Annotated in this window: 50 protein-coding genes (1 of these 50 running past the window's edge); 35 read left to right on the top strand and 15 right to left on the bottom strand. The window is 52.0% G+C overall.

The window, feature by feature from the left end; genetic code table 11:
• The 6 genes from J2Z18_RS05880 to J2Z18_RS05855 all read left to right on the top strand — a co-directional run.
• Nucleotides 1-1119, top strand: the 3' portion of a protein-coding gene (locus tag J2Z18_RS05880) for an alpha-galactosidase (RefSeq protein ID WP_007127430.1). The gene continues 1110 nt to the left of window position 1, outside the view; the window shows 1119 of its 2229 coding nt (coding positions 1111-2229); the start codon falls outside the window, past its left edge; its stop codon occupies nt 1117-1119.
• Between the two features lie 62 nt (nt 1120-1181).
• On the top strand, nt 1182-2963 hold the full coding sequence (locus J2Z18_RS05875) for a sensor histidine kinase (protein ID WP_007127431.1): 1782 nt from the start codon (nt 1182-1184) through the stop codon (nt 2961-2963).
• Entirely contained in the window at nt 2960-4510 is a 1551-nt protein-coding gene (locus J2Z18_RS05870; RefSeq protein ID WP_007127432.1) for a response regulator transcription factor, read from the top strand. Before J2Z18_RS05875 ends, J2Z18_RS05870 begins: the two co-directional genes overlap by 4 nt.
• An 85-nt stretch (nt 4511-4595) precedes the next feature.
• On the top strand, nt 4596-5561 hold the full coding sequence (locus J2Z18_RS05865; protein ID WP_007127433.1) for an ABC transporter permease: 966 nt from the start codon (nt 4596-4598) through the stop codon (nt 5559-5561).
• Between the two features lie 10 nt (nt 5562-5571).
• On the top strand, nt 5572-6510 hold the full coding sequence (locus tag J2Z18_RS05860; protein WP_007127434.1) for a carbohydrate ABC transporter permease: 939 nt from the start codon (nt 5572-5574) through the stop codon (nt 6508-6510).
• Between the two features lie 278 nt (nt 6511-6788).
• Nucleotides 6789-8297 carry an ABC transporter substrate-binding protein gene (locus J2Z18_RS05855; RefSeq protein ID WP_007127435.1) on the top strand — a complete coding sequence of 503 codons (1509 nt, stop codon included), beginning with the start codon at nt 6789-6791 and terminating at the stop codon, nt 8295-8297.
• Between the two features lie 205 nt (nt 8298-8502).
• Here J2Z18_RS05855 and J2Z18_RS05850 read toward each other — a convergent pair whose 3' ends face one another.
• A complete protein-coding gene (locus tag J2Z18_RS05850; protein ID WP_007127436.1) occupies nt 8503-8916 on the bottom strand; it encodes a DUF2500 domain-containing protein in 414 nt (137 codons plus the stop codon).
• A 114-nt stretch (nt 8917-9030) separates the two neighbouring features.
• Nucleotides 9031-9942 carry a helix-turn-helix transcriptional regulator gene (locus J2Z18_RS05845; protein ID WP_007127437.1) on the bottom strand — a complete coding sequence of 304 codons (912 nt, stop codon included), beginning with the start codon at nt 9940-9942 and terminating at the stop codon, nt 9031-9033.
• 103 nt (nt 9943-10045) lie between these two features.
• Here J2Z18_RS05845 and J2Z18_RS05840 point away from each other — a divergent pair, with 103 nt between their 5' ends.
• Entirely contained in the window at nt 10046-10510 is a 465-nt protein-coding gene (locus J2Z18_RS05840) for a VOC family protein (RefSeq protein ID WP_007127438.1), read from the top strand.
• Nucleotides 10511-10825: 315 nt separating this feature from the next.
• On the opposite strand, the gene J2Z18_RS05835 is transcribed toward J2Z18_RS05840, so the two are convergent.
• The gene (locus tag J2Z18_RS05835) at nt 10826-11845 is read right to left on the bottom strand and encodes an aldo/keto reductase (RefSeq protein WP_007127439.1); all 1020 of its coding nucleotides are present in this window, start codon (nt 11843-11845) and stop codon (nt 10826-10828) included.
• A gap of 155 nt (nt 11846-12000) precedes the next feature.
• Between J2Z18_RS05835 and sigZ the strand changes: the two genes are divergently transcribed.
• The gene (gene sigZ / locus J2Z18_RS05830) at nt 12001-12681 is read left to right on the top strand and encodes an RNA polymerase sigma factor SigZ (RefSeq protein WP_167324072.1); all 681 of its coding nucleotides are present in this window, start codon (nt 12001-12003) and stop codon (nt 12679-12681) included.
• Nucleotides 12682-12861: 180 nt separating this feature from the next.
• On the opposite strand, the gene J2Z18_RS05825 is transcribed toward sigZ, so the two are convergent.
• Nucleotides 12862-13326, bottom strand: coding sequence for a VOC family protein (locus J2Z18_RS05825; protein WP_007127441.1), 465 nt, complete (start codon nt 13324-13326; stop codon nt 12862-12864).
• A gap of 3 nt (nt 13327-13329) precedes the next feature.
• A complete protein-coding gene (locus tag J2Z18_RS05820) occupies nt 13330-13962 on the bottom strand; it encodes a nitroreductase family protein (protein WP_007127442.1) in 633 nt (210 codons plus the stop codon).
• A gap of 353 nt (nt 13963-14315) precedes the next feature.
• Here J2Z18_RS05820 and J2Z18_RS05815 point away from each other — a divergent pair, with 353 nt between their 5' ends.
• Nucleotides 14316-14927, top strand: coding sequence for a TetR/AcrR family transcriptional regulator (locus J2Z18_RS05815; protein WP_007127443.1), 612 nt, complete (start codon nt 14316-14318; stop codon nt 14925-14927).
• Between the two features lie 160 nt (nt 14928-15087).
• Here J2Z18_RS05815 and J2Z18_RS05810 read toward each other — a convergent pair whose 3' ends face one another.
• The 4 genes from J2Z18_RS05810 to J2Z18_RS05795 form a co-directional block, all read right to left on the bottom strand.
• Complete coding sequence (locus J2Z18_RS05810; protein WP_007127444.1) at nt 15088-15489, bottom strand: ester cyclase; 402 nt, start codon at nt 15487-15489, stop codon at nt 15088-15090.
• A 65-nt stretch (nt 15490-15554) separates the two neighbouring features.
• On the bottom strand, nt 15555-15899 hold the full coding sequence (locus J2Z18_RS05805) for an ester cyclase (RefSeq protein ID WP_007127445.1): 345 nt from the start codon (nt 15897-15899) through the stop codon (nt 15555-15557).
• Between the two features lie 15 nt (nt 15900-15914).
• A complete protein-coding gene (locus tag J2Z18_RS05800) occupies nt 15915-17090 on the bottom strand; it encodes an SGNH/GDSL hydrolase family protein (protein WP_007127446.1) in 1176 nt (391 codons plus the stop codon).
• Between the two features lie 59 nt (nt 17091-17149).
• Nucleotides 17150-17818, bottom strand: a complete 669-nt coding sequence (locus J2Z18_RS05795; protein WP_007127447.1) for an NADPH-dependent FMN reductase — start codon at nt 17816-17818, stop codon at nt 17150-17152.
• Between the two features lie 195 nt (nt 17819-18013).
• Between J2Z18_RS05795 and J2Z18_RS05790 the strand changes: the two genes are divergently transcribed.
• From J2Z18_RS05790 to J2Z18_RS05780, 3 genes are all read left to right on the top strand, one after another.
• A complete protein-coding gene (locus J2Z18_RS05790) occupies nt 18014-18805 on the top strand; it encodes an ArsR/SmtB family transcription factor (protein ID WP_007127448.1) in 792 nt (263 codons plus the stop codon).
• Between the two features lie 226 nt (nt 18806-19031).
• Entirely contained in the window at nt 19032-19622 is a 591-nt protein-coding gene (locus tag J2Z18_RS05785) for a hypothetical protein (RefSeq protein ID WP_007127452.1), read from the top strand.
• A 15-nt stretch (nt 19623-19637) separates the two neighbouring features.
• A complete protein-coding gene (locus tag J2Z18_RS05780) occupies nt 19638-20075 on the top strand; it encodes a DnaJ family domain-containing protein (RefSeq protein ID WP_007127453.1) in 438 nt (145 codons plus the stop codon).
• A gap of 84 nt (nt 20076-20159) precedes the next feature.
• Here the strand turns inward: J2Z18_RS05780 and J2Z18_RS05775 are convergent, their stop codons facing one another.
• The gene (locus tag J2Z18_RS05775; protein WP_007127454.1) at nt 20160-21083 is read right to left on the bottom strand and encodes a S66 peptidase family protein; all 924 of its coding nucleotides are present in this window, start codon (nt 21081-21083) and stop codon (nt 20160-20162) included.
• A gap of 377 nt (nt 21084-21460) precedes the next feature.
• On the opposite strand from J2Z18_RS05775, the gene J2Z18_RS05770 reads away from it, so the two are divergent.
• The 8 genes from J2Z18_RS05770 to J2Z18_RS05735 all read left to right on the top strand — a co-directional run bounded on the left by J2Z18_RS05770 (nt 21461) and on the right by J2Z18_RS05735 (nt 31502).
• Entirely contained in the window at nt 21461-22753 is a 1293-nt protein-coding gene (locus tag J2Z18_RS05770; protein WP_007127455.1) for an ABC transporter substrate-binding protein, read from the top strand.
• A 31-nt stretch (nt 22754-22784) separates the two neighbouring features.
• Nucleotides 22785-24515: a sensor histidine kinase gene (locus J2Z18_RS05765; protein ID WP_007127456.1), complete on the top strand. Its 1731-nt coding sequence runs from the start codon at nt 22785-22787 to the stop codon at nt 24513-24515.
• Nucleotides 24500-26143 carry a response regulator gene (locus J2Z18_RS05760; protein ID WP_007127457.1) on the top strand — a complete coding sequence of 548 codons (1644 nt, stop codon included), beginning with the start codon at nt 24500-24502 and terminating at the stop codon, nt 26141-26143. Before J2Z18_RS05765 ends, J2Z18_RS05760 begins: the two co-directional genes overlap by 16 nt.
• A 214-nt stretch (nt 26144-26357) precedes the next feature.
• Complete coding sequence (locus J2Z18_RS05755; RefSeq protein ID WP_007127458.1) at nt 26358-27677, top strand: ABC transporter substrate-binding protein; 1320 nt, start codon at nt 26358-26360, stop codon at nt 27675-27677.
• A 114-nt stretch (nt 27678-27791) separates the two neighbouring features.
• Nucleotides 27792-28718 (top strand): carbohydrate ABC transporter permease, encoded by a 927-nt coding sequence (locus J2Z18_RS05750; RefSeq protein ID WP_007127459.1) that lies wholly within the window; start codon nt 27792-27794, stop codon nt 28716-28718.
• A 13-nt stretch (nt 28719-28731) separates the two neighbouring features.
• On the top strand, nt 28732-29559 hold the full coding sequence (locus tag J2Z18_RS05745) for a carbohydrate ABC transporter permease (protein WP_007127460.1): 828 nt from the start codon (nt 28732-28734) through the stop codon (nt 29557-29559).
• Nucleotides 29559-30527: a phosphoglycerate dehydrogenase gene (locus J2Z18_RS05740; RefSeq protein ID WP_007127461.1), complete on the top strand. Its 969-nt coding sequence runs from the start codon at nt 29559-29561 to the stop codon at nt 30525-30527. The genes J2Z18_RS05745 and J2Z18_RS05740 overlap by 1 nt, the downstream gene beginning before the upstream one ends.
• Before the next feature lie 45 nt (nt 30528-30572).
• On the top strand, nt 30573-31502 hold the full coding sequence (locus tag J2Z18_RS05735; protein WP_007127462.1) for a dihydrodipicolinate synthase family protein: 930 nt from the start codon (nt 30573-30575) through the stop codon (nt 31500-31502).
• 119 nt (nt 31503-31621) lie between these two features.
• Here J2Z18_RS05735 and J2Z18_RS05730 read toward each other — a convergent pair whose 3' ends face one another.
• Entirely contained in the window at nt 31622-32077 is a 456-nt protein-coding gene (locus J2Z18_RS05730; protein WP_007127463.1) for an Lrp/AsnC family transcriptional regulator, read from the bottom strand.
• Between the two features lie 95 nt (nt 32078-32172).
• Between J2Z18_RS05730 and J2Z18_RS05725 the strand changes: the two genes are divergently transcribed.
• Entirely contained in the window at nt 32173-32607 is a 435-nt protein-coding gene (locus J2Z18_RS05725) for a carboxymuconolactone decarboxylase family protein (RefSeq protein WP_007127464.1), read from the top strand.
• Nucleotides 32608-32774: 167 nt separating this feature from the next.
• On the opposite strand, the gene J2Z18_RS05720 is transcribed toward J2Z18_RS05725, so the two are convergent.
• Nucleotides 32775-34754, bottom strand: coding sequence for a DUF4832 domain-containing protein (locus J2Z18_RS05720; protein ID WP_210094370.1), 1980 nt, complete (start codon nt 34752-34754; stop codon nt 32775-32777).
• A gap of 266 nt (nt 34755-35020) precedes the next feature.
• Nucleotides 35021-36043, bottom strand: coding sequence for a LacI family DNA-binding transcriptional regulator (locus J2Z18_RS05715; protein WP_007127466.1), 1023 nt, complete (start codon nt 36041-36043; stop codon nt 35021-35023).
• A gap of 335 nt (nt 36044-36378) precedes the next feature.
• Here J2Z18_RS05715 and J2Z18_RS05710 point away from each other — a divergent pair, with 335 nt between their 5' ends.
• The 5 genes from J2Z18_RS05710 to J2Z18_RS05690 all read left to right on the top strand — a co-directional run bounded on the left by J2Z18_RS05710 (nt 36379) and on the right by J2Z18_RS05690 (nt 42434).
• Nucleotides 36379-37719, top strand: coding sequence for an acyltransferase domain-containing protein (locus tag J2Z18_RS05710; RefSeq protein WP_007127467.1), 1341 nt, complete (start codon nt 36379-36381; stop codon nt 37717-37719).
• Nucleotides 37720-37778: 59 nt separating this feature from the next.
• Entirely contained in the window at nt 37779-39044 is a 1266-nt protein-coding gene (locus J2Z18_RS05705) for a Gfo/Idh/MocA family protein (RefSeq protein WP_244152608.1), read from the top strand.
• Between the two features lie 34 nt (nt 39045-39078).
• Nucleotides 39079-40005, top strand: coding sequence for an ABC transporter permease (locus J2Z18_RS05700; protein WP_007127469.1), 927 nt, complete (start codon nt 39079-39081; stop codon nt 40003-40005).
• Nucleotides 40005-40901, top strand: coding sequence for a carbohydrate ABC transporter permease (locus J2Z18_RS05695; RefSeq protein ID WP_007127470.1), 897 nt, complete (start codon nt 40005-40007; stop codon nt 40899-40901). The genes J2Z18_RS05700 and J2Z18_RS05695 overlap by 1 nt, the downstream gene beginning before the upstream one ends.
• A gap of 72 nt (nt 40902-40973) precedes the next feature.
• Nucleotides 40974-42434: an ABC transporter substrate-binding protein gene (locus J2Z18_RS05690; RefSeq protein ID WP_040737810.1), complete on the top strand. Its 1461-nt coding sequence runs from the start codon at nt 40974-40976 to the stop codon at nt 42432-42434.
• A gap of 94 nt (nt 42435-42528) precedes the next feature.
• Here J2Z18_RS05690 and J2Z18_RS05685 read toward each other — a convergent pair whose 3' ends face one another.
• Nucleotides 42529-43545: an alpha/beta fold hydrolase gene (locus J2Z18_RS05685; RefSeq protein ID WP_210094369.1), complete on the bottom strand. Its 1017-nt coding sequence runs from the start codon at nt 43543-43545 to the stop codon at nt 42529-42531.
• 92 nt (nt 43546-43637) lie between these two features.
• Here J2Z18_RS05685 and J2Z18_RS05680 point away from each other — a divergent pair, with 92 nt between their 5' ends.
• Nucleotides 43638-44246, top strand: coding sequence for a TetR/AcrR family transcriptional regulator (locus J2Z18_RS05680; RefSeq protein ID WP_210094368.1), 609 nt, complete (start codon nt 43638-43640; stop codon nt 44244-44246).
• Nucleotides 44247-44268: 22 nt separating this feature from the next.
• On the top strand, nt 44269-45183 hold the full coding sequence (locus tag J2Z18_RS05675; protein WP_210094367.1) for a glycoside hydrolase family 43 protein: 915 nt from the start codon (nt 44269-44271) through the stop codon (nt 45181-45183).
• A 110-nt stretch (nt 45184-45293) separates the two neighbouring features.
• Here J2Z18_RS05675 and J2Z18_RS05670 read toward each other — a convergent pair whose 3' ends face one another.
• A complete protein-coding gene (locus J2Z18_RS05670) occupies nt 45294-46553 on the bottom strand; it encodes a cytochrome P450 family protein (RefSeq protein ID WP_007127475.1) in 1260 nt (419 codons plus the stop codon).
• 623 nt (nt 46554-47176) lie between these two features.
• Here J2Z18_RS05670 and J2Z18_RS05665 point away from each other — a divergent pair.
• From J2Z18_RS05665 to J2Z18_RS05635, 7 genes are all read left to right on the top strand, one after another.
• Complete coding sequence (locus J2Z18_RS05665; RefSeq protein WP_007127476.1) at nt 47177-48196, top strand: glycoside hydrolase family 130 protein; 1020 nt, start codon at nt 47177-47179, stop codon at nt 48194-48196.
• 154 nt (nt 48197-48350) lie between these two features.
• Nucleotides 48351-49661 carry an extracellular solute-binding protein gene (locus J2Z18_RS05660; protein WP_040737942.1) on the top strand — a complete coding sequence of 437 codons (1311 nt, stop codon included), beginning with the start codon at nt 48351-48353 and terminating at the stop codon, nt 49659-49661.
• Between the two features lie 140 nt (nt 49662-49801).
• Entirely contained in the window at nt 49802-50677 is an 876-nt protein-coding gene (locus J2Z18_RS05655) for a carbohydrate ABC transporter permease (RefSeq protein ID WP_007127478.1), read from the top strand.
• Between the two features lie 17 nt (nt 50678-50694).
• Nucleotides 50695-51525: a carbohydrate ABC transporter permease gene (locus J2Z18_RS05650; RefSeq protein ID WP_007127479.1), complete on the top strand. Its 831-nt coding sequence runs from the start codon at nt 50695-50697 to the stop codon at nt 51523-51525.
• Between the two features lie 33 nt (nt 51526-51558).
• On the top strand, nt 51559-53376 hold the full coding sequence (locus J2Z18_RS05645) for a cache domain-containing sensor histidine kinase (RefSeq protein ID WP_210094366.1): 1818 nt from the start codon (nt 51559-51561) through the stop codon (nt 53374-53376).
• Nucleotides 53354-54955 (top strand): response regulator transcription factor, encoded by a 1602-nt coding sequence (locus J2Z18_RS05640; protein ID WP_210094365.1) that lies wholly within the window; start codon nt 53354-53356, stop codon nt 54953-54955. The genes J2Z18_RS05645 and J2Z18_RS05640 overlap by 23 nt, the downstream gene beginning before the upstream one ends.
• A gap of 39 nt (nt 54956-54994) precedes the next feature.
• On the top strand, nt 54995-57340 hold the full coding sequence (locus J2Z18_RS05635) for a glycoside hydrolase family 3 N-terminal domain-containing protein (RefSeq protein ID WP_210094364.1): 2346 nt from the start codon (nt 54995-54997) through the stop codon (nt 57338-57340).
• Nucleotides 57341-57671: the final 331 nt, after the last annotated feature.

Below are 57671 nucleotides of genomic sequence, written 5' to 3'. Positions count from 1 at the left end.
GGCGATTGGTACGAGGACCGCCGGAAGCTGCCGGGCGGGCTCGCGGATGTTGCGGAACGCGTCAATCGGCTTGGCCTGAAATTCGGGCTCTGGTTCGAGCCCGAGATGATTTCCCCGGACAGCGAACTGTACCGTAAGCATCCGGATTGGTGTCTTCATGTTCCTGGCCGGAGGCGGACCGAAGCCAGATGGCAGTTAGTGCTGGATTACACTCGCCAGGAAGTGCGCGATTACATCTACGATTCGTTGTCTGCGATATTCACCAGCGTGCCGGTCTCTTACGTAAAATGGGACATGAACCGCTGCCTGACGGAGATCGGTTCCGCTGCCCTGCAGCCGGAGCATCAAGCCGAGACCGCTCACCGCTATGTGCTTGGATTGTACGAGCTGCTCGAGCGCATCACTGCCGATTTTCCGCATATTTTGTTCGAAAGCTGCTCCAGCGGCGGCGGACGTTTCGATCCCGGCATGCTGTATTACATGCCCCAAACCTGGACAAGCGATAATACCGATGCGGTCGAAAGACTGAAGATTCAATACGGCACCAGCCTTGTGTATCCCGTAAGCGCAATCGGAGCACATGTGTCGGCGGTTCCGAACCATCAGGTTGGACGAATCACGCCCCTCGAATTTCGAGGAGATGTCGCCATGTCCGGAAACTTCGGATATGAGCTGGATCTTACGAACTTCACCGATGAAGAAAAGGAAACGGTCAAACGCCAAGTCGCGACCTACAAGCAAATTCGGGGTCTGGTTCAGCAAGGCGACTTATACCGCCTGAAGAGCCCTTTTGAAGGAAATGAGTCCGCCTGGATGTTCGTTTCGGAAGACAAAGAGGAAGCCCTCGTTTACGCTTTTCAAGTGATGGCCGTGCCGAACGCGCCTTTGCGGACCGTGCGCCTTGGCGGACTTGACCCGGAACTGGAATACGAAGTGGAGTCCTCGATCAGCGGAGAGAAATCGATCTATGGGGGAGACAGACTGATGCAGCTTGGCCTGCCCCTTAAATACGAACAGAAGGACTATCAAAGCATGTGGTTCAGGCTGAAGGCAGTGAAGCCCCTGACCAGGTTTAATATCAAGTCCTATGCCCGATTGAGAAATCATCGACGAAGCTAAGCCCCTTTCTAAGTGAAAAGGGGCTTTTGCACGCAGCAAGACAGACTCGGGAGGTTGTAGACATGTTTTTTATCCGAATCATGAATGACATGAAAATGAAGAAGAAGCTGGCGATTACGTTCATATCGGTGGCCGTTCTTCCCTTGCTGCTATCCGGCCTGTTTCTGACCGGGAAGCTCCGCGAGCTTGTCATTAAAGACGCCTTTACGCAAGTGTCCAGCAATGTTGAACGCGTTCGAAAACGTACGGAAGAGCTAATCAAGGTGCCGCTCGATATTTCGAACCGGCTGATGAATGACAACATGATGAAGAGAGTAGCCGGCCAAAAGTACGACAGCTATGTCGAAGTCATTCAGGCATACCGGGAGTACACGGATATTCGAGACTACCTCCAGCTGTACAAGGAGATATCGGGTATCCGCGTCTATGCAGAAAATAAGGGAGCGCTCAACAATTGGGAATTTATCCAGCCGGACGAAAGCATCACAACCCGGGACTGGTATAAGGCGGCCATCGAGCAGAAAGGGCTGGTTGGCTGGAATTTAATCGAGGATGAACGGAAGGCTGCCGAGTATCTAAGCTTGTTTCGTTCCTTTCCGCTTGACTCCTCTGGGCGAAAAGGGGTTCTGGTCATCAATGTGGACAAGCAGCATTTAAATTCCATTCTGGACCAGGAGTCGTTTCCTACCTTTATCGTGGATAATCAGCATCGGATCGTCGCGTCCAATCAAGTTAGGGGATCGGGAAAGGAATTATCGGATATGCACACCAGTGAAAATATACGATCCCTTCAGGAGGGAAGTTACGACATGTCCGTTAACGGCAAAGCGTCCAAGGTGGTTATCGCCAGTTTACATCCACAGGATAGCTGGAACGGACTTCGCATTATTTCCATTTTCTCTGTTGCCGAAATTACCCGTAATGCTGATCAAGTGATCCGTCTCGGCGCGGCCGTGATCACAGCCAGTCTGCTATTTGCCGCCCTGCTTGTTTATGCTTCCGCTTCGTTATTGTCCGGAAGGCTCCTTCGGTTGAGCAAGCATATGTCCAAAGTCCGGTCCGGATCCTGGGAAGCCTTTCTGCATATCGATGGAAATGACGAAATTGGCATGCTGTCCAGGCAATTTAATGCGCTGGTCAGAGACGTGAACGATTTGGTCCATGAAGTCCAGGAAACGAATCACCAGAAAAGCCTGGTGGAGCAGAGGCAGAACGAGATTAAGTTCAAGATGCTGACCAGCCAGATTAACCCCCATTTTCTGTTCAACTCGCTGGAGTCGATCCGGATGGAGGCCCATATTCGCAAGCAAGACGATATCGCGGAGGCGGTGTGGCTGCTGAGCACGCTCCTGCGCAGCAGTCTCGAGACCGGCAACGGGAAGATTTCGCTTAGCAAAGAGCTTGAGCGGGTGCGCTGTTATCTCGATATTCAAAAATTCAGGTATGAAGACCGTTTAAGGTATCAATTGACGGTGGACCCGGGCCTGGAGGAGATGATGGTCCCGCCATTCATGATTCAGCCTTTGGTGGAGAACGCCGTCGTTCATGGCTTGGATAACCGCGCGGAAGGAGTCATCATTAACGTAGAAGTAAAAGAAATTCCGAGAGGAATTCAAGTCAACGTGAGTGATAACGGCTCTGGCCTTTCGGCCGATCGTCTCGCGCTTATTCGGGAAGAGCTTGCTTCATCCGTTCTGGATGAGGAGGAGCAGCGGATCGGGCTGCGAAACGTCAATGACCGGCTTATCTTGCTGTACGGGGCAGCCAGTGCGCTGCATATCGAAAGCGAACCTGGAGTCGGAACTTGTGTCACATTTTTTATTCCTGGGGGTGGTTCCGAATGATGAAGGTCATGATCGTGGACGATGAACCGAAGCTTCGTCAAGGCCTTCAAACCTTGATACCGTGGGAAAGCCTGGGACTAACCGTTACGGCCACGGCATCCAATGGAATAGAAGCGTTGGAGATGATTCATCAAGAGCCTCCAGACATTGCCGTCGTCGATATCCGCATGCCGCTTATGGATGGATTGCAATTGATCCAGTCCCTTACATCGACCGGTCATCAAATGCAATTTATCATCCTCAGCGGGTATGCCGACTTCGAATATGCCAAACAAGCGATTAAATACGGGGTTTCCGGGTATCTCCTTAAACCTGTGGATATCAGTGAAATGAAGAATACGCTAAAGCGGGTAAGCGAGCGTATCAAAGAGGACCGCCTGAAACAGGGGCAGCACCAGATGAAGGCTGTGAACCGGAACTGGTTTTTGCACGATCTTTTCGCTCCGCAGGATAAATCCAAAGACCCCGCCGCTATGAAGAGCATGGCAAAAGAGGCCGGGCTGCTGTGGTGCAGCTACGAGACCGTTGCGGTTTTTCCGCGGGTTTCCGAAGTCGAGCGCCCCGCTGCGCTGCAGAGGCTTGATCATGCGCTGAAGCCGATCATTGAGGGCAGGGATATGGGGGTGGTTACCGTTAGTTCCCCGTACGTAATCCTGCTCCTGCGAGAGCCGCTGCGCAGCAAACAGCGCCGGGAGGAATTGTACCGGGAGATCGCGAACGCTTCGGGCGACTACCGATTCGTCGCTGCAACCGGGGGAACGGTATCGGTGCCCGAAGAGATTAACCGCTCATTTTTAAAAGCGCAGGAATTGATCAAGCAAGCCTTTTTCTGCGAGAAGGGACGTCTGCTGGGGCCCAATCCTTCGCTTCATTCTGTACCGGAATCCACTGGGCTCTCGAACCATAACGTCGAAGAGACGATGGAGGAGCTCGTCTTCCGCTTGTATTACAGCTTGGATGCAGGAAACCAGACCATGATACGTCCATTGTTGGAAGAGGCGGCTGCATTTTTCCTTACGCAGGAGCCGGATGAAAGCTTTGTCAAAGAATCGTTCTTCTTTCTATCCAACGCCGTCATTCATAAGCTGACTGCGGGCTCACGAAAGGAAATGAAGGGGACGGAGGAGGTTTCGCGATTTTTGAAAGGGATATTCGAATTCGAGTTTCTGGACGAGCTGATCGACGAGACCTGCCGTTTTCTGCTCGGATTAGCGGAGGACGCTGAACCGGAAGGGAAGGAAAAAGAATTAAAGATCATGATCAACATCATTCATAGGCATTATGCCGATAACCTGAAACTGGAAACATTGGCCGGGATGCTGAACTACAGCACGGCATATTTGGGACAGCTCTTTAAAAATAAGACTGGTGAGTACTTCAACACCTACCTGGACAGGGTCCGGATCCAAAAAGCCAAGGAGCTGCTGGAACAGGGAAAGAAGGTTTATGAGGTCGCCGAACTCGTCGGTTACACAAGCGTCAATTACTTCCACAGCAAATTCAAAAAATACGAGGGCCGTTCACCCTCTGAATTTAAAAATCCATAATTTGTGGATGATTTTTACCGAAATCCGTGGTATGGGCCGCTTCTCTCCTATGACTTATGATGAAGTCTAGGAGAGGGGGGGAAACATGAAAGCGATAACATTAAAAACAGAAAACGGATACAAGAAGACAGAGCAATCCAAGAGGACTGCATGGAAGGTGTTCAAAAACCAGAAGTATCTTTACTTCATGTCCATCCCGTTCGTTCTTTGGGTCTTTGTCTTTCAGTACCTGCCGCTATGGGGCTGGACAATGGCCTTCCAAAAATATAGACCCGGCGCAAGTTTTTTCGAACAGAAATGGGTCGGATTCGAGCACTTCCGCACGTTGTTCCAGGATGACCATTTCTACCAGGTGCTCCGAAATACGCTGGCCATGAGCTTTATGGGACTGATCGCGGGCTTCATCATCCCGGTCGCCTTTGCCCTGATGCTCAATGAGGTTCGTTCACAGGTTATGAAACGTTTTGTGCAGACCGTGTCTTATCTGCCGCATTTTGTTTCGTGGGTTGTAGCTGCGGGCATCGTGACCAAAATGCTCTCGACGGACGGCGGCGTCGTGAACAGCCTGCTCATGAGTCTCAACATTATCGATCAGCCGATTCAGTTCATGGCACAGGGGCAATGGTTCTGGGGGATTGTAACGGGAGCGGACATTTGGAAGGAAACCGGATGGAACGCCATCATCTACTTGGCGGCTATTTCCGGAATCGGCCCTGAGTTGTACGAAGCGGCACGGGTCGACGGCGCAAGCCGGCTGCGGCAAATGTGGCATATCACGCTGCCGGGGATTCGACCGACAATCATCGTGCTCCTGATCATGTCCATTGGCCATTTGCTCGGTACAGGCTTCGAGAAACAGTTTCTGTTAGGCAATCACCTGGTCATCGATTACTCCGAAGTGCTTGACTTGTATGCGCTTAATTATGGATTGGCCATGGGACGCTACTCGTTCGGGACGGCGATCAATATCTTCAATTCGGTCATAAGCCTGATCCTGTTGTTTGCGGCTAATGGAATATTTAAGCGCTTTACTAACGAAAGCATTATGTAAGGAGGAAGACATGGGGACTGTCAAGAGTACTACATCGGCCGGTCGAATGAAAAGCAAGCTGAAGTCAAAATCACCGCTGGACCGAATGCTGGAAGTGTTCGTTTATCTATCCATGATCGTGGTTACCGTTCTGACGATTTATCCGTTTTTAAACGTGCTGGCGATCTCCTTTAACGATTCGGTGGACACCGTCAGAGGGGGGATTACGATCTGGCCAAGGCAATTCACGTTGCGAAATTACGAAATGATTTTTTCTTTCAGCGGCTTGATTACCGGATTTAAAATTTCCGTACTGCGGACGGTCATTGGCACCTTAGCGGGCTTGATTAGCGGTTCCATGCTGGCTTACACGCTTGCGCGCAGGGAATTCCAAGCAAGAAAATTTATTTCAACCTTTCTGGCTATAACCATGTATGTTTCGGGCGGACTGATTCCGGGATTTATCCTGATGAAGGATCTGCATCTCATCAATACGTTTGCCGTTTACATTTTGCCGGGCCTCGTAAGCGCGTTTAATGTTTTCGTTATCCGTTCCTTCATTGACGGTCTGCCTTATGCGCTGCAAGAATCGGCCAAACTCGACGGTGCCAACGATTTTACGATTTACTGGCGCGTCATCCTGCCTCTTTGCAAACCGGCGTTAGCCACTGTAGCGCTCTTCTTGGCGGTAGGGCAATGGAACTCTTGGTTCGATACCTATCTGTTCAACGGGTCCAACGAATCGTTGACAACGCTGCAATATGAGCTGATGAAAATTTTGCAAAGCACAACAACCAGTGCGACCAATTCCCAGGATGCTGCCAATATGGCCCAGCGCATGGCGCAGGTTTCGCCGGAATCTGTTAAAATGGCAATCACGATCATCGTTACGGTGCCGATTCTGGTCGTCTATCCTTTCCTGCAAAAATATTTTGTGAAGGGTATGACGCTCGGAGCCGTGAAGAGTTAAAACGAAGATACCGGTATGTCCAGACCTATCGCCCGTCTTTTACTTTATTGTCGATACTTATTATTCATTGGGGGTTAAGCTTCATGAGACCGAAATTCAAAAGGGTGGCGGCGTCTTTACTGGCGCTGACTTTAGTTGCAACGCTTGCAGCATGCGGCGGAAGTGATGGCTCGTCTGCAGCTCATTCAGATAACGATTCATCCGGGGCGAATAGCAATGATCTGAAGCCCATTACATTTACTTATTTTTCGGAGGACTCCAGCACCAACTGGAATAACATGAACGACGAAGTCGGCAAGGTAATCACGGAAAAAACCGGCGTGACCTTGGACGCGGAGTTCGCTGTCGGCGATCCGGTTCAAAAGATTTCGCTTATTGCGGCAACCGGCAATTACCCCGATTTGATCGCAGCCAAGGCTGATGTCGGCAAGCTTGTCGACGCCGGAGCGATCATCGATCTGACTGATTTGATCGACAAGCATGCACCGAACATCAAGAAAATGCTTGGAGACAAGCTTGTTCGGACGAAGTACAGTTTGGACGACCAAGCGATCTACGCGATCCCGACCTGGTCGGCCGTCGATGAGGTGAAAATTAAAGCTGACGGAGGGTTTGAGCTTCAGCACCGTGTCGTCAAGGAAGCCGGGTATCCGGAAATTCGCACAGTAAAGGACTTTGAAAAAGCGATACAGGATTATATTACCAAGCATCCGACAGACGAAAACGGCAACAAAAATATCGGCTTGTCCTTGAACGCCGACGATTGGCATATGTACCAAGTGACCAATTTGGGATTCAAGACGACCGGAGGACCGGATGACGGGGAATATTACATTGATCAGAAAACGCACCAAGCGACGTACCATTTCCGCCGTCCGGAAGAAAAGGAGTTCTTCCGCTGGTTGAATCATATGAACGCCATTGGACTGCTGGATCCGGAAAGCTTCGTGCAGAAGACCGATCAGTTTAAGGCGAAAGTGGCTTCGGGCCGGGTTCTTGGTCTTGCCGCACCGGAATGGGAATATGGAGACGGGGAAAACGCGCTGAAGGCAGCGGGCAAATTCGACCAGACCTACGGTCATTATCCGGTCACGATGAGCAAGGAGTACAAGGACACGAGCTTCTGGTCTGCCGGCTTTGACGGAGGGTACGGAATCTCAATCTCCAGCACATGCAAGGATCCGGTACGTGCCATTAAGTTCCTCGACTTTTTGGCATCGGAGGAAGGACAAATTCTGAATAACTGGGGTATCGAAGGCAAGCATTACACGATGGAAAACGGGAAGCGGACGCTAATTCCGGAGGTACAGGAGCGGGCGATCAATGATGCCGCGGCGTTCCAAAAAGAGTCCGGTCTCGGACTATACTGGAACTTGATGGTCCATTACGGCGACGGCATCAAGGATTCTACCGGCAACTACTTCACGCGGAACTATCCGGAGCTGCTGACCGCGAATTATAATGAAGCGGAAAAGGAAACGTTGAAGGCTTATAAGGCCGAGCATTGGAAGGACCTGTTCCCTAAAGAAGACGAATTTCAACCGAGAGCATATGGAGCAGCATACACGATGTCGCTGCCAAACGATGATCCTGCTGTAATCCTGGCTGCCAAAATGAAGGATATAACATGGAAACGAATCCCCGAGGCCGTGATGTCCAAGCCGGAAGACTTCGACAAGATTTGGGATGCCTATATGGCAGAGCTGGAGAAGGCCGGAGTTAAAGAAATGGAAGAGGCTTATACCAAGCATATCAAAAATCGGGTCGAGCTCTGGTCTACTCAGTAACAGGTGATAAATTCAAGCACGATCAATTATTGCATTGACTTAATGCGTTTCGTAAAGCGTCTGTGTTAATTTTTCAAGCCCATCCAACAACAGCCTTAGCCCTGACTCATCGGGGACTAAGGCTGTTATTTCCTTAAGGGACTTACCGTGCAATTTGATGAGTTCGTGCTGTTATCCATTTTTGCGTATGCTGTATAGTGTCTAGTTACGACTGCGGCTGCACATCCCGTTCAAATGCGACGATCCAATCGCCCTGAATGGCGGCATAGCCGGTGTCTCCCTCCACAACGAGGCCATACAGATTTTTGACATCAAGGAATTCTTTCCGGTCTCCATTATCAAATTCGAGGGTGATGTAATAATACGTTCGTGATGAATTGCTGGAATGCATCATGCCGTTATCTCCACTGTGATGATTCGTATGGTGACGGACGTCCATGCGTTTGGAGACAACCCGGGCATACTCTGACTTGCGGGGCGATTTGGCGTTCTTAACATAACTGGCGCCATTGGAGATGAAGCCCACAATCACAATCACGAATACAATTCCAAACAGAATGGGGACCAGCGTAAACATAAAATCAAAGCCTCCGCCAAAAGACGGTCCTTGCGGCATCATCGACGGCACTCCTCTCTGTCGTTATTTTTCATTGTATATATGTACGGTAAAATGGATTGAAATGTTTCAAAATTTGGAAACATGATGGCCCTGGGCGATCTGTACGCAACGACTTCAGGAGTATTTATCCACCATTTCTAGTAAGTATTTTCGAAATTCTTCAACATATGATTGGGGCTCTACGATTTCTAGATTTGTGCCGAAACCTGCTAAAAATTGAAAACCAATGCTGTTTTGAGGGACATGGATGGTGACCAACAAAAGTTCAGAACTATAGGGTTCAATACTCTTTCGGCCGTATCTTTCAATGAATTGATCTTTTATGCCAGGCGAAATCAACGCCTTGACTGCGACTAATTCGGGTTGATAATTTGCTTCCTGCTCTTGCTCCAGCATATCGTCTCTAGGACTGAACGTTGGTCCATTCATGTGAAGATGATCGATCCGGGATAATTTAAAAGCTCTATATCCCATACGTTGCAGACAGAATCCTTTCAGGTACCAACTCGTTTCGCTAAAATGGAGCTGATAGGGCTCGACCGTTCTTTTCGTCACAGTGCCATTCTTATCTATATAATCAAACGAAACTAATCTTCTCTTTAATATGGCTTCCTGGCAGGTCCTCAAGATTTCAAGCATCTCCTTCCGGCCCTCCCAATCGTAAAATGACAATCGGACTGAATGATTCAGAGACCATGGACTGACCATGGCTTCTATTTTTTTAATCGTCATTTCAACTTCTTCGCTAACGAGAATTTTTTCCAATCCGCCGAGCGCGGTTAATATATTCTCTAAATCGGAGCTGCTTAAGAGACGTTTATCGACCTTGAATTCGTCCAAAATGCCGTAGCCGCCATGAACTCCATTGACCGCATAGATCGGGATGTTGGATAGACTCAGTGTTTCCATGTCGCGAAGAATCGTTCTTTTGGATACATGAAATAATTGCGCGAATTCGTTTGCTGAAACGATTTCTTTTTTTAGCAATATCATGATGATCGAAATGAGCCTCTCAATTTTGTCCATATTCGTCCCTCATTGCTTTTATATTTAATCTAAGAACGGTGACAGAATGCTGTCACCTTTTATACATTATACTTCATGTATCACTAGAAGGAGGTATTGCTTTATGTCAGCTATTGCCTATTTAAACTTTGATGGAAATGCAGCACAAGCGATTGATTTTTATGCAAAAGCTTTCAACGCGATTGAAGTGAAGAAAGTTAAATTTGGAGATATTCCGCAAGATCCAAACTATCCATTGCCCGAAAATGAGCTGGATATGATCATGGAAGCTTCGATCGAATTCGCAGGCGGGAAGATCATGATGTCGGACATTTTGCCTTCGATGAAGAGTGTGACAGGTGAGCTGGTGAAAGGAAACAATATTCTGATTAGTCTAGTCATCGATGATAAGCAGAAGCTGGAAAGCTACTTTTCTAGTTTATCTGAGGGTGGTTATGTGATCATGCCGTTATCCAATACACCTTGGTCTTCGTGCTTTGGAATGCTGGTTGATAAATTTGGAGTCAACTGGAAATTTAATCGTGACGCGGAGCTGTTTCTTGATAACGTAATATCCAACAGACAATAGCTTATTCTTACAAATGGCCTTGAAACTGAAGGCCATTTTTTTATATACCGATGGAGGCACGATTTCGAGGAAATGAAGTGAGCTTTTTTTCATGCGAAAATTCTAGGGAGACAGCGAAGTCCTCAGAGGGCTTGTTCGATAGCCTTACTCCAGAGAATAAAATGTTAGTTCAATTCAAAGAAGCCAGGACTCGATAAATCGGAGGTCATGGCTTCTTTTGCCTGGTAATAAAAGCGCCGGGCTATAATGTAATAATCAAATGGTACGGCTAATCACAGCCCGAAGAAAAATGCATGAAATCGGCTGATTTAGGTTTCAGGGATGCTTGCGGATGATCGAATCATCCTCTTCCATGAACGGCCACGCTGGGTATTCCACCGGGAGCCTGCTCACTTCGTCGAGCCGGGCGAGCTCGTCAGCTGTCAGCACGATGCCGCTCGCCTCCAGGTTATCCTGCAGCTGATCCGGCCGCTTGGCACCGATGATGACGCTGGTTACCGCAGGCTGGTTCAGCAGCCAGGCGAGGGCGATGCGAGCCACTGTGGACTCGCGATCCTTCGCGATGTCTTCCAGCACATCGATGATGTGATAGGATTTGTCTACATCCACTGGCGGAAAAGCAAACTTGGTGTGCCGGTCATCCGCATTTCCGTTGCGGCCGCGGGCGTATTTGCCCGATAGGAATCCGCCGGCCAGCGGGCTCCATACGAGCAGCCCCATATTCTGATCCTTCAGGACGGGAATGATCTCTCTTTCAATCTCGCGTCCGGCCAGCGAATAATACGACTGACTGCTTTTGAACGCGTGCAGACCGAGTTCTCTGGAAATGCCGCGGGCTTTCATCAGCTCCCAGCCGGTCATATTGGAGGAGCCGATGTAGCGGACCTTGCCGCTGCGGACCAGGTCGTCCAGCGCGCGCAGCGTCTCTTCCCAATCGGTCAGCTGGTCCGGATTATGGATCTGGTACAGGTCGATATAATCGGTTCCGAGCCGTTTCAGGCTCTCTTCCACCTGACGCATGATGTGCAGCCTGGACAAGCCCAGGTCGTTAGGCCCGCTTCCCGTGCGTCCTCTCACCTTCGTAGCGAGAATAACGTCTTGCCGTTTCGACCCAAGCGCTTTACCGAGAATTTCCTCTGAACGACCGCCGGCGTAAATGTTGGAGGTATCAAAGAAATTGACACCCGCTTCTAGCGCCTGCCCGACGAGTCTTGCAGCGTCCTGATCACCCAGGCCGCCAAAAACGCCCCACTGGCCGCCGCCGCCAAACGACATTGCCCCCAGTCCGATCTCCGACACCAGCACCCCTGTATTTCCCAGCAAATTGTATTTCATCTTTTATCCCTCCAAATTTTGTTTTATATTGATGAAGACGGGGATGCTCAAAGAAAGACGCAAAAATACGGAAATTTTTTAAAAAATAAATGCGAATAGACGCCAGAAACTCAAAATTCAGGGGAGGGGAAGATAGAATGCAGGAAAGAAATGTAATGGAAAAATTACCGGTGCGGAAGACGAAAAAGGAAACAGGGAAATCCGAACAGCCAGCGGCAGGCTTGAGTCAGGCGGGAATTACGCCGGAAATGCTGTGGGATCAATACTATAAGCCGATTGCTGCTTTTGTCGCAAGAAGAACGAATCGTCACCCCGATACAGAAGATATCGTGCAGACGGTATTTATGAAGGCTTACCGGCACCTGCCGGAGCTGCAGGATCCGAATCGGCTGCGAGCCTGGCTGTACCAGATTGCCCGGAATACGGTAGCGGATCATTTCCGCAAGGAGAAACGGCTGGATGAGCTGCCGGAGCAGATCCCAATCGTGATGGAAGAGGAAGACGAAGATACCTTGCAGGAGGCGATTTGCGGGATGAAGGGCGTCATTCCCTACCTGCCGGATAAGTATCGGGAGGCGGTCGAGCTCTCCGAACTGAAGGGGCTGTCGCAGAAGGAGCTGAGCGAGCGGCTCGGCATTTCTTATTCAGGTGCAAAATCGAGGGTACAACGGGGCAGGGAAATGGTGCGGGATTTGATGAATAGCTGCTGTACGATACGGACCGACAAGTACGGCAACATCATTGATTACCGAGTGAATTTGTCCAAACCGATTGTCTATGGACGGGTCGCTAAGAAACCGGTGAGACGAAAGACGGCGTCCTCAATAGAACGATGATGAAGAAGGGAAACCACCATCGAGACCTCGATAAGATACGGCGATGGAGATGGAACGTTGTATCGACTTATGCTTCCAATGATATATGTCAGTAATTGCGAAGAGACCCTGAAGCTTTTAGCTTTAAGGGTCTCTTTTAGATCGGATTAACTTTTCAATATGAACCCAATCCGATTGTGACTACTTTTTATCCTGTTCAAGCAGCTCGATCAACAGCTTCAATTGAGGAAACGTATCCATGTAGGCATACGCGTAATCTCCCTGGGCATTTTCCCCATGCTGCAAGATAGGTATTTGATTATTCTGCAAAATGCTGATTTTCTCCTTCATGCCTTCCACAATAAATGCGATATGGTGAAAGCCTTCCCCGTTTCGGTCCAAGCTTTCTCGCCATGTGCTTGGATGATGATCCGGCTCGATCAGCTCCAGCTGAAGCGAACCCATGTCGAAGAAAGACAGCTTTGCGCGTGCCTCAGTAGGAATGCCTCGGAACTCCGTTTTTTCGATTGCGAAACGATCCGACCAGAACCAGCCCGGATTATCAACGCCGAAGAAGTCTGCGTATACCTGACTCGTTGCTTCAATGTCATTGACAAGCAATCCGATTTGGGTGATGACGTTCGTTCCTAGAATGCTCTGATCCATCTATCAAAACCGTTCGCGGATAACAACTTGATCGACAGGGAAACGGTTCGTTGGATACGCCGGCTGTTCAGCATAGCCTAAAGTCAACATCAATACCGGAATATAGCGGTCGGGAATGTTTAATTCTTTTCTTAGAGCTTCTGCATCATATCCTCCCATTGGCCCTGAATCAATTCCATGGGCTTTTGCGGCTAACATAAGCTGCATCGCTGCAAAAGAGGCGTTTCGAATGGCATCATGTATCCCAGCATGCCCGGCATTTTTGTAATGATTGTCTATATCGTTGACGATTGAGTTTTTAACTTCCTCTGTCATGAAGCCTGCACGAACCGATTCTCCATACACGTTCTCAGCATTTTCATTCGCTTTCGTGTCACCGAGTACAATGACTACCGCAGACGCGTCAGCAACTTGTTGTTGATGATAGGCGATAGGCAGTAAACGCTCTTTGTTTTCTTGATTCTGAATGGTGACGAATTTCCAATGCTGAAGGTTCCAAGCCGATGGAGCGGTTGCGGCTGCTTCTAGAATCTGATGCAGCGTACTTTGTGGAATACCGACCCCACTTTGATACTTTCGTACGCTGCTGCGCTCTTTCATAACTTTAATGACGCTGGTTTCAACTACTGTCGCCATGACAAAACACCTCTTCTAATAGAATGAAAAACGGTTCATTAGCTTCTTTTACAATTGACTTACCAAATTCCTGAGCAGCTCATATGCTTGCGTAAGTGAGATCAGCAACCTCCTTTCTCGATATGATGAAGACGCTGCGACATCGCCTGCTTAGGCTTAGGCGAGCTGACTCTTTGAAGTGAATTCATAAAAGCCATTTAGCATAAAGTGGAAGCTCAGCGCTATTGACCACATGGTAAGTTATAACTTTACAGTTGTCAAGTATAACTGACTAAATTTTCAATTGAATTTGACTTTCGGGAAATTAAAACTTACCATTAGGATGAATAGGCTTGTAGCGGAGGTGCTGAATAATGGGGGAGATACGTAACGCCGAACGTACCCGAAAGAGGATTCTTGAAGCAGCAAGAAAAGAGTTTTTCGAGAAGGGTTATACAGGCGCGAGGATAGAGGCCATCGCGGTAAACGCTGATGTGAAGAAGCAATTGATTTATCATTATTTTAAAGGGAAAGAAGAATTGCTAGTGGCGGTTCTCGATCAAATGACAGTCGAATTGCCGGAGTGGACTACCCAATTTCCGTCAGATCCTGTACATACTGCGGAGCATCGTTTCCAAGTGAATTGTCAAACAAGAATGGATTTCTTAAAGTTCACGGTTTGGGAAGCACTTGAAGAACAGCCGCAGCAGAATTCGAGGAAAAAAAGAAGAACGGAAGCCCTTCAATCGTACGTTGATGATATGAAATCAAAACAAGAAGCCGGTCTTGTGCCGGAGGACTTGGACCCGGAGCTTTTGACTTTGGCTATTAGCGCATTGACTACGTACCCGCTTATTTTTGGGGATGTTACCAAGATGGTGACTGGAAGCGAGCCTACTGACCCGCAATTTCAAGAAAAGTGGTCAAAATTTCTTACGAAGATCAGTGCGCGGATTTTTGGTAAGGATGACTTTATGAATGAGTGACGGGAGTCACTCCTATTCGAGACATGCAAACAACCGATCCAGGACCGGACCGGTTGTTTTGTTGTGCGAGCGAGATAGGAGAACAAATAATCTGAACGAAGCAGCTAAATCCGGGTCAGTTCCCGCGAATCCGGAGCCACATGGCCACTAATCGTTCGGGTCAGTTCCCTCGAATCTGGTGCCACATGGTCACCATATCGATCCAGCCGCGATGCTCGGTGATCTTGCCGCTCTCGACACGATATTGACGGTACAGCGTGACATCAATCGAGTTGCCCGTAGGCGCAGTTCCAAAGAATATGCCTTGGTGCGTGCCTTTTACCGTCATTCTGACGAGTACCTTATCCCCTTGACCAATGATTTGTTCCACCGTGTAGCGTTTATCGGGAAATGCCTCCAGGATCGTGGCAGCAAATGTTTTCAGACCTTCCTTGGATTCGTAAGCGAGCTCCTGATAGTCGTCGGACAGAAACCGATCCACGCAATTCAGTTCACTTCGATTCCAGAATGCCTCGATAAAGTCGCCAACCAATTCCACATTGCTCTGTTCTATCGTTTTCATTCCCAAACATCTCCTTTTCTTAATTAGATTGCCGCAACGAAGACAGTCGTTCGAACCTGCCGAAGTTAAGCCTTTATTTGAGGCAAAAGTGTTGCCGTATCGAACCAGCCGTGGTGTTCGATGATTTTTCCGTCGATTACCCGAAATTCGCGAAATTGAGTCGCCTTTACCGTTTTGCCTGTAGGAGGGTTTCCTGCAAAATGGCCAGCATGCACCGCTGTCATGAACATTCTTGCGATGACCTTCTCTCCTTGAACCAGGATCTCATCCACAGTGAAGCGCCGATCCGTGAACGCCTCAATCATTTGCGGGACAAAGAATTGATCCGTCTTCTCCAAAACATGCCGATTTGCAACGTCCTCGATAAAAGCGGTTATCGTCTCTACCTTCTTTTGTTCCATCGTGCTCATACAAACATCTCCTTTTTAGATATGGTTTGGATTGATCCCGAAGAGGGACAAGGGGATGCAATCGGCTAATGCTCGGAATCCCTTATCGTTCGGATGAAGATGATCGCCGAAATCATAGGCGGGCAGCAGTTGTTCGGGATGCTGCGGATCAGCCAGCCCCTCGTTAAAGTCTATAATGCCGTCAAATCCTTCGTTGGCGAGGATCCAGCGGTTCACTTCTTGCCGGATGATTTCTTTTTCATTTGTGTAATAAGGGGCATTCCCAAATGGCGGGAGCGTACCGGCAAAGATGCGAAGTCCCTTCTCATGCACTCTGGCTGCCGTTTCCTTCATTCCGGCAATGATCTCGTTGGCGCTTGCATTTCCGATCCCAATATCGTTAATGCCTGCGAGAAAAATAACATCCGTAACACCGGAATGAGAGAACACATCGCGTTCCAGGCGGGAAAGTATGCACTCTCCGCCAAGGGGCATTCCGGCATCCGGGCCGTTTGTCAAAATTTGATTCCCGACGATCCCTGCATTGAGAACAGAGACGGGAAGCGCAATTTGTTCCCGATCGAGCCGTTCTTGGAAAAAGTCCGGCCATCTCCGGTTCGTGCCTGGGGTAGAAGTGCTTCCTTCCGTAATGGAGTCTCCAAGAGCAACAATGACACGAAACGGATCACCATAGGTCAATACCTCTAGTCCGGATAGCCAATAATAAGAATGTATCTTATTCCGAAAATGTCCCGTGTCGCTGTCGTCCGTTCGGTTTCCCTCAGCAACATAGGTGATGCTAGGAGGGGAAAAATGCCAAGTTGAGGTCCTAGTCGATGCCGGAATATAGATGCTGATTGCAACATCGGTATTTTCATGAAGCTGAAGATCGATAGGATCGGTATAAATTTCTTCTCCGGCAGGAATGGTGATGGTTGTATGGCCATGTAAGGTCACATGCCGACAGGTACCGGGAACGATAAGACCATCCTCTTCGGATAAAGCTGCGGCAACTTTACCGAAGTGCACAGGCTCGGAACCGTAGAGATTGGAAAACTTTAACCGGAGCTTGGAACCGAATGCATGCGGATGTACAATCATTCGTAAGGTTTGATCCTCGAACCGTTCTTCCGCAACCGTTCGATCCTCATACGTTGGACTCGCGAACCAAGAGCCGATCCATTGGTCCTCAGCATGCTGCTGTTCATTCATTGCCAGGTTGACCTCCTTCACTAAATGTTACCGTTAGGTAACATATTATCGAAAAAAAATTAGTTTGCTGCTGCGGCTGTGGGTGATGCGGGTGTCGTTGCAGCCATTGTAATCGTTGATGGTTCTGCTGCAGCTGCTGCTGATGGAGCTGTTGCTGCCGCAGTCGTTGCCGCCGATGCTGCCGCTATCGTGACTGTTGCGGTAAGCTGCTTGGTCAGCTGTAAGAATCGGTCGACTGAGCTGAGAACCCTGTCTCTCAAGCCATCATCCAGCGGAGCGCCGTCTGATCCGAAGGTATTGGATCCATACCCGATGGAGATCCACTCGGGACAATTAATCCCGTGCAAATTTCGCACAATCGCTTGCAGATGTGTAAGCGAGCTGACTCCGAGCGGGCCGCCAGCCGAGCTTATGGCAAGCACCGATTTGCCAGCGACTTGATTAACGTTTACATAATCTAAAGCGTTCTTGAGTGCGCCCGATATGGAGCCGTGGTATTCCGGGGTGGCAAGGATCAAACCGTCCCCATCTGCGACGGCCTTCAGCATATGCTGTACGTTCGGATGAAAATCCCAGTTGTCCGGTGAAAAAAGCGGCAGCTGCAGCTCCGACAAATCGATAAATGTAACCGAAACATGCTGAGCCTCCATTAGGCTTTCTATGTAACGGAGAAGGAGCGTGCTTGTTGCGTTATGACGGTTGCTTCCTGCGATCATGGTTACTTTCATGTTGAACATCACCTTTCTAAAATGGTCGACTTCGGGTCAGTGGATTTGCATGCCGCCGGCTGACAAACAAATCCGTTTGTGATAATATGTGACTATAAAGTCACTTGTGATGTTTTCATCATACGTGACTGAATGGTAACGTGTCAAGTGGATTTAAGCCATTTTTTTTCATAACGTCAGAAGGAGGTGTAGCAATTGGAAAATAACATATTCAAAGCGCTTGCGGATCCCAGCCGCCGTAAGCTGTTGGATTTGCTTCATGCATCGGACGGACAGACGCTGAACGATCTTTGCATTCCGCTCGATATGTCCAGGTTCGGCGTCATGAAGCATCTTAATATTCTAGAAGAAGCTGGACTCATTACCACAAGAAAAGCAGGGCGGGAAAAGCTGCATTATTTGAATGCGGTCCCCATACGTCAAATCTACGAACGATGGGTCAGCAAGTTCACCGAACCTTGGGCAATCGGATTGTCATCTCTTCAAAATGAATTGGAGCGTGAATTAATTTTGGAAAACAAACCACAACATATCCACCGGATAGCGATTAAGGCAAAGCCTGAGCAGGTGTGGCAAGCTCTTACGGACCCTGTCAAAACATCGAAATTTTGGTTCAATTGCGCCATTCGATCTACGTGGGAAGTTGAATCTTCATTTGAGTTATGGAACGGCGAAGAGAAGAAAGCGGAAGGGGTCATCCTGGAGATAGACCCTCCTCATAAGCTCGTGATGAGCTGGCGTTTTATTTCATTTCCCGGTACGGAGAACGACTCCGCATCGCAAATTACTTGGGAGATCGGTGCACATGCGGAGCTTCAGGGCGTAACCCTTGTCACGGTTGTGCATGATCAATTCGAACAAGCGGTAAGCACTGCAAAAATTCTGGAGAACGGATTGCCTGTTGTGCTTTCAGGCTTGAAAACTTTGCTTGAAACCGGGGAGATGCTCGTTCAAGAGAACCATTCCAGTTCTGCCGAAGATCGATAAAATCGGGGTCCCAGCCTCCTGGCTGATAATTCTGGAGGACCCGTCTCTTGCAGCGATGCCGCCAGGGACTTCAACCGCAGTTTGTACATTATGAAAAACCCGCTAGACTCGAGGATTCTCGAAGGTTTGGCGGTTTTTTTGCTATGTCGTAAAACAAACTGGTAATTTCATTTGCAGCATGTTATATTTTGGATAATTCTGCATGGCATGGTGGAGGGAACACAGAATGAGAAATAAGAAGCTGGTATTCATGTCGGTCTCACTCTTCTTCCTGTTGGCCTTGTTAGCGGCATGCAATTCTTCCGAAAAGCCGGTTTCGGAGCCGGAAGTCCAAAGCAACGAGCAAATGAAACCGGCAGAAAACGAGAAGGATCCGCAGAAGCCGGAAGATAACGACCTTGATCCAAGGATCGCGGCCGGAAGAGAACTCATAACAAGGTACATCGTAGATTACTATAAATTCACGACTCCTGAAGCATTTCAGGAAGGGTACTTGAATGTTCTGTTCGATATATCCATGCAGGACCATCCGAGATACAACGCCTTGAAGAATTATCACCCGGATGACGTGAAGGAGCACAGCAAGGCCGAAATCGATACGATCGAGAAAGAATCCGTTGAACCCAAGGAGGAAGGCGGCTTCATTTACAAAGCGACGGTCACGGATAAAGTATTCTTTAAAGAGGTTCCCAAGGACGAACAGCCATTCTTTTACGAAAAGAATGACTATGAGCTTCATATTAATCAGGATGGCAAGGGAGCGTATAAAATCTTTGATATTTCATCGAAGCAAAGAATTTATTTCCCTGATATGTAAAACGGAGGTGACGAAATGGACCGGAATGTTGACCTCACAAAATCAGCAGCTGCCCCTGAACCTGAAGAAGATCAAAATAAAGAAGACGAACGGCGCCAAATGTCGACCAGCAGCTCGCTTCTGGAATCAGCCATCGACAGGTTTGCCCGGGAAGGCGGATTTGACGATTTACCCTTGAAGGGAAAACCCATCAAGATCGAAGACGGGGATGTTCTGACAGGGATCATGAAGAACGCGAATTACCAGCCCGCCTGGATTGAGCTGAGAAAAGAAATCGCTGCCGACATCAAGCGGCTTGTGGACCGTTCAGACCCAAGCATGATTTCAGAGTCAGAGTATGAGGCCATTAATCAAAAAATTATTAAGTACAACCGGACGGTTCCGAATTCACAGCTGCAAAAAGGGCTGCTGTCGGCAGCCAATTTGCATGCAGCCTTGGATAAATGGGAGTAACACGGCCAAGAGACCTTAAGCCACGAGCTCAAGGTCTCTTCTGTATTTCGATGAAGCTCTTGATGATGAATGGATCCGTTAATTTTATACACTGACGGTAGGCTCAACCACCGTGATGGTATTATTGACTGAATCCAGATTAACCATGGCGCCAATCGGCAAAGCGGCTTTATATATGCCATGACCTGTCGCGAGGTTTGTGATCAGCGGCTTACCGAGCGGTACGATGAATTCGTCGATGATATCCTGATAGGACTTGCCGTATGCAGCCTGACAGCCCGTACATTCCCCTGTAATGATGCCGATGCAATCGCGGAATTTTCCGGCCAGCTTCAAATCATTCAAGTATCTATAGACCGTATTGGTAGGCTCATGCGTTTCTTCAAGGACGAGAATTTTACCGCGCGTATCGATTTCGAAGGGGGTCCCTAACGTGTCTACAAAGGATGTCAGGTTACCGCCAACGAGCGGTCCCGTAACATTCCCCGGAATCCGGCTCACCAGCGGCATGCCCGGCGGATTCTGAATCGGACGGGATAATGAATATAGGGACGTCGCGGCAAAAAACTGGTCAAAATTATAGGAGGGCGTATCGGGTTTGAAGTCAATCAGCAGAAGGCTATGGAAGGTGATCAAATCCACAAGCTGATGCAGCGTATTTAACAATACCGTTATGTCGCTGTAGCCTGTAATGATTTTCGGGTTATTCCGAATCACGCCATAATCAAGGTAGGGAAGGATTCCGGCTACCCCGGTGCCGCCTCTTGTGGGCAGGATCATTTTAACCTGCTCGCTCTGGAACATCATCATCAAATCGGATGCCCGCTGTTCGTCCGTACCGGCAAGAAACCCGTTTTGCGCATATACATACTGGCCCAACACGACATTGAACCCGAGTGCTCTCAGAAAATCGATCCGTGCATCAATGATGTTAGCCGCGAGCGGGCTGCCTAAGGTCACGATCCCCACGGTATCGCCCCGCTGTAATATTGGCGGACGTATCGGCATATCCTTATCTTCCTCCTTTGAACATAGAAGAAGCCAATGTCTTGAGTGCTTCTAGATTATATTGGAAAGATCGACCGCACATTACTACTATAGAGCTTTGCCGAACAAAGAAACCGCTCTTTCGGAATGGTTGGAAGCCATTGAGGTTTAGCGAAGGGCGGTTTTCTTTGCAAAAAATCTGCCAGCTCCCAAGCTGCAAAGCATGGCCAGAGCGCGCTGATGGCGCGAAGCGCAGGCGTTTCCCGCCAATGGCCGAAAGATACAGGAGGATTATAAAAAACGTTAAATATAGATACCATATGTTAAATTTTTTCAGTGTTATCCTGCTTGTAAACGCTTTAATATCGATTTATGACATGACTGAACGGAGGGGGATTATGAAACTAGCAAGACGTTTCTGCAGCGTGTTATGGATGGCCGCATTGATGATGCTGGCAGCGGGATGCAGCGGCATTGACAGCCGGATTGCCGAATCAGAGCGGCCGATGGACCCTGTGCGGATCACCGCGTATATGGCCAAAAATCCGGTGGCGGACATCCTCCGCGCCCATCTTCCGGAATTCGAGGAGAAGACGGGCATCCAGGTGGATTTTCAAGCGTTGACCAATGAGCAGCTCAGCCAAAAAATGTTCGTTCAAATGACGGTAGGCAGCGAGAGTCCCGATGTATTTATGATCCGGCCGCTGGAGGAGCTTAGCCTGTATGAAAGCAATGACTGGCTTGCACCCTTGGAATCGTATGCTGTTTCAGACCCCCGCTATGATTTTGCCGATTTTTCCGGCACGGCGCTGGAATCGGTGACGGTTGAGGGCAAGCTGCTTGCCGTCCCGCTGTCGACTGAGCAGCAGATTCTATTCTATCGGAAGGATTTGCTGGAGAAGCAAGGAATCGAGGTGCCGCAAACGTTGGACGAGCTGGAAGAAGCAGTCAAGCAGTTGCATGATCCCGAGCATGGCGTCTACGGCTTTGTTGCAAGAGGGCAGCGAAGCGCTCTCGTCACTCAGCTCTCCTCCTTCATATATTCCGAAGGCGGGAATTTTCTGAACGAGGATCAGGCTGCGCTAAATACGGAAGAAGCGCTTAAGGGAATGAAGCGGTATGTGAATCTGCTCCGGAATTATGGGCCTCCCGATGCAATCAACTTCAGCTGGCCGCAATCCGCGGATTTGTTCGCCCAAGGGAAGGCAGCATTCTTTACCGATGCCAGCGCGATATACTCCCTGCTATCGCAATCGGGGCTGAATAAGGAGAACATCGGGTATGCGATGTTTCCTGCAGGCGACGCGGGCCGCAAGCCCTACAGCACCACCGCTTGGGGCATCGCGATGAATGCGAACTCGCCGCGCAAGGAAGCCGCATGGGCATTCATCGAGTGGGCTTCAGGGAGAGAGATGGTGCTGCAAGCCCAGAAGATCGGAAACCCGGGAGCGAGAAGCTCGCTCTGGCGTGACGAGGAAGGCATCTCCGGCTTTCCGGAAGGACTGATCCCGATCATTAATGAATCGATTCCGATCGGAATGAGCTATGACCGCCCGAAGGTCATTCATGTGAAGGAAGCGAGGGACATCATCGGCAGCATTGTCGTGAAGGGATTGGTCGGGGAGGACATCGAAGCGGCGGCCGAATCCGCGAACGTTCAATTGCAAGAGCTGATCGACAGCGAGAAGTAGAGCAGCTTGCTCTGACACGGGGGGATGATCGATGAATCGGTTAAGAACAAGTACATTTGCAAAGCTGACCACCTTGCTGGCGGTCCTGGTGATCCCGACGATTCTGCTGTATGCCTATTCCCATCAGGTCAGCATTAACGTGGTCCGATCGACCGTGGAGGTGGGGCAGCACAATCGATTGACATTTTTCATGAGCCAAATGGACAGTATGGTCGACCAGCTGACGAAATATTCGGTGATCGCAAGCAGCGATGACGGGATCAAAAGTTATTTAGCGGAGCGTCCCCGAAGTACCCCGATGCAGCGAATCGACAGCCAGCAGCGGATTATGGACATGCTGAATATGCAGATAGCGACGAGCAGCTGGGACAGTCAAATTCTGATGTACCTCACGAAGTATCAGGAATTGCTCACGACGGATCTGTCGGCCAGGTATGATGCCGAGTACTTGGCCCAAGCCCGTATGCAGGTCTGGTCCTATCATCACGATTCGCAAGGCCAGGCCTATTTCAGCTGGATGAGAACGCCGGCTTCCTCGAAGGAGCTGGTCGTGGAGATCCGGTTTACCGACCAGAATGTAATCAATATGCTGAACCGATTGAAGCAGGATGGGGACAGCGAGCCGTTTCTTTACGCACCTGGCAAACCTGTTATTGCAAGCAACACATCGGTTAGCGAGACCGTTCAGTTAGCTGTAGACGTATTAAGGGACATGCAGCTCGGGGATCAAGGCAGCCGAATCGTGCAGTCGGGGAAGGGCAAATACGTCATGAATTACGTCCGGTCCGGCAGCCTGGGCTGGTATCTGGTAGATTTTGTCCGGCTGGACAGCGTGTATTCTCCCATTACCTTGAGCAGCACCCTCTTTTACATTTCCGTAACGCTCCTGCTCGTGCTTGTCTTGCTGCTGACTTTGCTGCTGTACCGTAACGTTCAGCGCCCGATTTCCCGGCTGCTGCATGCGGTTCGAAGGATCCGGGACGGTCAATATATGACCCGTCTGCAGGATGCGCCGAAGAATGAATTCATGTATCTGTTTCACGCCTTTAATAATATGGCCGAGCAAATCGAGGATCTGATCGAACGGGTATACAAGGAGAGCTTGCGGTCCAAGGAAGCGACGCTTAAGCAGCTTCAATCGCAAATCAATCCCCACTTTCTGTACAATTGCTTGTTCTATATCAAAAATATGGCGAACCTCGGCGAGAAGGAAGCCGTCGTGGCCATGGCCCTGAACCTCGGGGATTATTACCGCTATACAACCCGGTTGGAGAAACCGACCGCGCCGCTTGAAGAGGAGGTCAAGCTGGTGGAAAATTATTTAACCATTCAGATGCTTCGCCTTCAGCGATTAAGCTTCGAGATCGAGATTCCCGAAAATATGCAGCAGCTTGAGATTCCGCGTCTCTTGCTTCAGCCCATCGTGGAGAATGCCGTTATCCATGGCGTGGAGGATCAATTGGATTTTGCATTCATTCACATTCACGGTGAAATCGAGGGGAGCCTGTGCAAAATCGTGATCGACAATAACGGCGATGGCTTGGACCGCGCTATTCTGGCTAAGCTGCGGCGGCAGATCGAGGAGCCGCTCCACGAGCGCGGAGGGTTCGGTCTGTGGAACATCCAGCAGAGACTGGTCACCCGTTACGGCAAATCATCCGGACTGTCCTTCTCGGAATCGCCGTCCGGCGGGCTGCGGGTTGAATTATGCTGGAACGATCCGGATCTGGGAAGGGAGGAATCCGCATGTATAAATTGCTGATCGTTGATGATGAGGCGAGCGTCGTCGAGGGGCTGGCGCATACTATACCTTGGGAGCATGTCGGGATCGACGAAGTGCACAAGGCATACTCCGGCTTCGAAGCATTGGAAATCCTGCAGACGCAGCCGGTGGACATTATGATATCCGACATCAAAATGCCGCGGATGAGCGGTCTCGAGCTTATTGAAATAACGAGAACGAGGTGGAAGAAGCTTAAAACGATTCTGTTGTCCGGGCATGCCGAGTTTGCTTACGCGAGGGAAGCCATTTCGCTTGGCACTTCCGAGTATTTGCTGAAGCCCGTTAGCGACGAAGTCGTCCTGGCTAAAGTAGGGAAGGCGGTGGAATCGCTGCGGCTGGAGCGGGAGTCGGACGAAACCTATAACCGGGCGGTTCAGGCCTTCCGCGCCAATCTGCCCCAAATGCGCAGCGAATTTCTGAATCAGCTGCTGCAGGGCATGAACTCCCCGGAGGACGTATGGACCAAGAAATTGGAGCTGCTTGAGATGAGCTCCGCGATCTGCAGCGAAGCAGCCCTGATGCTGGTCCGGATGGAGGACCGGCTGACGGAGATGAGTCCGTACGACTCCTCGATTATGGAGTATGCCATCGGCAATATGGCCGACGAAATTTTCGGCGACCGGTTTCGTTTATGGCGGTGCCGTGACATTCACGGGTACCTTGTATTTTTTGTTTTTGACAGCCATGATCCGAAGGAGGAGCGTCCGCCAGATACAGCCCCGGAATACGAACTAAAGCACAACGCTTCGCAGCTGCAAATGAACGTCAGCCGTTATCTGAAAGGAACGATTTCCGTGCTGATCGGCAGGCGGGGCCGCTTTCCGGAGGATGTCCGCAAGCTGTACCAGGACAGCCTACTGGCGCTGCGCCGCCACATCGGCAGCCACAGCGATATGTTCGTGTACGCCGCGGACGAGGAGGAGCTCCATCCGGTACGTTCCTTGCAAAAATGCTATGAGCCGCCGCTGCTGCATCATCTGCTGGAGTCCGGCAGCTGGGAGCTGGTCAGGGACAAGCTGGAACAGATCCTGAAGGAGCTGTCGCTCGCGCACAGCCAATCCCAGGAGCATGTCACCGAAGCCTTTTTCTTCATTTATTCCTCCCTGAGCGCTTATGCGCATAAGAACGGACGCAGCTTGAGCGATTACCTGGGAGCATCCCTTGCGGACGTGACGGGACTCTCCCAATGCACGAACGCGGCCACGCTCGGCAAGTGGGTAAACCAGGTGCTGCCGCTTCTGGAGCAAAGCGCCGAGCGCGCGACCCGAAGTGACCGGAGTGCAGCCGTGTCTCGGATGAAACGGTTCATCCGGGACCATCTGTCCGAGGATATTTCCCTGCAGGCGATTGCAGATCATATGTACATGCATCCGGTGCATGTGTCGCGGCTTTTTAAAATGGAGACCGGCTCGAATCTGAGCGATTATGTGCTCCGACTGAAGATGGAGCGAGCAGCGGAGATGCTTGCCGACCATTCCTTGAAAAACTTCGAAATTGCCTTGAAGCTGGGATACCAGAATCCGAATTATTTCATCCGGGTGTTTAAGAAATACTATTCCGTAACGCCCCAGGAGTACCGAAACAACCTGGAGGCCGGAAAGCCGTAACTCCAGGCTCTCGCCCGTATACCGTCCGTTTTCAGCGGTTTGTTCTTGCTGGAAACGGGCTTTTTTATGTGCGCCGGCCGCTGCGGCCGATGGCCCGGCATCGTGTTAAGGAAGGAGAGCCGATGTTAAGCCTCTATCATTTAACCCTGTCCATTAAGCGCTTACAATGAATGGTGTAAAGGCATTCCACTATATACGAGGGGTGAATGATGAGATGAAGAAGAGCACGATTCGATGGATAACGGCCGTTCTGGCCCTGATTTTGACGGCAGGATGCGGCGCAGGGGGAACGGGAGGCAGCGGCTCGGGGAATGCCGATCCGGGCAAGGAAACCCTGACCTTCTGGATGAAGAAGCAAATGTTCGAAGAGCAGAACCAGATGATTCAGGAGAGAGCACAACAGTTCGGAGAAGAACATAATGTGAACGTGAACGTTGAGTTTATCGCGTACGAGGATTTCTACCCGAAATGGTCGGCAGCGATTGAATCGGGGACAACGCCGGACGTTTCCTTTTTCGGATATCAGGAGGTTGGACAATTCTATGCCAAGGATGTTCTGGAGGATGTGACCGATCTTGTCGGAAAGGTGGAGAAAGCAAACGGGGAGATTCAAGACAGTCTGAAAGCATCCGTAACCTTTGAGGACAAGCTGTACGGGGTACCGCTCTGGACCGAGTCGACGGCGCTGTACTACCGCAAGGACATGCTGCAAGCTGCCGGGTTCAGCGAGCCGCCGGCAACGTGGGAGGAATTCCGCGAAATGGCAAAGGCGCTTACGGATCCCTCGAAGGGCATCTACGGGGCCGGGCTTGGATACGGCAAGGGCAATTCGGACGCCGAATGGCTGACCCGGGCGATTATTTGGTCCCATGGGGGATCGCTTGATACCGAGGACGGCAAGATCGTGGTCGTCAATACGCCTGAAACCCTGCAGGCGGTACAGCTGATCAGGGACATTTTCATTGAGGACAAGGTGACTCCGCCAAGCTCCATCGGTTGGGATGACAGCGGCAATAACAAATCGTATTTAAGCGGCCAATCGGCCATGATCTTTAACGTCGGCAGCCTGGCGGCAACCATCAAGAACGACAATCCTGAATTGTATGAGAATACAGGCATCGCCATGCTGCCGGCAGGACCGAAAGGAGCCGTAGTGCCTGGGATCAGCAACAATCTGGGCATATTCAAGGCATCCAAGAACAAAGACCTGGCGAAATCCTTCATCGAATATATGACGGATAAATCATGGTACGGCACGTGGGTGGAGAACGGGGCTCCGTTGACCGGTCCGATCTATAAGGAGCTGGCAGCCGAAGCCGTATGGCAGGAGGAGAAGAACAAGGGATTCGTCGACTCCATCGCTCATTTCGCCTTCCTTGGATACCCGGGGGTGTATAATCCGAAGGCTGGAGAGATTTACAACCTCCGTTATGTCAACGACGTATTCCAAAAAATGCTCCTCGATTCCGGCTTTACGGCCCAGCAAGCAGTGGAAGAGCTGCAGGCCAAGATCGAGGCGCTGTACGCCAAGTAAGCGACAGGCGCGCTAGATATCACAACCATCAGGCTGCGCAGTCCGGTCCAAGGCATCGTGCACGGTCTGGGCTGCGGCGTGCCTGAGGAAGGCGACAGAAAGAAGGTGCTATCCATGAAAAGCTTGGAGGTTCAAACGACGCCGGGAACTCTTCCGGCATCCGGAAGGGAGAGAAGCAAGAGCGGCAGCTGGCTGGCCTACCTGCTCATGAGCCCGGTGCTGATCTATTTGCTGGCCGTCATGGCGATTCCATTCGGCTGGGCGGTTTATCTCAGCTTGACGAATAAGGTGGTCGGGGTTCCCGAAACGTTCGTCGGCTTGCGGAACTATGCGGAGCTGCTTGCTGATTCCGTGTTTTGGAAGGCGGTCTGGAACACGCTGGTCTTTACGCTTGTCGCGGTTATTTTGAAGGCGGTATTCGGCATGATCATGGCGCTTGTGCTCAACGAGAATATCGTTGCCCGCAACTTTTTCAGGGTGATGCTCTTTCTCCCGTGGACGATCCCGACGATCGTCTCCGTGTTTACCTGGCAGTGGATCTATTCCGACGTCGGCGGCGTACTGAATGCGCTGCTCCTAAAGACAGGGCTCATCGATAGTCCCGTCGGCTGGCTGGCCACACCGGATCTCGCCATGTTCTCGGTCATTCTGGTCAACGTCTGGCGAGGCATTCCGTTCATGGGCATCGCCATACTGGCGGGCCTGCAGACGGTGTCCAAGGAAATGTACGAAGCCGCCATGCTGGACGGGGCTGGAGCGATCAAGCGCTTCTTCTACATGACGCTGCCTTCGGTTAAAGAAGTGACCATCCTGTCCTCCGTCATCACGACGATCTGGACGCTGAACGACTTCGAGATCATCTGGCTTCTCACGCGGGGCGGCCCGGACAACGGCACGCAGGTTCTGTCCACGCTCAGCTATACCGTAGGATTCCTGAACATGAGCCTCGGCAAAGCGATTGCGATATCCGTCATTACGCTGCCGCCTTTGATCATGCTGATCAACTATGTGACCAAGCGTTCGCTGGCGTCCGACAAGTAAGGAGTGATTTTTGATGAAAAATACGCTTGGCAAGCAGATCACGGTATATGCCACACTCGCCCTGCTGCTCTTGTTCGCGCTCTTTCCTTTATATTGGATGGTCATTACGTCCTTCAAGTCCAATGGAGAGATCTATTCCATGACGCCTACGTTTTGGCCGAAGGAGTTCCTTGGAACCGCCTATGACAGGCTGATCAACGAAAAGGGCTTCATGACGAATATCAAAAACAGCCTGCTCGTCTCGCTGATCGTGTCCGTATTTTCGATCGTGGTCAGCATGCTGGCCGCATATGCGATCTCCAAGCTCAAGTTCAGAGGGAGAAGCTTCATCTCCAAGAGCATCCTGTACGCGTACCTGATGCCAAGAGCGGTTCTGTTCATTCCGCTGTATATGCTGGTGACGGCCATCGGCATCAACAATTCCATATACGGGCTCATGCTGATCTACCCGACGATTACGATTCCGTACGCTACATGGATGCTGATCTCCTACTTCAAGTCCATTCCGGACGAGATCGAGGAAGCGGCCATGATCGACGGGTGTTCCCGAATCAGCACCATGACCAAAATCATCTTTCCGCTATCGGCGCCGGGCATTGCGGCTACCTTTATCTTTTCGTTCACGCTGTGCTGGAGCGAGTATCTGTACGCCCTGGTCGTCGTCACCAAAGGCGCGGACAAAACGATCACGCTGGGGCTGTCGGACATGATCGTGGGCGACGTCTTCGCTTGGGGACCGCTGATGGGAGGCTCTATCGTCGCATCGATTCCGGTCATCATCATGTACCTGTTTACATCCAAATATATGGTTAGCGGGATGACGGTAGGAGGGGTTAAATAATGAAAGGGAAAAAAGTGCTGGTCACCGCTACGAATTACTCCAGGCTGTGCGCGAATGCCAAGCAGCTGCTGCTGGATAATGGCTGCGAGATCATAGAGAACCCCTATGGACGTCCACTGACGTTCGGGGAGCTGAAGGAGGTGGTAGGCTCGGTCGACGGCGTCATTGCCGGCGTGGACACCTGGAACGAGGACGTGTTCAAGCTGGCGCCGCAGCTTAAAGGGATCGCCCGCTTCGGCGTCGGCGTGGACAATATCGACCTTGAAGCGGCGCGAAAGTACGGCATCCAGGTCACGAATGTTCCGAGAGGCAATGCCAATGCGGTAGCCGAGCTGGCGGTCGGCCTCATGATTGCCGTGCGCCGGAGCATTCCGCTGCTTGACCAATCCACGAAGAACGGCGGCTGGGACCGGTTTGTCGGCTCCGAGCTTGCCGGCGGGACGGTCGGTCTCCTTGGATTCGGAAATATCGCCCAGCTGACCGCCAAGAAGCTTAGAGGTTTCGATGTCGAGCTTATCGCGTACGATAAATATCCGGATGCAGCCAAGGCGGAGGAGTATGGCGTGAAGCTGACAACCTTCGAGCAAGTGCTGACGGACAGCGATATCGTCAGCATGCATTTGCCCAGCCTGAACGAGACGTACCATATTATGAATGACGGGGCTTTCTCCATGATGAAGTCTTCGGCAGTGTTCATCAATACGGCCAGGGGAGCCGTCGTGGACGAGCAGGCGCTCGCCAGGGCGCTCACATCGGGCGCCATCGCCGGGGCAGCCATCGATGTCTATGAGGCCGAGCCGGTATCCGCCGACAATCCGATCCTGCGGACCCGTAATCTCATCACGACGCCGCATACCGCGGCCGAGACGTACGAGACGTATGAGCGGGTCAGCATGGTTACCGCGCAGGCGCTGCTGGATATATTCGAAGGACGCGAGCCGCAGCATTTGTTGACGCCGAGAGCGTAATCAATCACGCATAAACGATGCGAACCTAATGAGGAGGGGACGCCTATGTATCAGAACATTACCAACGGCAACTGGCCGGTTATGCTAACGCCGTTTACGGAGCAGAACGAAGTGGATTACGAGGCCCTGGAGCGGCTTATCGACTGGTATATCGAGCGGGGGGCCGACGGCCTGTTTGCCGTGTGTCAATCCAGCGAAATGTATACCTTGACCCTGGAGGAGCGCGTACTGATCGCCGCCTTCGTCAAAGCGAAGACCGCCGGCCGGGTGCCGGTGATTGCATCGGGGCATGTATCCGATGACTTTGAAGACCAAGTCGCGGAGCTGAACGCCATCGCGGAAACCGGTGTCGACGCCGTCGTCTTGATCACGAATCGGCTCGCAGGTCCCGATGAGTCCGATGATGTGTGGCTGGCGAATCTCGATAAGCTGCTCGCGCGCATTCCGGAACACGTACCTCTCGGGTTGTATGAGTGTCCGGCCCCGTACCGTCGTCTGCTGACGCCGGAGATGCTGAAGAAATGCTCGGATACCGGACGCTTCCGGTTCATCAAGGATGTGAGCTGCGATCTGCAGCTGATCGGGGACAAGCTCAAGGCGGTTCAGGGAGGAAGCTTGAAAATCTTCAACGCCAATACGGCGACGCTTCTCGGCAGCTACCGGCTCGGGGCCTTCGGTTTCAGCGGCGTGATGGCCAATTTCCATCCGGAGCTGTATACGTGGTTGTTCCGGAATTGGGAGAGCCGGCCGGAGGAGGCGGAGGAGCTGTCCGATTTCCTCAGCGTCGCCTCCTTCATCGAACGACAGCTTTATCCCGTGAACGCGAAGTATTATCTTATGCTCGAAGGCGTGCTGACGAACTATCGCTGCCGCTCGAAAAACCATGAGGAGTTCAGCGCCACCCAACGCTTGGAGGTCGAGCAGCTGCACCGGCTGTCCAAGCGGTATGCCCAAAAGTTTCCGATTTCATCATAAGGCTTGGATTTTGCAAGCAAGGACCGGCTCGCGACCGCCTCATTAGGGGGCGGCTGCGAGCTCTTTCAATAAGCAGAGGCACAGAGGGAGGAGGTAGAGGAAGGGGAACAGGTCGAGCATCACGATGGAGTTGAGAGCTGCTCTTTTAGGCTGGTAACGATATTCACCTCGGAAAAAACGATATGGGTCGAAGGAGAGGTATAGCTCGCGATGCTGTTCACGAACGCCTCGATTTCCCCCAAGTCCGCCGCGCAGATCCTGACGAAAAAACAGGCCCGCCCCGCTGTTCGCCAGCATCCCAGCACGCGGGGATGTGCTTGGGCAAATGCCTTGAATTTCTCAAAATCCCCGTTTCTTACGGTGACCTCCATGATGCACTCAAGCCCAAATCCAAGCTTTTTCCGGTCGATCCCGATGGTGTACCCGGTAATGACGCCTTCGCTCTCAAGCCGGCGCACCCGCTCCGTTACGGATGGAGGGGAGAGATTTACTTTCTTGCCAAGCTCCCGCATGGACAGTCTGGAATCCCGCGAGAGCTCATCCAGAATGGAGAGATCAATGTCGTCGAATTTCATATGAAACCTCATTTCATAAATTATGTTGTATTTGTTAGTTTATCATACATGAATGATTTCAATTGTAAAGGAACTCGAGGGGGTAAGCCTTTATAATGGAGAAGTGGAAGGAGGGGATGACCTTGGCGAGAATTTCTTACTCCAAGTCAGGGGATACGCCATTTCAACAACTGCTGGGTCATAATGAAGATATTCGAGCACAGTGGGTGGAGCTGGAGGAAGCTTTTTACCGCAGCGGCCGATTAAGCCAAGAATTAAAAGAACAAGTTCGCCGTACGCTTGCTTTCGGGAACGGGTGTAAATACTGTCAAGCGAAAGGTAAGCCGTCAATCAGCCACGAAGATTCCAGAATCAGCTTGGCGGTGGCTTTCGCGGATTTATTTCTAAACCACCGCGACTCCATCAATCAGAATACATTCAACGTGTTAAGAAGTGAATTTTCGGAGCCTGAGATCGCGGAGCTATGCTCCTTCGTGTGCTTTACCACTGCTTCCCAAACGTTCGGGGCGGTGATGGATCTGCAGCCCTGAAATAACCCTAACAGCCAAGGGCTTTGGATCTAGCTGTCACCCGATATGAGCAGCTTTCTTCTACAGAAAGCGCTGGCAACATCTCAGCGAAAAAAAGATCAGCAGCTCGGAGCCGTACGTTCATAACGGCCTGATCTGCTGATCTTTCATTTTACGGCATGCTCTGATTAATTCTTAGTCCACACGCCAATCTTGTAAGCACCATCGGACAGTCGGTCCGTATTCGCAAAATCAACCGCCGGCCGGTTCGAGGCTGGATCCAAGATAGCGATGGTCAAATCATAGGTACCGTTTGGCAGCGCGGAAGTGGAGAGAGAACCTGACACCGTATGCAAGCCGGTTCTCCAGGCTGTTAAGTTTGCGGTTGCCGTTTGACGTGCCACGATGCTCCCGCCGCTTCGAAGCTGAAGCTCGATGGGCCAGTTGAACGGGAAATGCTGGACGCCCTTGTTCTCCACGACGACGGATACGTCTAGCGTGCCTCCGTTCTGCGCTTCCGGGTAGGTGGCCTTGTTCAAGACAAAGTGGTAGCCCATTCGTTTCTTCAGCCGATCCATATTGCCTTGAAGCGGATTGCCCACCGCCAAGGAAGCGGGGGCGTTCGGTCCGAGCCAGCTCGGCTTGCTCAGCTCGGTCTGCCGCAGCGTCTCATTAAAGCCGCTGCCTGTCGTTAGCGCAGCATTCATACCATAGGCACCGCCGTAAAATTCCCCACCGGAGATGCGGACATCCCAGAAATTCGGATGACCCGGCTGCCGCTGGCCGATATCGTCCCAATAACCGTTCTGTGTGCCCGTATACCAGCCCCATTCGGAATCGAAGCTTGGCTGGTCGCCGAAAACGTCATTATACATACCTAGAATAAGGCCTTTGTTGTTATTCTTGGCAAGGTCCACGCTTCGCCGGATCATTAACTGCGTGTGATCCTCCTGATCGGCAAATGCATCGATGTAGTGTTGAATGTATTGGTTGGAAATTTCGTTCGGTGGAAAGGCTCCCGTATAGTTGCTTTCCCCGTTCGGTCCTACATAGGGCCAGGTGTGAAATTCAGCCCAATGGCCGAGCGAACCGATTTGCACGAAAGCAATCGGGCTGTCAGGCGCGTTGTAATGCTCCGCTATCGCCTCGATGGCCAGCTTGTGCCTCGCAATCAAATAGTCGGAGCTGTAATTCGGGGAGAAGCCGATGTTGTTGCCCGTACCCATGCCTCCGGTTTCATCATGATAAGCCTTGCCCGGCGATTGTCCGAGTCGGACCATATCGTTGTACAGCCAGTCCGGAATGTCCCGGTGAGGGACGCCCGAAGGACTGTCCATAATAAAGCGAAGAACGACTTTGACGCCACGGCTTCGCCAATGGTCGAAATGATTGGCTGCTTCGATTGCACTGAAATCATACTGCCCCTTCGCGGGCTCCAGCTCTTTCCAAGTGACGCCGACATATACAAGACGGTGGTCCTGAGGATAGCCGGTGGATTTTGCGGAAGGGGCCCAGCCCTTAAATGGATTGTTGAGCGGATCATCCAGCTCGGTTGGATAGAATTCGACCATGTTTTCTCCGGGATTCCTTTCATCAAGGGTATAAAGCGGGAGCGGCTGGTTTTGCCCCGGCAGGCGATGGGTATCCGAGTTGTTATCCAGATATCCGAGGCTAACGCTGCCGCCTGCGGTTAGTCCAAGCGTCTGAAGCGGAAGCGCAACTTCAATGAGGGACGAAGTCCGTGTAAATTGAGAGGAAGGAAGCGAGGAGGACCAATTCCAGCTCCATGTGCTCCCGTTGCCTCCATAGCGGTACAGGGAATCATTTTCGAGAAGCCACTCAATCCCTGTTGCTCCCCAGCCATAAGCCTGATACCCGGTAACAGCGCTTCCGTCCGTATTCAACCAGAAGCTGCCCATGGTCGTGCTCAGACCGGAGCCTTCTACAAGGAGATACAGGTGTTGCTCGTCGTGGGAAGCCTTCAGAACTTTGGCGGCTCCGGAATTCGTGGAAAGGGCCGGAATCCCTTCCCAGTCGCTTGCATCGCCGTCAATCTCGATTGAGGCCGTTTCCGCAACCGAAATCGAGACGGGAAAAGGGGACAACGTCAGAAGCAAGGCCATCATCGCTACAATCATCATTTTCATTGAATTACCCCGTATTCTCATATCAAACCTCCTCCTACAAATATGGGCGTTCGTATAGCTGCAGGCTTACACTCGGCAATCCTGGCTATCGCGATTGGCTCAAGGCTCACCCCCTTTCTTTGTATCGGGATCTTTCTGAAAAAAAGAGCACCGGTTCAGGTGCTTCATGCATGTGCGAAATTTGGAAATTAGCTGTACGCCATGTGCCAATCTCCAGTGCGCGCGGTGCGCAGTCATGGAGCACGGTTGGACGGCAGCCTTCCATCTAGCCGGCTTTCAAAATTCACTTAAGTCGAGCTGCGTACGATCAAGCGGGTAGGCAGAATCACTTTCTTCGGCAGCAGCCGATTTCCGTTGATGCGGTCGATCAGGTTATCAACGGCGACCATGCCGATTTCCTTGGTTGGCACGTCGATCGTCGACAGCGGAGGATTGGAGTACTTGGATACCTCAATGTTGGACAGGCCGATAACGGCCACTTCATTCGGAACGGAAATACCGTTGTTGTACAACCCGTTAAGAGCGGCCATCGCCATCAAATCGCTTCCGGCGAAGAAGGCGGTAGGATATTTGCCGGTTTGGCATAAATGATTGATTTGCTCGATACAAACCGCCTCATCCCATAAGCAATCAATCACCCAATCCGGATTCACTGACAATCCGGCCGCATGCATGCTGGCGTAGTACCCTCGATAGCGGCGGCTGTCCTTCAAATTTCCCGTCAATCCGCTTCCTCCGATATATCCAATCCGTGTATGGCCTTTCTCGATGAGATGGTTCACCGCCACCGAAGCCACATTGTAATGATCGTAGCCCACGTTATCGATATCCCCGCGTTCCGTATCAATCCCTACGATGTAAGGGACCTGCTTGCGAATATACTCGTAGGTTTCGCTGTTCAACGACTCCATCAGGATCAGGCCGGTAATCGGTTCGCTGAACGTATTGAATAGGATTTTGCGATCATCCAGCTCGATGCCGGTCCGAATAAAAGAGATGCTATACCCTGCACTGAGAAGCCGCTCTTCTACGCCGGACAATATCGACATGAAGTACGGATCGTTGTACTTATCTTTCGTCACGCTTAATACGCATCCGATTTTGATATGTGACTTGCTGTCGGTTTGATCCTTGACTGCGACTTTGCGCTTGGGGCTGGAACTGATTTTATAGTTGAGCTGCGTAACGGCCTGCCATACCCGTTCCTTGGTCTCTTCCGTGATTTTATATTTCGTATCATTGTTTAAAACTCTGGACACGGTGGCAGTGGATACATTCGCTAGCTTCGCAACATCCCGAATCGTACTCATCGTTAAAACCATTCTCCTTTTTGTTACAAATGATCACCATTTATGAGTTTATAGGAATGTTACCTTCCAAACAATGATTCATAAGAACTTTGTGTTTTGTTTCGTAGTTTGTTACGTTGTTTATTTGCGTGACTACATCTTATATGAGTCTTGCTTCAAAATCAATAATAACATGATTCTGTCGCGAAATGTTACGTAAAAATGATAAAAAACCAAAAATTCTATTGCAAGATGAAGTTTGGATGATATAACATGAAATCACTAAACATATAATATTTTTTACGTAAAAACAACGTAACAAACCATGAAACAGCGTGAAGGCGTTCATTATTCCAATGGGGGTAAACCGTGAAATGGCGATTCTGATGAATTTTAAAGAGTGTGCTGCAATTTGCAGCTTCGATGTTCTGCCTGAGGGTCTGGAAGCAAAGTTCAACATGTATACACCGAACAACAATTCCGAGCTTATCCCGCGAACATACCTCTCGGAGCTCTTCGAGTCCTATCAAGTACCTAATCATCTCCGGCAGCGGCTTGTAGAAGGCATCGAGGAGATCGAGCAAAACGACGTATTGTTTCACTTCACCAAATTTTTGGTGGAGGACATGTGTTCCGCGCGCGAGCGGTGCGACGAGACACCTTACTCGAATATGACGCCGGGTTGCATGAGACACCATGGAGATCTCTATTCCTTCCTACTGCTGCTCGCCTGTGTCGTTCCGTCCATGAACAAGCTGCGGCGGCGTTCAGTGCCCCAAGCGTACTACGAGCACATCCCGCATCAGCCGCTGAAGCATCAATTGGAAAAATTGGCGCTCTACGGCGATCCTAAGGTTCATGATTTTCCATGGGTGATGAATTTCTACACCTGCTCCATCTTTCTGTTAGACCGGTTCTATTTCATCCCCTACCGATTCGGGGACCCGTTCACGATGTTTCGGCAGGTGGATACGCGAGAGGTGATAGCGCTTCGGCATGCGGGGGAAGAGTTTCGCAGCGACGGACAACGAAACGGCATCAACGATGTGATTGACGTGGAAGGGAGCTTCACTTCGGAGTGGCATGAGAACGAGACCTTCATCATTGCCAATCGGATCAATCCGATGGGATTCGTGGAACGAGAAACGACGCCGATCCTGAAGCAGGAGTGGGAGCGGGTCCTGGAAGTGGGGGATACGCTTCTTGCCTTGCATATACCGTCGGGTCCAGGCTATACGCCGGAGCGGATTAAGCAATCCATGGCCATGGCGCTTGAATTTTACGACCGATATTTCCCCGAGCTGTCAATCAAGGGTTTCTGGAGCTCGAGCTGGCTTTACGATACCCGGTTATCGCTCGTTTTGGACAATGAAAAAAGCAATATCGTCCGCGTTCAACGGCAGTTTTACAATTATCCGACATTGGAGGGGGACGGCATGCTGCGCTATGAAGTCTTTGGCGATTGGAAGGCGGACCCAGTCGTCAGCCCCGTCGAGCTGACGACTTCTCTGCAGCGGGCCGCGGCCGGATATATGAAGGCAGGGGCAAGGTTCAACACGCTGAGCATGGTGGTGCTTAGGGAGGATGTTCCGCGGATCGGCAGCATGCCATATATAACGGATGCAGACCGGGAGCGGTTCCTGCAAACCGTGGACAGCCACTTGCCGAAACGTACCGGGCGTATCCCGCAGGAATAAAATGAGACAGGCGCGATTGCATAGAACGAGTTTAGACAAAATACGAATCGCTGGAGGTAATGGAGTTGAAACTGGCATTAATCGGAGCAGGACAACGAGGCATGATCTATGCAAGGCATGCTCATCAAAGTGACGAGATCGCCGCGGTGGTCGAGCCGGACTTCGCGAGAAGAAAGGCGGCCGCGGACGAGTTCCGGATTCCGCCGGAGCGGCAATTTGCATCCATTGAAGAATTTTATCGATTAGGGAGTATTTGCGACGCCGTCATCATCTCTTCCATGGACCGGGATCATTATGCCCAAACGATGGCAGCGCTTGAGCTCGGCTATGATATTTTGCTCGAAAAGCCCATTTCGCCAAGTCCCGAAGAATGCATGAGAATTCAGGAAAAAGCCGGTGAAAAGGGCCGGAAAGTGATTGTTTGCCATGTGCTGAGGTACACGAATTTTTTTATGGAGATTAAGAAAATCATCGATAGCGGGGAACTCGGCAAGGTCGTCACCATTCAGCATAACGAGAATATCGGCAATTTCCATATGGCCCATTCCTTTGTCAGGGGCAATTGGAGGAGAAGCGATCTGGCCAGCCCGATCATTATGCAGAAATCCTGCCACGATATGGATGTTTTATCCTGGCTCGTGGACAGCGGCGCAAAGCGGATCTCTTCTTACGGGGATCTCGCTTATTTTAAAGAGGAGAATGCACCGGAAGGCAGCGCTGATCGATGCTTGGACTGCAAGGTTGCCGCAGATTGCCGCTTCGATGCGAGAAAAGCCTATCTGCCTGTTCGAGGGCAATGGCCGGCTACGGTCGTTTCGGCTGATCAATCGGAAGAGGGGCTGCTTAAGGAGCTCGAAACAAGCCCATACGGACGCTGCGTGTATCGGATGGATAATGATGTGTGCGATCATCAGGTAACCCTGATTGAGTTCAAGAACGGGGTAACGGCCACTTTTAACTTAAGCGGATTTACCAATAAAATGTACCGCACCATCAAAATCATGTGCGAGCACGGTGAAATTCGGGGCGATGATACCTTGAATGTCATCGAGGTCACTCGATTTAACTCCAATATGGCCGAAGCCCAGCAGCAAACCGTCATTCGGCCGGCTGCCGTAAGCGGTGGGCACAACGGCGGAGATACGGGGCTGATGATCGATTTTCTGGAGAATTTGAAAAACCCTGATTTCAGCAGCAGATCCTCCATCGAAATGTCGGTAGAGAGCCACATCATGGCCTATGCAGCGGAAGAGGCGAGAATGACCGGTACCGTAATCGATATGGATGAGCTTAAGGCGAAGCTGCGGCAAAGCATTACAGCCTAATCGTTCGAAATGCAAAGTTAAAGGTGGTGAGGGGATGGGCTCCGTCGTTAAGGGGTTTCTCCATGAAATCAAGAAAAATCGAATTCTGTACTTTATGTGCGTACCTGCGCTTATCGTGCTGATCATGTTCTCGTACATCCCTTTTGCGGGCGCATGGATGGCTTTTACCGATTTTAATGTGGTGGACGGGATCTTCGGCAGCAAGTTCGTGGGGCTGGACAACTTCAAATTTTTTTTCTCGGAGAACAGCATGGGGTGGAAGGTGATCTACAACACGCTGTATATCAACTTCTTCGGTCTTATATTGGGGATCGTCGTCCCGGTGAGCATAGCCGTCCTGCTTCAGGAAATCCGGCATAAGGCTTACAAAAAAATCGCCCAAAGCATGATGTTCTTTCCCTACTTCTTATCTTGGGTCGTCGTCGGTGCGATTCTGTACGGCATCTTTTCCACGGATGTGGGCGTTGCCAACAACATTTTGGAGTTCTTTGGAGCCGATCCGATCAGGTGGTACTCGGAGCCGAAGTATTGGAAATGGATTATCATTCTGTCGAGCGTCTGGAAATGGAGCGGGTACAATTCCATTATCTATTTGGCGGCGATGTCCAATTTCGACGGGAGCTTGTACGAAGCGGCTAAAGTCGATGGAGCCAGCAAATTGCAGCGGATTTTTTACTTAACCGTCCCTATGTTGAAACCGACGATCATCGTCTTAACCCTGCTCAGCGTGGGAAGGATCTTCTATGGCGACTTCGGGATGATTTACGGCATCGTTGGCAACAACCCGGTCCTGGCCGATGAGGTAACGGTCATTGATACCTATGTGTATCAGTCCATGCGGACGCTGGGCTTCTCTTACGCGACGGCCATCGGATTGTTTCAGTCCCTGATGGGGTTAATCCTGATTACGGCTGCCAATCGATCGGCTAAGAAAATAAATGACGGAGAGGGTCTGTTTTAATGATTGGAAAGAATCGATTGCTCGGCGATAAGCTGGTCATCGCCTTTGCTTACGGTTTCGTCGGCTTATTCGCACTCGTTTGTCTGTATCCTCTTGTTTTAACCTTAAGCGTATCCTTTTCTTCAGAGCAGGCCGTCGCAAGAAACGGCTATTCCATCCTCCCCATGAGCCCTACCTGGGATACCTACAAATACATCTTCGTTAACAGCGGCATGAAAATACTGAAATCCTACGGCGTGACGATCTTCATCACGGTTGCGGGGACGACGGGCGCCCTGCTCATTACGAGCCTGATTGCATTTTCCCTGTCCGTCAAAAAGCTCAAATACCGCAATGTGCTGGCCTTTATCAGCAATTTTACGATTATTTTCTCAGCAGGCTTGATCCCGTGGTACATGGTGAGCGTCAATTACTACGGATTAAAGGACAGCATTCTGGCCCTCATTCTGCCTTCCATCTTCAGCGTCTGGAATATGTTTCTTATGCGCACGTATTTTGCGAGCATCTCGACATCGCTTTATGAGGCTGCGGAGATGGACGGCGCCAATTATTTTACGATCTATATGAGAATAGCCCTCCCGTTAAGCAAGACCGCACTGCTTACGGTCGGTTTAATGTATGCGCTTCAATATTGGAATGATTGGTGGCATGCGCTCATCTTCATTCAGGATCAGGATTTATTTCCGCTGCAATATTACCTCTACAACATTCTGTCTAACGTCAACGCGGTCAGCTCAGGGCGCATTCCGTCCGGTGCATCGGGCAGCATTACGCTGCCTGCGGAGACCGTGAAAATGGCCGTTACGGTCATTACGATCGGGCCGATCATTTTCCTGTACCCCTTCGTTCAGAAATACTTCGTGCACGGGATTATGGCCGGTGCAGTCAAGGAATAGACGGCGCATGCGCGGTTACTGCCGACTCAGGCTTTACATAGATGAATTTTGTTTATTTGGGGAGGGTCTTAAATGATGGCAAGGAAAATGCTGATCTTGTTGGCTTTATTGATTGCATCCGTATCGGTTTTAGCAGGATGCGGCGGCGGGAAAGAGGGGGAGGCCGCGCTCGAAACCGTGACGATTCTGTACCCTGGCGAGCGAAGCGATCGGATGGATGAATTTCTTCAGAACGAATTTGCCGACAAAATGGCGTCCGAGCTCGGCTTGAAGGTGGAGGTCGTATTCGTGCCTTGGGCCCAGTATTGGGAGCAGAAAGATATCATGCTGGCGGCCAATGAACCCATCGATTTATATTGGGACGGTCTTCCGGATCTGTCGACTATCGTAAACAAGAAGCAAGCCATGGCGCTGGATGATTTGATTCAGCAGCACGGTCAGGATATGTTAAAGGTGCTGCCGAAGGAGCAGCTTCAAGGGGCAACGATTGACGGAAAGGTCTATGGCATTCCATCGGCATACGCGCCGTCCTCCGCGATGTATCAGCTGGTCGCTGTTCGTCAGGATATCCTTGAAGCCGTAGGAATGTCGGAGGTGAAGACCCCGGACGATTTGAAAGAATTCGCAGCAAAGGCAAAAGAGAAGTTTCCTGAAATGAAAGGGCCGGCGGATATTATATTCAAGCCGTTAACCCGCTACTTTGCCGATGAACAATATAACTGGATCGCGGTCGAGGATTTGGTGGTATTCGGGGAAGACAGTAAGAAAGCGTACAGCTATTATGAAACCGAGGCGTTCCAAGAGGTTGCCAAGTTTAACCGCAGCATGTATGACGGCGGGTTATATACGGAGGATCTGACAATTAAATACAACGAAAGAGATTCCCGCATGCAGACAGGATTGTACTTATGGGTAGAAGGCTCCTTGGGCAAAGAAATGGAAATTATCGATGCCGTCAAGGCGAATGCTCCGGAAGCCGAAATTAAAACTTATCTGTTAGCCGAAGAGAAACCGCGATATGTTACGGCAGCAGGCGGGGAAGTTCTAGGTATGCCGGTAAACGCTCCAAATCCGGAAGGCGCCATGAAATTTATCAACTGGATTTACAAGTCGCAGGACAATTATTTGTTCGCCTTGTATGGCGTCGAAGGCAAGGATTACGAAATCGTGGACGGACGAATCAAAAAGCTGACCGCTAGCGAATTTTTCTATGAGTGGATGTTCAGAAACCAAAATTATCAATTGTTCGGGCCGGAAGTGGCCCAGGCGTCCATTGATCAATATAAAAGCTGGGACGACGATGCCGTCCGATCCGCCTCATTAGGGTTCCGGTTCAATAATGAAAATGTCAAGCTCATCGAGACAGCCCTGAAGGAAGTAGCAGGCAAGGATATGGCCGCGATCCGTTCCGGTTTCGTGGATTTCGAAACGGAATATCCAAAGGCGATCGAGAAGCTGAAAGCGGCGGGCATTGATGAATATGTAGCGGAGGTTCAGCGTCAGCTGGACGAGTTCTTGGCGAACCAAAAATAAAGAACAAGGAAACGACTCAAGGGATGTTTATATCCGGCTTGAGTCGTTTTTTTTATCATGCGTATCCGTAAGTTGCGGGGATAGTTAAGGGTGCTTACCGGCCCTGCAAAACATCGAGAATCGTATCGACGACGAGCTCCGGCTGATCATGAATGACCATGTGGCCGCTTCGTTCGGCGACGATCAATCGGCTGTCGGTCGAAATATCCAGCATCTTTCGCTGTCCGGCCTGCCAAATTTCCTCAAGCTTCCGACCGCCGGCTTCCGAAATGCCCGCTTGGGCATAATCCTGAGGGAGCCCCCGGGCGATCACTCGCACCGGCAACGCCCCCAAATGCTGCCCCCGAATGGCATCTTCAGTCGTATGAGCCAGCTCCGCCTCCTCTTCCTTCGCTTCGAAGTAGCTCGGCTGTGCAATGACATTGATAAATTGCCCGCGGTCTTCCTCGGCCACGAGACCCTTCAGCAAATCGTCCTGGAACAGGCGCAGTATGCCGGACTGCTTGAGCAGCTTGAGCGTGGAGGCTGGCGGGTTGCCGGCAAAATTCTCCGCTTCCAGTATCGCTTGGGTATCCCTGGCATCATCCTCGGGTCTGGCATCGATCAGCACCAGGCCCATCACCTCATCCGAGTAAGTTTCGGCGAACAGCCGGGCATACATCCCGCCCAAAGAATGACCGACCATAAGGTAGGGGCCCTCGATATTTTCCTGCTTCAAAGCGCGATACAGCTCGCTGACGATTTGATCTCCGGTGCGTTCGCGGCTTGCCTTCTCGCTCCAGGCATAACCTGCGCGGTCGTAGGTGACGACCGTTGCATACGGGGCTAGCTTGTCCGGAATGTCGCGCCAGGACAGGCTCGTTTCGCCGCTTCCGGCTTCGAATACAATCGTCGGGGAACCGCTGCCTGCTTTCACCACATGCAGAGCATAACCGCCGACATCGACCATTTTGCCCGGAGGCGGGTAATCCTTCGCCGCTTGTTTGGCAGCGATAGACTCATACACGAAGCCGGCGACGAGCGCCATAACGACAACAGCAAAGATGCTCCCGAACCCGTATGCAAGCTTTCTCCATATTGAAGCTCTCTTCTTCTTTTTGTCCTTTTTCATGGATGGTTCCTTTCCCGATTTTATTTAGTACAATGTACCAAAAAGGTTTTTAACACGTTGTACTAAAAAAGAAAAGGGCGTATAATAGAGCCATGCCAAAAATCGTGAATCATGACACCCAAAGACGCTTGGTCGCAGAGGCTGCATTAAACGTGATCCGGCGCTCGGGCCTGGAGCAGGCAACCGTACGCCGCATCGCGGAAGAGGCGGGATTGTCCGTCGGTTCCATGCGCCATTATTTCTCGACGCAGGTTGAGCTGTTTGCCTTTTGCATGAATATGTTCGTCGAGCGGGTCGAGCACAGATTGGAGACATTCGAGCTTCACGGGCCTTTAATGGAGGACTTGAAGCGGCTGCTGCTGCAATTTCTGCCCGTCGATGAAGAGAGAACGCTGGAAATGGAGGTGTGGTTTGCGTTTCATTCGAAGGCGCTGGTCTATCCCGAACTAAGGAAATTAAGCTCGGAAATTCAAGACGGGATCCATAAGGTCTCCCGTTTCGTGGTGGACGAGATCGTCAAGAACCAGCTGGCAAGCCCCGACTTGAATATCGATCTGGAGACGGAAAAATTGTTCGCGCTGATCGACGGGCTCGCCATGCATCGCATGATGCAGCCGGATCGGCTGCCAGTGGAAAGGCTTGAGGCTCTGGTAACCTCCCACCTGGAGTCGCTCTGCGCTCAACAAGGCAAAGGAATATAACCTATCGACAGGAGGAATGAAGATGGCGAAGCATGAAAAACGGACGGACGGAAAGCACGCACAGCTTGCTCCTAATCCGATCGTCCCCGGCTGGTACGCGGATCCCGAAGCGAGAATATTTGAAGGGCGGTACTGGATCTATCCGACATACTCGGCTCCTTATGACGAGCAGACGTTTTTCGATGCGTTCTATTCCGAGGATCTGGCTAAGTGGACGAAGGTGGAGCGCATTTTGGACATCGACCGGATTCCTTGGGCGAAGCGGGCATTGTGGGCGCCGTCGCCGATCGAACGGAACGGACGGTATTATTTGTACTTTTGCGCCAATGACATTCAGAGTGATGACGAGTACGGGGGAATCGGCGTCGCCGTCGCCGACAAGCCGGAGGGGCCTTTCCGCGACGCGATCGGCAAGCCGCTCATCGACCGCTTCCATCATGGAGCCCAGCCCATCGATCCGCATGTATTCATCGACGATGACGGCACCGCGTATTTGTATTACGGCGGGTGGGGCCGCTGTAATGTCGTCAAGCTGAACGAGGACATGATCAGCCTGGGTCGGTTCGAGGACGGCAGCACTTATGCGGAGATTACGCCGGACCAATACGTTGAAGGACCGTGTATGGTCAAAAGGAAGGGGCTCTATTATTTCATGTGGGCGGAAGGGGGATGGGGAGGACCGGATTATTCCGTGGCCTACGCCTGCGCCTCTTCTCCCCTTGGCCCGTTCGAACGCGTCGGGAAAATCCTGGAGCAGGATCCGGACGTGGCGACGGGGGCCGGCCATCACGGCTTCATCCAGGCGGGCGAAGAGGAGTGGTACATCGTCTACCATCGACGGCCGCTGACGGAGACGGATCGGAATCATCGAGTCCTGTGCTTGGACGTCATGGAGTTTTCGGAGGATGGACGGATTTTGCCTGTGAAAATGACGTAAAGAAGCGCCTGCCGATTTAACGGCAGGCGCTTCTTTACGGTAAGTTCTGTTGCTAAAAGCGGTAAATGCCGAAGGGCGGGATATGCGCCCGAGAGCGGATGCGCTGCCCTTTAGAACGTGACCGGCAGTGAAGCCAAGCTCTGCGAGGAGAGCGTAAAGTGCCAGGCGATATCCTCCCTTGGGATGGCGAGCTTCAGATTCGGCATGCGCTTGACCAACGTGCCGAACGCTACATCGCCTTCAACGCGGGCAAGCGGCGCCCCCAAGCACATGTGAATCCCATGCCCGAATGCGAGATGGCGTTTGATCCGACGCGCAACATCGAGTTCTTCCGGATCGGTAAACTGGCTTTCGTCCCGATTGGCCGATTTCAACACGGGGATCACGATATCCCCTTTCTTAATCCGCTGTCCGCCAAGCTCAACGTCTTCGGTGGCATAGCGCGGTCCCGAGGCCGTAGCAGGTCCGTTGAAGCGAAGCAGCTCCTCGACGGCTGACGGCACGAGACCGGGATCGGCTTTGAGTTTCTCCCATTGCCGTGGATGGTCCAGCAGCATCAAGGTTCCAGTCGCGATCAGGTTGGATGTGGTTTCGTGGCCGGCAAAGATCAATAAGGTAATCATCGAGATCAGTTCATCCTCGTTCAGGCGGTCCCCTTCCTCTTCGATGGCGATCAGCTGGCTGATCAAATCCTCGGCCTGGCGCTTTCGTTTATCCGCTACAAGCCGTGCGGTATATTCGCCGAAGGCGCTCATATGGGCTGCGACCGTTGGATCCTGCTTCTCATAGCCAAGGCCGCGTGCGAGCGCCTCAGACCAAACGCGGATTTGGTCCCGGTCTTCCAACGGTACGCCCAGCATTTCGGAAATGACATTGATCGGTAACGGATAGGCATAATCCTTGACGATGTCCATCCGCCCTTGAGCTTGTACCTGGTCGAGGAGCTCGTCGGCAATTTCTTGAACGCGGGGGCGCAAGCTTTCCATGTATCTGGGCGTGAAAGCTTTGGAAACCAGGCCGCGCAGCCGCTTGTGATCTGGCTCGTCGACGAATAACATGGATTTGCCGGTAAAAAAGGTCGCTGGAGCGGATGCTTCCGCCGTTTCGGCGAGCGTTCTCCGAATGTCTTGATAACCGTCGAGCGAGCTGGGATCCACGGTGAAGCGAGCGTGATCCTTCAACACCTGGATGGCTTCCTCCATCTGAGTGACGATCCACGTTCCCCCGGAACCGCCTAGCGGATTCGGAATCGGAATCACGGCACCGCTAGCGCGAAGCTGAGCGAATAACGGGAACGGGTCTGTATCGTTCTTCCCGCCAAAAAAGCTGAATCCGGCTTGATCTGATGCGCTTAGTTTCGATCTGTCCATGGTAACCATCCTCTCTCACAGGTCGATTTTGTCTCCCCACTCTAAATGGCAAGCAGACTTCAATATCTGCATTCCTACCAATAAACAACCATTTCCTCCTTACTTGAGCCACGTTAAGAATAGTAGATATTTCCGATGAATAGCTTCCGGACAACGATAACCTCCCTCCTAATGAATGATCTGAATAATGAACAATTGTTCATTATAATTATAGATTAGTGATCAGATCACGGTCAAATTCAGGCGTCCGTATGGCGGATCGTCGAACCGGCGCCGCAAAATGACATGGTCACGGATTTGAGGAGCTACGACCCTACACACAAGTACGAATGTTTGGCCGGTCCTACTCGAATCATGATTGCGTTTACAAGATTGCCCCGATAATTCGGATGTTTTCTAAAGTTCACAGGATATTTTGCCGTCCGAAAGCGACCTATAATAGCCCTATAAGCGGTTGCTTGTAACTCAAGCGGCGATTCCGTTGGGAAAAAATAAAGCGGATTCACAACATTCGTCTCCCGATCGAGACCGGGCAGAAAGGAATCGAGATGCTTCAAGAACAATGGAACGCAAGCGGAATTAGGGTTACCAAGTTTTAGGGATTTACATGAGGAGGCCTACAGATGAAGATTGAAAGACATCCGGAAAATCCGATCGTGGTGCCGGGAGGATACGAATGGCGGAAAGTTACCGTATTCAATCCTGCCGTCATTATCGAGGACGGGAAATTTTACATGATCGAGCGGACTGCCGGTTCGCTGACGCCATGCAAAAACTTCCTCGGATTGCTGGAAAGCGAAGACGGCGTGCATTTCACGCACGTGAAAGACGAGCCGATCGTGACGCCGGACCAACTCGGGTTCCCGTACGGCAGCGTGCAGGATCCGCGCATAGTCAAGATTGACGACACTTTTTATATGAACTACGCGCTGCGCCCTTGCGCCATGAGCTATTATCCGACCGGACGGGGCGTCCCGGAGCGTTCGATTCCGGAATATCCGGACGGTTGGGGCGAACAGGAAGGCCACTGGCTGACCCGTTCTTCGATCCTCACCTCCAAAAACCTGATCGATTGGGAGTTTTTGACCGACACGACGCCGCTGGACATCAATGACCGGGACAACATCCTGTTCCCTGAAAAAATCAACGGCAAATACGTGCTGCTTCGTCGGCCCGAAGAATACGTGGGGGATCAATACGGCACGGACAAAGCGGCGATGTGGATCACGTATTCCGATGATCTGATTCATTGGGAGGAGCCAAGACTGTTGGCCAAAGGGGAGAATCCGGCCTGGGAATCGCGAAAGATCGGCGGATCGACGCCGCCGGTTAAGACGGACCGCGGATGGCTCGTCTTGTATCACGGCGTGGACGACGAGGTGGTATATCGCGTAGGGGCGATGCTGCTTGATCTCGATAACCCGGAAAAAGTCATCGCCCGGACCCGGAATTTCATCATGGAGCCGGAGACGTATTACGAGAAATTCGGGTACCAGATTCCGAACGTTATTTTCCCGACCGGCAATGTGGTGAAGGACGGTCTGTTATACATTTACTATGGTGTGACCGATACGGCGATTGCACTGGCGACCGTGCCTCTGGACGAGCTGGTGGATTATATATTGAACGAACCGCAAAGCTGATCAGGAGATGACCGCGATACCGCGGTTCATCATGATAACAATTTGAAACCGCATACAGTCATTTTTACAGGAAAGATAACCCGTTGTGATCGTAAATACCCCATTTAATGTTTTTATCTCGGAGACTTTTATTATGACGAAAAGAGGGCTGGTTATGAACAAAACAATCAAAGGCAAAAGAATGCTGCTGCTCGGACTGGTCGCGATGATTACACTCTTCACTGCCGCCTGCGGCAAGGACAACGCTGGAAGCAGCGGCAGCGGGGCCGAAGGAGAGCAAATCACGCTAAATATGATGCATCCATGGACTTCGCCTAACGTGGACAACGAAGTGTACAAGGCCCGGATTGCCGAATTCGAGAAGCAGCATCCGAACATCGTGATCAAGCAAGACGGCGTGCCGGCCGCCCAATACAAGACCAAGCTGCGCACGCTTGCGGCAGGGAACAATCTTCCGGATATTAACGTGGTCTGGCCGGGAGCGGACCTCGATCCGCTGGTGGCGGGGAATTTGCTGCAGCCGATCAACGGCCTGATGGACAACTGGTCCTCGATCCTGCCGGAATCGGCGCTGGCCGGGTTCAATGTGGACGGGCAGCAGTACGCAGTGCCAACGAAGCAAAACTTTGTGGATATCATCTATTACAACAAGGACATGTTCGCACAAGTCGGCTATGATCAGTTCCCCGATACGTACGATAAATTTATCGATGCCGTTAAAAAGCTGAAAGAGGCGGGCATTACGCCGATTTCACTCGGGAACAAGGAACAATGGCCGCTTCAATCGTCCTATATTTCGATCATCGGCGACCGTTTTACGGGGAGCGATTTCTTAACGAACGTCCTGGAGAAGAAGGCCAAGTTTACCGATCCGGAGTTCGTGAAGGCGTTGTCGGTCATCGACGAATTGACCAAGCTGGATGCGTTCAATACCGACGCCAACAACATGGACTCGGTGCAGGCGCAGGATTATTTCATCCAAGGCAAAGCCGCTATGCATATTTCGTCCGCCACGGTTGACGGCCGGGTTCGCATCAACAACGAGGAAGGCGACAAGTTCGGCATTGCCCTGTTCCCAAGCGTGGAAGGCGGCAAAGGCGATCCGTCCAAGAGCGCAGGCGTCGTTCAGTACGGTATTGCGATCAAGAGCGGGCTGGACGAGAAGAAACGGGAAGCCGCTGAGGAGTTTCTTAAGTTTTTCGTCAGCGAGGATTTGTACAAAGAACTGATCAGCAGCGGCGTCGTCGTCCCGGCGAAGGTAGAGGTGCCGGAGGATGCGAGCCCATATCTGAAAGAAATGCTGGAATTGACAGGCAATGGCACTGCCCCGGTATTCGACAGCGTTATTCCGACCCAAGTGGTTGACGTGCTTCAGAACGGACTGCAGGCGCTGACCGTCGGCCACGGGACGCCGGAAGAGGTTGCGAAGGAAATGCAGGAAACGTTTGACGACATGAATCAATAGCAGTAACTGTAACGTAATCATTCAATCATTCAATCATTCATCCTGTTGCCCAAATCCGAAACGATGTGGAAAACCCGAACTTCAACGGGTTTTCTTCCTTCTTCGGGGGTGGGCAGGGGTGCAACAAAGGAGGAACCCTGATGCAAACGCTAAGAGGAACCAAACTCGCCATATTCCTCGGTTTGTTTCCGGCGCTGATCATCTATTTGGGCATTGCCATCGTTCCGATCGGGTTGTCCTTGTATTATTCCCTGATGAACTGGAACGGGATCGGCTCGATGACTTTCGCCGGGCTTGATAATTACGTAAAAATTTTGGGCGACGACACGTTTTGGCTTTCGGTGAAAAACAACGTCATCATCATGGTGACCGGCCTGATCGGACAAATTCCGCTCGGCCTGCTGCTTGCCCTGCTGCTTAACCGAGGCATGAAAGGGTCCGGTTTGTTCCGAACCATCGGATTCATGCCGGTCGTCATTTCCTCGGTCATGGTCTCCCTCATCTGGGGCATGGTGTACAACACCGAATACGGCATGCTGAACAACTTGCTCGGCATGATTGGGCTGGACGGCTGGAAGCAGAATTGGCTGGGGGATTCGACATGGTCGATGCTGTCGATCAGCATCGCCTATATTTGGCAGAACTGCGGCCTTTATATGGTGATCTTCCTGGCTGCACTGCAGAACATTCCGGAGGAAGTCAACGAGGCTGCGGAGCTGGACGGGGCCACCGGCCTGAAGCGAACGCTGCGGATTACGATTCCGATGATCCGGGGAACGATTATGGTCGGCGTGGTATACAGCATCAGCAACTCGTTCCGCGTCTTCGACCTCATTCAGATCCTGACGGGCGGCGGCCCGGCGCACCAGACGGAAGTTATGACCATCTACATGTACAACAGCGCGTTCATCAACATGCGTTACGGTTACGGCAGTGCGGTATCCATCCTGGTTCTGCTGTTCAGCCTGATCGTCATTACGCTCATCAATCGGGTCGGCCGGGAGAAGGACGCTTAACGAAAGGAGGAAACGCCATGAAGAGAAAGTCGGGCCTGTTCCAGTTATTCGCATACACATTTTTGGGCCTGTTCGCTATTATGAATATAATCCCGCTCTTTTGGATGGTGGTCAACTCCTTCAAGGAGGAGCAGGAATATGCCGCCTCGCCGTTTTCGCTGCCGCATACGCTGCAGTTTTCGAACTACGCCAAGGCTTGGGAAGTTGCGAACATGGACGTCTATTTTTTGAACAGCATTATCATCACGTTTGCTTCCCTGATCATTACGGTGCTGCTGGGAGCACTTGCGGCATATTTCCTTTCCCGCTTCCAGTTCAAGCTGCGGGGCGTGACTTATAGCTTGTTCTTGCTGGGGATGCTGGTGCCGATCCATGCAACCTTGATCCCGATCTTTTTGATTATGCAAAAGCTGCAATTGCTCGATACGTACTGGTCGCTGATTTTGCCGTATACGGCTTTTCACTTGTCATTGACCGTGTTTATCCTAGAGGGCTTTATGCGGGGATTCCCTAAAGATCTGGAAGAGTCGGGCGTCATGGACGGCGCGGGGGTGTATCGCATCTTCTGGTCAATTATTTTGCCGATTACCCGGCCGGCTTTGGCGACGGTCATTATATTGAACTTTATTTATAATTGGAACGAGTATCTGTTTGCGCTGGTCCTGATCACTTCGACGGAGCTCAAAACGCTGCCGCTCGGGCTGGCCAATTTCGCCGGCATTGAAACGGCGAGCCTTACGCTTCAAATGGCGGCTCTGACGATCGCGCTCATTCCGATCCTGATCTTCTACCTGCTGCTGCAGAAGCAGCTCGTGAACGGAATGACGGCAGGCGCGGTCAAAGGCTAGTGCGCGGGTAGGCGGATGGAAGGGGAGAACAGCATGAAGACCCGTTACGGAAAATACCTGGGAAATTTCGGCTTGAAGCGGAAAGCGCTCGCCATTTTTCTTCTCTTCGTCATTTTGCCTACGTTCGGCGTCGGCGTCGTCGCTCAATATAAATTCAATCAAGTCCTGATGGACCAATTCATGAACTCTACCAAACGGAATTTGGATAACGTCGCGAGCCAGCTCGGCGAGCAAACCAAAATGGTGGAGGATATCGCCAACTATCTCATCCTAAGTCCGGATATGCGGTCCTTCCTGAGGCCATCACCTCCCCTAAGCAGCGGCCAGCAGGCCAATCTCAAGCGCAACATCGAAGAATTCCTTACCTTTCAGCTCATGTCCCGGAGCTATATCCGCTCGATCGAAATTTCCGGCTATAACGGAAGTTTCATCGAGATGGGCGAGCCGTTCAGCGGGGATGAATCGATGTGGGTGCGTCAGGCCGAGGCCCGCAAGGGGGGCATTGTCTGGACGGAGGGGTACAGCCTGAACAGCGATTGGTACGGGCCCACCCGCCTCCTCTCGATGTTCCGGATTTTGAATTCGTACAATGACATTACGAAGCCGCTAGGCAGGCTGACCATCCGCATGGACGAGGCCGGCATCGTCAATCTGCTCGAGAAGGGGATTTTCGAGGAGGATCAGGGAAGCGTGTTCATCGTTGGGGAACAGGGTCAGATCGTACTCGGCTCCCGCGGCGCATTGAGCGAACAATTTGCGCCCGACGAAACGCTGGTGAACAAGCTTTCCTCCGGAAGGGAAGGCTTCTTTCATTATCCGGTTGAAGGCAAACGCTATTTAACCTTGTACAAGCCGATCGAAAGCACGGGCTGGAACGTCGTGGCCTTGATTCCCGAGGCTACCGTGGCGGAGGAGTTCCGCGGCGTCAAAATGCTGATGCTGTTCATACTCGCCGCGATTTTGCTGCTCGGTTTGACGGCGCTGATCGGCTTTCATTATACGATCATCACTCCGATACTGCGGCTGAAGAAGGAGGCGAGCCGAGTCGCCTACGGGGACTTCAACGCCCGCGTGCCGATCCAATCCCGGGATGAAATCGCGGAGCTGAACCGGACGTTCAACGAAATGGTATCCACCATCCAGCAATTGATCGAGCATAAGTACAAGCTGGAGCTCCGGGAGCGCGAGTCCGAGCTGAAGCTGATGCAGAACCAGATGGATCCGCACTTTCTTTACAATACGCTGGACATGATCCGTTGGACGGCTAGATTAGAGCAAGCGGAAAAATCGAGCCAGCTGATCGAAATGCTGTCCAAGTTCTTCCGCGCCAGCGTTAATAACGGCAGCTACCGGACGACGCTGCGCCGGGAGATGGAGTTCGTTCAATCGTATCTGTATCTGCAGCAGCGACGTCTTGGTGACAAGCTGACCTATACGTTATCGATGGAAGAAGGCCTGGAGGATACGCCAATGCTGAAAGCGACCATCCAGCCGCTGGTGGAAAATTTCCTCAAGCACGGGTATGACCGGGGCAAACCGATGAATGACATCCTCGTGAACGCTTCCCGGGTCGCCGATGAAATCGTGATCGACGTGATCGACAACGGCAAGGGAATGCCGGCCGTTCGCCGCCAAGAGGTGATGTCATCGCTTCAGGGGAGGGCCAGGGAAGGGGGCCGGCAGGGAGCGATGTCCAATATTCATGAGCGGCTTTCGATCTTTTTCGGACCCGGCTATGGGCTCGAGTTGGTCAGCACTTCCTCAAAAGGCACCTGGGTCAGGCTGAGGCTTCCTGGGGGAGATATTCAAGATCAAGGCGGTGATAAGCATGGACAATCAATGGACGGTTAGGGGCAAGCTTGTCAATATGCTGATCGTGGACGACGAGCCGGTCATCTGCGAAGGATTGCGGCGCACGATCGATTGGGAGCGTCTTGGCGTCCGGGTCGTGGACGTAGCCTATGACGGGGCGGAGGCACTGCGGCTCGTCGGGGAGCGAGACGTGAGTGTCGTCTTGTCCGACATCCGCATGGAGGGGATGGACGGACTTGAGCTGGCGGAGCGCTTGAAGGAGCGGTTTCCGAATGTCCGCATCGTCATGATCAGCGGCTACGAGGATTTTGAATACGCGCGTCAGGCGATTCGTCTCGGCGTTAGCGACTACCTGCTGAAGCCGGTCGATATCGATGAATTGACGGAAGTCGTCAAGGCCATTGTCGAAGGCGTTCGGGGTCGGGAAAGAGACGGGGGCATCCAGGAAGCGAAATTATGGCTGTCGAATATGGCGCGTCAAGGGACTGCTTACGGCAAAGAAGCCCCGCCGTCTCTTCATGGAGCGGAATTTCGCGTGCTGGCAACCCAGATGGTACGGTTTATGGAACGGTTCGGTGAGCAGCCTCCGGAACATTACGACGAGATTCAGGACGATTGGGTGGATCGGCTGCATGCGGAGCTGCGTTGTCCTTTTCTCCGCTTGATTTCTGTATTTGACCACGAAAATCTGTTGTATACGCTGATCGTATCCGAGATCCGAATGGATCTCGCTGCCTGGGACCGTCTGCTGGAGGCGGCCGAGCCCGTGCTGCAGAAGGCCGGGATATGTTGCGGAGCTTCCGGGCCCTACGGCGATTTGACAGAGACGGCCGAGCGGTGCGCGGAGGCTAGCCGCCTGCTGCCTTATCATTTGCTGGAGAATAAGACGGTGCTGCTTCCGGATTACCCGCGCACGGCCGGGCGCGGCCCGGGTACAGCCACAGCCGACTTCGATGCGGAGGCTGCGGCACGGAATCTGATGGCGGCAATGCTCAAGCGGGATCATAACGAACTGGATGCGCTCGTTGCGGAAATGTTCGCTTTTTTCCGGGAAAAGCGGTTTTTGTCGGAGGAACTGTGGATCGCATATGAAGAATTGGCCGTGTTGATAAGGCAGCGAATGCGGAGAAGCGGCCAGACCGGGCTAGATGATGTCCATCTGGCAAGCCCGGATATGAACCACTTCAACTCTTATGGCTCATTGGAGCGTCTCGTGCAGGGACATATGCGGGAATGGCTGAAGTTCATCGAGCGGTCCGGCATGGATAAATCGTACTGGATCATCGAAAAGGCAAAAAAGTATATGAACGAGCATTACCGAGCCGATTTAAAGGCCTCTGAAGTGGCGTCTTGGCTGAAAATAACGCCCAGCTACTTCAGCTATATTTTTAAGCAGAGCACGGGAAAGGGCTTTACGGAATATATGAACGAAATGCGGATGGAGCATGCGAAAGAGCTCTTGGCCACGACGCATGACAAAGTGTTTGAGATTGCGGACAAAGTAGGGTATAAAGAATACAAATATTTTGTATCCGTATTCAAAACGTACACAGGGATGACGCCGAAGGAGTACCGCGGACTCAGCGCCGCGAGGGACGCGGGCGGCAGAGTGCATTAAGGGCCAAAGCCCACAACGATGAAGCGGGGGAATGAAAAGATGGAAAAATATAAGTCTGCCCGAGTGCCGTTGGAAGAGCGAATCGAGGATTTGCTCGGAAGAATGACGTTGACGGAGAAGGTAGGACAGCTGAACCAGCGAATGTATGGGTGGAACGCCTATGTTAAAAAGGACGACGGGTTCCATCTGACCGAAGCGTTCAAGGCCGAGGTGGCTTGGGGCGGCGGCATGGGCGCGCTTTACGGGCTGTTTCGCAGCGATCCGTGGTCCGGTGTCCACTACGGCAACGGCATTACGGCGGCGGAGAGCGCGAAAGCGGCTAATATGGTGCAGCGGTACGTGATGGAGCATACCCGTCTCGGCATTCCGGTGCTGCTGGTGGAGGAGTGTCCGCATGGGCATCAGGCGCTGGACGGGATGCTCCTTCCGGTCAACCTTGCCGCGGGGGCTACCTGGAATCCGACGCTGCTTCAGCGGGCTTATGGTTTGGCGGCCGCCGAGATCCGGAGCCGCGGAGCGCATATCGGCCTCGTGTCGGCGCTCGACATCCTCCACGATCCGCGCTGGGGCCGGTCCGAGGAATGCTACGGCGAGGATCCGTACTTGGCGGCCCGGTTTACGGAAGCGGCCGTGCGGGGTATGCAGGGCGAGACGCCGGAGGAGATGGCCGGGCCGGATAAAGTCGCGGTCGTGCTCAAGCATTTGTGCGCCCAAGGCACCGCGCAGGGCGGGCGCAATGCGGGACCGGCTCCGATCGGGGAGCGCGAGCTGCGCGAGATCCACCTTCCAGCCGCCATGGCCGGGAAGGCGGCCGGCGCCGCCGGTTTCATGGCGGCGTACAACGAGATCGACGGCGTGCCCTGCCATGCGAATAAGCGGCTGTTAACCGGCATCCTTCGCGAGGAGTGGGGCTTTGACGGCATCGTCATGGCCGACGGCGTCGCAATCGACCGGCTTCTGGCGCTGACAGGCAGCTACGAGTCCGCCGCAGCGCTCGCCCTGGACTCGGGCGTGGATCTCAGCCTATGGGATACGGCATTCTCGACGCTGGAAGGCGCAGTACGGCAGGGGCTCGTTCGGGAAGCGGACATCGACCGTGCGGTGCGTAGGGTGCTTCGTCTGAAGTTCAGGCTGGGACTGTTTGACCATCCATATGTCAGCGAGAGCGGCCCGATCTCCATTGTCGGCCGTTCCGAATTCCGCGAGTTGAACCGGCAGGTGGCCAGGGAATCCGCCGTTCTGCTGAAGAACGAAGGCGGCCTGCTGCCTTTGGGCGAGGAGCGCCGCCGCATCGCGGTGATCGGCCCCAACGCCGATCAGCTCTACAATCAGCTCGGCGATTATACGAGCGTTCAACGCGAAGGCACCGGGATTACAGTGCTGCAGGGCATGCGCATGGCTGCCCCTGCAAACGCGGACATCGTCTACGCCAAGGGCTGCGGCATTCGCGATATGTCCGAGGAGGGCCTGGCCGAGGCCGTGGAGGCGGCGAAGGGGGCGGACGTCTGCGTGCTCGTGCTGGGCGGCAGCAGCGCCCGCCGCTTTGACGGGATGTTCGACAGCAATGGCGAGGCTATCGTCCCCGAAGGCGAAACGAGCAATCCTTCCGAGATGGACTGCGGAGAGGGCGTTGACCTGGCTGATCTTGCGCTGGGCGGCCTGCAGCAGAGGCTGCTGGAGGAAGTGGCCGCGACGGGAACGCCGGTAGCCCTGGTGCTCATCCAAGGGCGTCCGCATGCGCTCGCCGGCGTGGTCGAGCACTGCGAGGCCGTGCTGTGCGCTTGGTATCCGGGGCCGGAAGGGGGCGCCGCAATCGGCGAGCTGCTGTTCGGCAAGGCGAACCCGAGCGGCAAACTGCCCGTATCGATTCCGCGTTCCGCCGCACAGCTGCCGGTGTATTACAACCAGAAGGATCCCGGCCGGCCGCGTGTGTACGTGGATATGCCGTCCGCCCCGCTTTATCCATTCGGTTACGGGCTAAGCTACACGGAATTCCGGTACGGGGACGTTCGGCTCTCGCGGGGTGAAATCTCGGTGTTCGAGCTGCAGGAGGGCAGGAAAGTCGCCGTGACGGTCCGGCTCGCCAACACGGGCCGTAGCCCCGGAGCAGTAACCGTTCAGCTGTATATCTCGGCCCGCGAATCGGGCATTACCCGCCGCATTGCCGAGCTGAAGGCGTTTCGAAAGCTGGAGCTGGCACCTGGCGAGGAGCGGGACGTTACCTTCAGCTTGGGCCGGGAGGAACTGGCTTTCTGGAACCGGGAGATGTCGTTTGCGGTCGAGCCATGCCGTGTGACAATCGGGATCGGCGGTTGTTCGCAGGAGCTCGTCAAGGCCGAGCTGATCATTACGAGGGAAGGCAGCGGAAATGCGATTTTGAACTAAGGCTTACTTAGAGGGTCATCCCGCAAAAGCAGATTCTCAAAGCTATGCAATGCAATGAGCTGCGATAGATGGAAAAGCATCACCGACTCCATTCACGGACTTCTTTTTCCTTGTGGCCAAGAACGGAAAAGCTTCCGATATCCTGGAAGTTGTGACTCCTTCGGATAACGGATGGATTTTGCCTGGTACAATGACGTAAAGACAGCGCCTGCCGGTTAACGGCAGGTGCTTCTTTGTTGCGGCTTTAGCCAGTTGAGCTCGCGAAGCGTGCGAAACAAAAAACCACCCGCTATGCGGGTGGAGAGATCGAGGTTTGACCAACAAGACCATT

It is taken from the genome of Paenibacillus lactis, from assembly GCF_017873605.1.
Lineage (GTDB): Bacteria > Bacillota > Bacilli > Paenibacillales > Paenibacillaceae > Paenibacillus_AQ > Paenibacillus_AQ lactis.
Note: the sequence above shows the minus strand (reverse complement) of the source record. Positions and strands in the feature narration are given on the sequence as shown.

Bases quoted from the DNA above. Each gene is read 5' to 3' on its own strand.
- J2Z18_RS05745 (WP_007127460.1), top strand. From the start codon at position 28,732: ATGAAAAATACGCTTGGCAAGCAGATCACGGTATATGCCACACTCGCC.
- J2Z18_RS05640 (WP_210094365.1), top strand. From the start codon at position 53,354: ATGGACAATCAATGGACGGTTAGGGGCAAGCTTGTCAATATGCTGATC.
- J2Z18_RS05685 (WP_210094369.1), bottom strand. From the start codon at position 43,545: ATGAAAAAGGACAAAAAGAAGAAGAGAGCTTCAATATGGAGAAAGCTT.
- J2Z18_RS05760 (WP_007127457.1), top strand. From the start codon at position 24,500: ATGTATAAATTGCTGATCGTTGATGATGAGGCGAGCGTCGTCGAGGGG.
- J2Z18_RS05865 (WP_007127433.1), top strand. From the start codon at position 4,596: ATGAAAGCGATAACATTAAAAACAGAAAACGGATACAAGAAGACAGAG.
- J2Z18_RS05855 (WP_007127435.1), top strand. From the start codon at position 6,789: ATGAACGACGAAGTCGGCAAGGTAATCACGGAAAAAACCGGCGTGACC.
- J2Z18_RS05785 (WP_007127452.1), top strand. From the start codon at position 19,032: ATGAGAAATAAGAAGCTGGTATTCATGTCGGTCTCACTCTTCTTCCTG.
- J2Z18_RS05665 (WP_007127476.1), top strand. From the start codon at position 47,177: ATGAAGATTGAAAGACATCCGGAAAATCCGATCGTGGTGCCGGGAGGA.
- J2Z18_RS05875 (WP_007127431.1), top strand. From the start codon at position 1,182: ATGTTTTTTATCCGAATCATGAATGACATGAAAATGAAGAAGAAGCTG.
- J2Z18_RS05695 (WP_007127470.1), top strand. From the start codon at position 40,005: ATGATTGGAAAGAATCGATTGCTCGGCGATAAGCTGGTCATCGCCTTT.
- J2Z18_RS05795 (WP_007127447.1), bottom strand. From the start codon at position 17,818: ATGAAAGTAACCATGATCGCAGGAAGCAACCGTCATAACGCAACAAGC.
- J2Z18_RS05770 (WP_007127455.1), top strand. From the start codon at position 21,461: ATGAAACTAGCAAGACGTTTCTGCAGCGTGTTATGGATGGCCGCATTG.
- J2Z18_RS05675 (WP_210094367.1), top strand. From the start codon at position 44,269: ATGGCGAAGCATGAAAAACGGACGGACGGAAAGCACGCACAGCTTGCT.
- J2Z18_RS05810 (WP_007127444.1), bottom strand. From the start codon at position 15,489: ATGAAAACGATAGAACAGAGCAATGTGGAATTGGTTGGCGACTTTATC.
- J2Z18_RS05815 (WP_007127443.1), top strand. From the start codon at position 14,316: ATGGGGGAGATACGTAACGCCGAACGTACCCGAAAGAGGATTCTTGAA.
- J2Z18_RS05860 (WP_007127434.1), top strand. From the start codon at position 5,572: ATGGGGACTGTCAAGAGTACTACATCGGCCGGTCGAATGAAAAGCAAG.
- J2Z18_RS05670 (WP_007127475.1), bottom strand. From the start codon at position 46,553: ATGGACAGATCGAAACTAAGCGCATCAGATCAAGCCGGATTCAGCTTT.
- J2Z18_RS05725 (WP_007127464.1), top strand. From the start codon at position 32,173: ATGGAGAAGTGGAAGGAGGGGATGACCTTGGCGAGAATTTCTTACTCC.
- J2Z18_RS05680 (WP_210094368.1), top strand. From the start codon at position 43,638: ATGCCAAAAATCGTGAATCATGACACCCAAAGACGCTTGGTCGCAGAG.
- J2Z18_RS05835 (WP_007127439.1), bottom strand. From the start codon at position 11,845: ATGAAATACAATTTGCTGGGAAATACAGGGGTGCTGGTGTCGGAGATC.
- J2Z18_RS05820 (WP_007127442.1), bottom strand. From the start codon at position 13,962: ATGGCGACAGTAGTTGAAACCAGCGTCATTAAAGTTATGAAAGAGCGC.
- J2Z18_RS05775 (WP_007127454.1), bottom strand. From the start codon at position 21,083: ATGCCGATACGTCCGCCAATATTACAGCGGGGCGATACCGTGGGGATC.
- J2Z18_RS05660 (WP_040737942.1), top strand. From the start codon at position 48,351: ATGAACAAAACAATCAAAGGCAAAAGAATGCTGCTGCTCGGACTGGTC.
- J2Z18_RS05635 (WP_210094364.1), top strand. From the start codon at position 54,995: ATGGAAAAATATAAGTCTGCCCGAGTGCCGTTGGAAGAGCGAATCGAG.
- J2Z18_RS05805 (WP_007127445.1), bottom strand. From the start codon at position 15,899: ATGAGCACGATGGAACAAAAGAAGGTAGAGACGATAACCGCTTTTATC.
- J2Z18_RS05700 (WP_007127469.1), top strand. From the start codon at position 39,079: ATGGGCTCCGTCGTTAAGGGGTTTCTCCATGAAATCAAGAAAAATCGA.
- J2Z18_RS05705 (WP_244152608.1), top strand. From the start codon at position 37,779: ATGGAGTTGAAACTGGCATTAATCGGAGCAGGACAACGAGGCATGATC.
- J2Z18_RS05750 (WP_007127459.1), top strand. From the start codon at position 27,792: ATGAAAAGCTTGGAGGTTCAAACGACGCCGGGAACTCTTCCGGCATCC.
- J2Z18_RS05825 (WP_007127441.1), bottom strand. From the start codon at position 13,326: ATGGATCAGAGCATTCTAGGAACGAACGTCATCACCCAAATCGGATTG.
- J2Z18_RS05870 (WP_007127432.1), top strand. From the start codon at position 2,960: ATGATGAAGGTCATGATCGTGGACGATGAACCGAAGCTTCGTCAAGGC.
- J2Z18_RS05845 (WP_007127437.1), bottom strand. From the start codon at position 9,942: ATGGACAAAATTGAGAGGCTCATTTCGATCATCATGATATTGCTAAAA.
- J2Z18_RS05800 (WP_007127446.1), bottom strand. From the start codon at position 17,090: ATGAATGAACAGCAGCATGCTGAGGACCAATGGATCGGCTCTTGGTTC.
- J2Z18_RS05755 (WP_007127458.1), top strand. From the start codon at position 26,358: ATGAAGAAGAGCACGATTCGATGGATAACGGCCGTTCTGGCCCTGATT.
- J2Z18_RS05730 (WP_007127463.1), bottom strand. From the start codon at position 32,077: ATGAAATTCGACGACATTGATCTCTCCATTCTGGATGAGCTCTCGCGG.
- J2Z18_RS05650 (WP_007127479.1), top strand. From the start codon at position 50,695: ATGAAGAGAAAGTCGGGCCTGTTCCAGTTATTCGCATACACATTTTTG.
- J2Z18_RS05740 (WP_007127461.1), top strand. From the start codon at position 29,559: ATGAAAGGGAAAAAAGTGCTGGTCACCGCTACGAATTACTCCAGGCTG.
- J2Z18_RS05710 (WP_007127467.1), top strand. From the start codon at position 36,379: ATGGGGGTAAACCGTGAAATGGCGATTCTGATGAATTTTAAAGAGTGT.
- J2Z18_RS05850 (WP_007127436.1), bottom strand. From the start codon at position 8,916: ATGATGCCGCAAGGACCGTCTTTTGGCGGAGGCTTTGATTTTATGTTT.
- J2Z18_RS05765 (WP_007127456.1), top strand. From the start codon at position 22,785: ATGAATCGGTTAAGAACAAGTACATTTGCAAAGCTGACCACCTTGCTG.
- J2Z18_RS05655 (WP_007127478.1), top strand. From the start codon at position 49,802: ATGCAAACGCTAAGAGGAACCAAACTCGCCATATTCCTCGGTTTGTTT.
- J2Z18_RS05690 (WP_040737810.1), top strand. From the start codon at position 40,974: ATGATGGCAAGGAAAATGCTGATCTTGTTGGCTTTATTGATTGCATCC.
- J2Z18_RS05715 (WP_007127466.1), bottom strand. From the start codon at position 36,043: ATGAGTACGATTCGGGATGTTGCGAAGCTAGCGAATGTATCCACTGCC.
- J2Z18_RS05840 (WP_007127438.1), top strand. From the start codon at position 10,046: ATGTCAGCTATTGCCTATTTAAACTTTGATGGAAATGCAGCACAAGCG.
- J2Z18_RS05720 (WP_210094370.1), bottom strand. From the start codon at position 34,754: ATGAGAATACGGGGTAATTCAATGAAAATGATGATTGTAGCGATGATG.
- J2Z18_RS05645 (WP_210094366.1), top strand. From the start codon at position 51,559: ATGAAGACCCGTTACGGAAAATACCTGGGAAATTTCGGCTTGAAGCGG.
- J2Z18_RS05780 (WP_007127453.1), top strand. From the start codon at position 19,638: ATGGACCGGAATGTTGACCTCACAAAATCAGCAGCTGCCCCTGAACCT.
- sigZ (WP_167324072.1), top strand. From the start codon at position 12,001: ATGGAAAAATTACCGGTGCGGAAGACGAAAAAGGAAACAGGGAAATCC.
- J2Z18_RS05735 (WP_007127462.1), top strand. From the start codon at position 30,573: ATGTATCAGAACATTACCAACGGCAACTGGCCGGTTATGCTAACGCCG.